Below are 57,671 nucleotides of genomic sequence, written 5' to 3' on the forward strand. Positions count from 1 at the left end.
GCCTACTGGGGCCAGGAGCTGTTCCGGTTCTGGCAGGGCACGCCGGACATCCCGCCGCTGTCGGAGGCCGCGTTCACCACGTTCAGCTGACGTTCGGCAAACCTGCGCCCGCGGCCGTTCAGCCGGCCGCGGCCTGCCGCTGCTCCGCCGCCCGGTCGTTCTTCTGCTTGCGCACGTAGTACCAGGCCATGTTGGAGGAGACGCCCGCCAGCAGGATCCAGACGACGCCGACCCAGCTCCCGCTCGCGAAGGAGACGACGGCCGCGGCGACGGCGAGGACGCACACGGCGATGGCATAGAGGGCGAGGCGGGGCATGGGGGTCGGCTCCTGTCCGGGGTGCGGTGTTTCCCTGCCAGTGTCCCCCATGCCCGTTACGGACCCGCCGGGGCCCGCGCCCCTTCCCTCCGACCGGCCCGGCCTTGCGGGAGAACACCCATTCTCCTACGCTGGGCCACGCCGGGAGAACGAACGTTCTCCCGTGGAGGGAGTCGACCATGAGCGAGACCAGGTCGCCGCTGCCGCCGTTCACCGCGGAGAGCGCCGAGCGGAAGGTACGGGCCGCCGAGGACGCCTGGAACAGCCGGGACCCCGAGCGGGTCGCCCTCGGCTACACCGAGGACTCCGAGTGGCGCAACCGCGATGTGTTCCTGACCGGGCGAGCGGAGATCGTCGGCTTCCTGCGCGCCAAGTGGGAGCGCGAGCTGGACTACCGCCTCCGCAAGGAGCTGTGGGCCTACACCGACGACCGCATCGCCGTCCGCTTCGAGTACGAGTGGCACGACGCCCAGGGCCAGTGGTACCGCAGCTACGGCAACGAGAACTGGGAGTTCGACGAGCGGGGCCTGATGCGCCGCCGCTACGCCTCCATCAACGATCTCCCCATCGCCGAGGACGAGCGCCGCGTCGCGCTCTGAGGCACGAGGGGCCGCGTGCGGCGCGCGTACGGTCCGCACCCGCGCCGCACGTCCCGTACGGGCTATACGTCCGTCACGCGCAGCCCGGCGTGCGCCTTGTAGCGGCGGTTCACGGAGATCAGGTTGGCGACGAGCGACTCGACCTGGTGGGCGTTGCGCAGCCGGCCCGCGAACACGCCCCGCATGCCGGGGATGCGGCCGGCCAGCGCCTGCACGACGTCGGTGTCGGCCCGTACCTCTCCCAGCACCATCACATCGGTGTCGATCTCCGCGATCTCCGGGTCCGAGAGCAGGACCGCCGAGAGGTGGTGGAAGGCGGCGGTGACCCGGGAGTCGGGGAGCAGGGCCGCGGCCTGCTCGGCAGCGCTGCCCTCCTCGGGCGTCAGGGCGTAGGCGCCCTTCTTGTCGAAGCCCAGCGGGTTGACGCAGTCGACGACGAGCTTGCCCGCCAGTTCCTCGCGCAGCGACTCAAGGGTCTTGGCGTGGCCGTCCCACGGCACCGCCACGATCACGATGTCGCTGCGCCGCGCGCACTCGGAGTTGTCCGCGCCCTCGACGCCCAGCCCCAGCTCATCGGCGGCCGTCCGGGCCCGCTCCGCCGCGCGCGAACCGATGATCACCTTCTGTCCGGACTTGGCGAGCCGGTAGGCGAGACCGCGGCCCTGGTCACCGGTGCCACCGAGCACGCCGACGACGAGGCCGGAGACGTCGGGCAGGTCCCACGGGTCCTTGGCGGGCGCCTTCTTCGTGTCATCAGGAGTAGTCATGACAGCGATACTGTCACGCCTTCACGCTGCCCTCGGTGAGCCCCGTTCGCCAGTACCGCTGGCCCACGCCCATCAGCACCATCAGCGGCAGTACGGACAGGAACGCGCCGCCCACCGTGTACTGGTAGAGCTCCGGCTGCCGGTCCGCGTACCCCTGCCAGGAGGTCAGGCCGAGCTGGATCGGGTAGAGGTCCGCGTCGGCGAGCATGACCAGCGGCAGGAAGAAGTTGTTCCAGATGTGTACGAACTGGAAGAGGAAGACGGTGATCAGCGCCGGGGTCATCAGCCGCAGCCCGAGGACCGTGAAGATGCGCGCCTCGCCCGCGCCGTCGATCCGGGCCGCCTCCAGGAGCGAGTCGGGCACCGCGGCGGCGGCGTAGATCCGGCAGAGGTAGACGCCGAAGGGGCTGACCATGGAGGGCAGCAGCACCGCCCAGTAGGTGTTGGCCAGCCCCATCTCGCTGAACAGCAGGTACAGCGGCAGGGCGAGGGCGGTCCCCGGGATGAGCACCCCGGCGAGGATGAGGTTGAAGACCGGCTCCCGGCCGGGGAAGACGAACTTGGCGAGCGCGTACCCCGCGGCGGCGGACAGGAGCGTCGCGACGACGGCCCCCACCCCCGCGTACAGCAGGGAGTTGGCGAACCAGGTGACGTACACGCCGCCGTCGTAGGTGAGCACCCGGTGCAGATAGGCGATCGGGTGCGGATCGGCGAACCAGAAGCCGAAGCTGCCGAAGAGGTCGCCGGTGGACTTGGTCGCGGAGACGACCAGCCAGTAGACGGGGACCAGGAAATAGAGGGCGGCCACCGCCAGCAGGGAGGTGGTGATGATGCGGTGGCGCAGCGGTGGTCCGGTCACTTCCCGTCCCTCCCCCGGCCCACGAGCCGCAGGAAGCCGAAGGACAGCACGCACGCCACCAGTGCGAGGAGCACCGCCTCGGCCGCGGCGACATGCTGGTTGTTGCTGGTGAACGCCTCGTTGTAGGCGTGCAGATTGGGGGTGTAGCCGGAGTCGATGGTGGCCGCCAGCGGGCGCAGCACCATGGGTTCGGCGAAGAGCTGGAGGGTGCCGATGATGGAGAAGACGGTGGCCAGCACGAGCGCCGGCCTGATCAGCGGCAGCTTGATGTGCCAGGCGATCTGCCCGGCGTGCGCGCCGTCGATGCGCGCGGCCTCGTACAGCTCGATGGGCACCGCCTTCAGCTGGGCGATGAGCACGAGCATGTTGTAGCCGGTGAACTGCCAGGTGACGATGTTCGCGATCGACCACAGGACGCTGTCGCGGGCGAGGAAGTCGACCTGCCAGCCCGCCGAGTGGGCCACCTCGACCAGCGGGCTGATGCCCGGTACGTACAGGAAGCCCCACAGGATCGAGGCGATGACACCGGGCACGCCGTACGGCAGGAAGAACGCGGTGCGGAAGAAGCCGACCCAGCGGGCGGAGGCGGCGTCCAGCAGCAGCGCCAGGCCGACCGCGAAGACGATCATCACCGGGATCTGGACGGCGCCGAAGAGCAGGACGCGCCCGAACCCCTCCATGAATCCGGGGTCGCCGAGGGCGTGCGTGTAGTTGGCGAGCCCGGCCCACACTTCGCGGGTGGTGCCGCCGAGGCCGAGCGGCCCGGACCGCTTCGGCTTCAGCAGGCTCTGGTAGAGGGCGTAGCCGATCGGTGCGAGGAAGCAGAGCAGGAAGAGGGCGAGGAAGGGCAGCAGGAAGCCGGCCGCGGCGCGGCGGCTGCGGGCCTCGGTGCGGGTGGCGCGCCTCAACCCGCCGCCACCTTGAGGCCCTTGTCCTTGAGGTCGCTCACGGTCTGGTCCCGCACCTTCTTCAGGACGGCCCGGAAGGAGCCGCCGTCGGCGAGCGCCTCGGTGAAGGCGTCGCCGAGCCGCTGGTAGAGGGTGTCGGTGGCCGGGCCCCACTGCCAGCTGGTGTCGACGCCCTTGGCGGCGCGCCGGAAGACGTCGGTGTAGTGCTGGCCCCCGAAGAAGTCCCGGCGGACCTCCAGGTCGGCGGTGCTGTAGCCGCTCTTGGCGCTGGGGAAGCCGTAGCCGCCCTTGATGAGGAGCTTTATGGAGGCGGGGTCGGAGTTGAGCCAGACGGCGAAGTCCAGCGCGTCCTTGGGGTGCTTGGTATTGGCGAAGACGGCGGTGGTGGAGCCGCCCCAGTTGGCGTACGCCGCGTCGCCCTTCTTCCACTGCGGCATCGGCGCGACCCGCCATTTCCCGGCGGTGTCCGGAGCGTTGCCGGACAGCAGCACATCGCCCCAGCTCGCCCCGAGCCAGGAGACCAGCTGCCCGGTCTGGATGTCCTTGTACCAGGCGTTCTGCCGGTCGGGGATGGTCCGGATCAGCTTCCGCGCGACCAGGCCGCCCCAGAAGTCGGCGACGCGGCGGGTGGCGTCGTCGTCGATGCCGACGGTCCAGGTCTCGCCGTCCGCGTGGAACCAGCGGGCCCCGGCCTGCCAGGCGAGCCCGGCGAAGCGGTTGCCGTTGGTCGCCGAGAACGTCTCGATGTACGCGCCCTTCTTGCGGACCGCCTTGGCCGCCGCCTCGTACTCGTCCCAGGTGGCGGGCGGCTCGATGTCCCACTTGTCGAGGAGGTCCTGGCGCAGGAACAGGCCCATGGGCCCGGAGTCCTGCGGGATGGCGTAGACCGACTCGCCGAAGACGGACTGCGCCCACTCCCAGCCGATGAACTTCTCCTTGTGCCGCTGCGCCTGGTACGCGGAGAGGTCCAGGAGGCCGTTGTCGAGGAGGAAGCTGGGCACGGTGGCGTACTCGATCTGGCCGAGGTCCGGCGGGTTGCCGGCCTTGATCGCGGCGTGCATCTTCGCGTACTGCGCGCCGCCGACGGCGGAGACCTTCTCGACCTCGACCCGCACCTCCGGGTGGGTGCGGTTCCACAGGTCGACGGGGCCGTCGATGCCGGGCACCCAGGACCAGAAGGTCAGGGTGATCCGCTCGCCCTTCTTGCGGTCCTGCGGCCGGGCGGGCTTCCCGTCGTCGGAACCGCAGCCGGTGAGCGCGAGGGCGGCGGCCGTCGCCGCCGATCCGAGCACCGCGCGCCGGCCGATTCCGTATGAGGTCATGTCAGCTCCGCTACGGGGATGCGCCGGAAGGTGATGGTCGAGTACGCGCTGAAGTCGCCCGTCTCGTAGAGCAGGCCGACGGTGTCGGCGTCGAGGCGGGCCAGGTCGGAGTAGGCGGCGGGCAGTCCGCTCGCGGTGTGTACGGGGCGCCAGGTCAGTCCGGCGTCGCGGCTGGCCCGTACGGTCATCAGCGCGCGGTACGCCGGGTCGGCGGGGCCGGAGAAGAGCAGTACGTCGGGGTGGTCCAGGTGCAGGACGCTGCCCTCCACGATGGGCGTGATAAGCCCGGCCTGCGGGCGGAAGGGCTTGTCCAGGGTGGCACCGCCGTCGCTCGACGTGGCGTCGGCGCGGTGGCCGGGCGAGGCGGCGTCGTTGCGGGTGTTGAAGTAGACGCGCCCGTCGGGGAGTTCGGCGGCGGTCGTCTCGTTGACGTTGACGTAGCCGTCGGGGTTCTCGTCGATGTAGCCGATGTGCCAGGTCTCGCCGTCGTCGTCGCTGTAGATGCTGTGCCCGCTGTTGTAGCGGGGCTCGGCGCCGTTGTCGACGCCCAGCGGCGGGGTGGTGTGGTTGGCGGGGACCAGCACCCGGCCCGCGTGCTCGCCGCGTGTGAGCCGCAGCGCGTGGCCGGGGGTGGTGGCGTACCAGCGCCAGCCGTCCCGCTTCGTCTGCGCGGTGATCTCGCGCGGCGCGGACCAGGTCAGCCCGTCGTCGTCGCTGTGCTGGAGCCAGACGCGCCGCCCGTCGGCGGCGGACACCTGGCCGCGCAGGATGCGCTGCTCGGTGGCGTCGGCGGCGTTGTGCACCTGCGGCAGGAGCAGCCGGCCGCCGGGGAGCGCCACGGGGGCGGGGTTTCCGGCGGTGTCCCGGCCGTTGTCGCTGACGACCCGCAGCGGTCCCCAGGTGCGACCGCCGTCGGCGGAGCGTCGCAGCACGATGTCGATGTCCCCGGAGTCGGCGGCCGAGGCGCGCCGCCCCTCGGCGAAGGCGAGCACGGTCTCCTGCGCGGAGACCACCACCGCCGGGATCCGGAAGCTCGCGTACCCCTCGCTCCCGGCCCGGAAGGGCACGGAGGTCTCGTAAGCCATGGCCAATCCCCCAACAGCCGGACATAGGACGTCCCTTGTCCTGGGCGACCATAGGGAGGGCCCGATACCCCGTCAAGGCAACCGGCGCGCCCCGCGGGCCCGTCACCCGGTCGTACCCGCGACGGGCGAACACCGGATGAACGGGGCGGGTCGCCGGAGCATCGGCCGCCGGGCCGGGCCGTTACCGCCCCTCGGCGCCCCGCTGCCGCCCATACGAGTGAGAAAGTTCAACCAACCGGCGCCGGGCGGAAGTCTGCGGCAGGATGCGGGCCCATGGATGCCGTACGGGTCGCGCTGCTGCGCGAAGTGCTCGCCGGGACCGAGTGGTTGCAGTCCACCCGCCGCTTCGCCGGAGCGCTGCGCGCCTCGGTCGGCGCGCACGGCGGCGGGCTGCTGCTCGTGGGCAGCGCCGGGTACGAGCCGTGGCACCTCGCGGCGCACCTCGACGACGAGGCGGCGTGGTCGGGGCTGCCGGAGCTGTCCCCCACACTCGTACGGCACCGGGTGCCGGCCGGGATGCCGGCCCATCTCTCGGTGGGGCTGGGCCGGTTGACCGCCGCGCGGCGCGGCGAGACGGTGCTGGTCGTGACGGAGGAGCGGCCCGGGGCGGCGCTGCTGGAGCGGGTGCACGACGCGCGCCGGGGCGGTACGACGGTGCTCGCGCTGGACGGCGGCGACGAGGAGCTGGGGGCGCTGGCGCACGACGCGCTGGCCGTCCCGGCCAGCGACGACGGCACGTCCCTCGACCTCGATACGGTCCAGCACCTGGTCAGCGCCGCGGCCGGGGAGAACAGCCTGCCCGCGGCGCGCGGCCGGCGGCGCTTCCGCGACCGGCTCTCGCGCCTCGCCGACCAGCTCACCGCGCCGCCGCCGTCGCGCTGGTGACGCCGCGCTGGTAACGCCGCGCCGGGCGGGGTGCGGCGCCCGGCGGTAGCTGGGGGCGTGCACGCCAGGCGCCGGGAGCCCGGCCTGGAGCTTCAGCACACTCCTGGCCCCCGGGGCGTCGAAGACTTGCCGCCGGACGGCCTCGGAGCCGTTCCGCTTCTCGTCGACCGTGCCGCTCCGCGACGGACAGACTCGCCCGTGCCTCATGGACGGCGGCTCCGGACCACGGGCGACTTCACGATTCCGTTTCCTTATTTGCCCGTTCCTTGCTCGCCGCGATCTTCCCCGGCCGTCTCTGGCGTGATTCCGTCTTTCCGGGGGCCGGGGACTGGGACGGAGATCTCCGAGGTCGGGGGGTTTCTGACGGTTTCCGGATGAAAGGTGCTACCGATGTGTGACTGCGGGTCTCTCGGCGAGGAGAACTCCGGGCAGGTACAGGAGGCGGGAGAAGGCCGGACGGTCCATGCCGAGCGGCGCCGCTGGGGCCGGCGCGAGGTGCTGCGGACCTCGGCCCTCGGCGGCGGCGCCGTATTCGGCGCGGCGCTGGCCGCGCCGCCGGCCCTGGCGTCGCCCGCCGTCAGCGGCGCGTCCGACGCCCGCGCCGCGCACACCGGTCCGGTCCGGCGACGCGGCCTGGAGCTGGTCCTGCTGGGCACCGGGGCCGGGCCGCTGGTCGATCCGCAACGGGCCGGCACGTCCTCGGCGCTGGTCGTGGACGGCCGCGTCTACCTCGTGGACGCGGGGCTCGGCGCCGCCCGGCAGTTCGGCCTGGCCGGGCTGGACCGCACCGCGCTGCGGCACATGTTCATCACCCACCTCCACTCCGACCACCTGATGTCGTACTACGACTTCTTCCTGACCGCGGCGGACGCACGTGATCCGATCACCGTGCACGGCCCCGGGTCGGCGGGCGCGCTTCCGTTCGAGGAGAGGGGCTCCACGCCGGGCACCGTCGAGCCGCGGAATCCGACGCCCGGCCTGAAGCAGCACACCGAGGACTGCCACGCCGCTTTCGCCTACAGCACCAACGTCTTCATGCGCGACATAGCCCTCGCGGACCCGCGGGACCTGGCGGACGTGCACGAGATCGGCCTTCCCGACGTCGGCGCGTCCGCGCACAACCCGGCACCGCGCACCCGCCCGTTCCCGGTCATGGAGGACGACCGCGTCAAGGTCACCGCGACCCTCGTCCCGCACGGCCCGCTCTTCCCGTCCCTCGCGTTCCGCTTCGATACCGAACACGGCTCGGTCACCTTCTCCGGCGACACCCGCCCCACCCCCAACCTGGTCGAACTCGCCCGCGACACCGACCTGTTGGTGCACGAGGCGATGGGCGACTCGTCGATGGAGGGGCCGGGCATCCTGGCCCGGCACATGCGGCGCTCGCACACGGCGCTCTCCCAGGTCGGCGGGGTCGCCCGGCGGACCGGGGCCCGCCGGCTCGTCCTGTCCCACATCGGCGAGAAGGGCGACCGGCCGATCGACGCCGCGCGGTGGACCCGCACCGTCAAACGCACCTACGACGGGCCGGTGACCACCGGCGAGGACCTGATGCGGTTCACCGTCTCGGCGAAGAGCTGACCGACGCGGCGCGGGGACCCGCGCGGAGGACCGAGCGGCGCGGGGACCCGCGCGGAGGACCGAGCGGCGCGGGGACCCGGCGCCCCCGCCGCCTCTCACACCCCCGCCGCCTCTCACGCCCCCCGGCCGCCCGGCCCCTGGTCGGGGCCGTCGGGGGCGTCGTCGTTCCAGCGCGGGTCGCTCTGCCATTCGCGGTTGCGGTCGGCGGCCGTCTCCATGGCGTGGGCGGCCTCCTCGCGCGAGGCGTACGGGCCCATGCGGTCGGCCGCGCGGCACTCCGGGCCTTCCTCGACCTTGCCGTGCTGGAGGCAGTAGTACCACTCCCCCGGCTTGCCGGCCGCGCGTCTCCTGAACAGCGCCATCGACCGCTCCTCCCGTCAGACCCCCGTCGGACACTCTTGCCCCCCATGCTGCCCGATGCTCCCTGGATACACTCGCTGGCATGTCTGGCCAGTCAACCCTTGCCCCGGGGACGCTCTCCCCCGCCCGCCCCGTCCCCGCGTCGATCCCGCGCCCCGAGTACGTCGGGAAGGAGGCCCCCACCCCGTACACCGGCCCCGAAGTGCAGGACGCCGACACGATCGAGCGGATGCGGATCGCGAGCCGCATCGCCGCCCGCGCGATGGAGGAGGCCGCGAAGCACATCGCGCCCGGCGTGACCACGGACGAGCTGGACCGGGTCGCGCACGAGTACATGTGCGACCACGGCGCCTACCCGTCCACGCTCGGCTACCGCGGCTACCCGAAGTCGCTGTGCTCGTCGGTGAACGAGGTCATCTGCCACGGCATCCCCGACTCGACGGTGGTGCGCGACGGCGACATCGTCAATCTGGACGTGACCGCCTTCATCAACGGCGTGCACGGCGACAACAACGCCACCTATCTCTGCGGCGACGTCGACGAGGAGTCCCGGCTGCTCGTGGAGCGCACCCGCGAGTCCCTGAACCGGGCGATCAAGGCGGTCAAGCCGGGCCGCCAGATCAACATCATCGGCCGGGTCATCGAGTCGTACGCGAAGCGGTTCGGATACGGCGTGGTCCGCGACTTCACGGGCCACGGCATCAACACGTCCTTCCACTCCGGCCTGATCGTGCCGCACTACGACAGCCCGCACCACACGACCGACATCAAGCCGGGGATGACCTTCACCATCGAGCCGATGCTGACGCTGGGCACGTACGAGTACGACATGTGGGAGGACGGCTGGACGGTCGTCACGAAGGACCGCAAGCGGACGGCCCAGTTCGAGCACACCCTGGTCGTCACGGAGACGGGAGCCGAGATTCTCACGCTTCCGTGACCGGTATCGGGGTACGGTTTTACCGACAGGGCGTCGGGAACAGGTTGACTTAGGTAAGCCTAAGTATAGACAATCGGTTCCCGTCCGCTCCCCCTCGGTCCCCGGAGGTCCGCCTTGGACGCCACCAGTTCGACGTCGTCCGTTCCGTTCTCCACGCTGATCCGCAACGCCTCGCACGAGCAGCACACCGAGGCCGAGAACTCGTCCTTCATGAGCGACATGCTCGGCGCCCGGCTCGGCGTGGACGCCTACCGGCGCTATACGGAACAGCTGTGGTTCGTCTACCGCGCCCTGGAGGACAGCACCGCGCGGCTGGCCGACGACCCGGTCGCCGGCCCGTTCCTCCAGCCCGAGCTGGCGCGCACGGCCGCCCTGGAGCGCGACCTGGAGCACCTGGCGGGCCCCGACTGGCGTACGGCCGTCTCGCCCCTGCCCGCGACCACCGCCTACGCCGAGCGCGTGGCGCACTGCGCGCGCACCTGGCCCGGCGGGTACGTCGCCCACCACTACACCCGCTACCTGGGCGACCTCTCCGGCGGCCAGATCATCCGCGGCACCGCCGAGAAGACCTGGGGCTTCGAGCGCAAGGGCGACGGCGTGCGCTTCTACGTCTTCGACGCCATCGGCAACCCGGCCGCCTTCAAGCGCGGCTACCGCGAGCTGCTGGACGCGCTGCCCCTGGACGACCTTGAGAAGCAGCGCGTGGTGGACGAGTGCAAGCGCGCCTTCGCGCTGAACACGGCCGTCTTCCGGGAGCTGGGCGAGGAGTTCGACGGCCGCGCCCGGGACCCGCTCAGCGCCTGACGGGCCCCAGCGGCCCCTGCGCATCCGCCAGGACCCGGCCGCCGACCTCGACCGATCCGTCGGGGTGCGGCCGGGTCAGGATCTCCGACGCCGCGCCCTGCCGGATGCGCAGGGGCCGCCCCAGCTCATGGGTGAGCACCATGGCCGCCGCGCCCGTGGCCTCGTCCTCGACGACCCCGTCGCCGCGGCGCGGGAAGGCCCTGGCCCGTACGGCGCCCGCCGCCTCGTCCTGCCACGCCCAGGCGTAGAGCCAGCCCTCGCCCTCCGGTGGCGCGGGCAGCGCGTCCACCTCGGCCACGGACGCGTACCGCTGGGTCCGCCGGCCGGCCGCCCACTCCGCTCGGCCCCGGATCCAGACGGCGTCGCCCTCCCGGTGGGCCGGCACCTCGCCGGCCGGGGGCCGCAGCACGGTGAGGCCCAGCAGCCAGGCGGCCCCGACCAGGGGGTGGCCCGCGAAGAGCAGCCGGACGCTGGGTGTGTAGATGTCCACGGCTCCGCGCTCGGCGTCGTCGATGAATATCGTCTCGCTGAATCCGAGCTCGGCGGCCAGCTCCTGCCGTTCCTGCCTGCCGGGTATCGACGGGCCGTCGCGTACGACGCCGAGGGGGTTGCCGCCCCGCCCGTCCGGTCCGCAGAACACCTTGAGCACATGAAGATCGGTCATCCCGGCATTGAACCTCACCGGATCGCGCCCGCCCCTCTTCTCTAGGATTGTCAGGTTGTCGACATCCCTATGAGAAGGAACGACCTTGCCTGCTCTGCTCCCCCTGGCCGCCCTGCTGGCCCTGCCGCTCACCGCCGGTTCCGGCCACGCCACCGCGGCGCAGGAGTCCGCGCCCCAGCCCCCGGCGGTGACCGCCACCACCGCCGCCCCGGCCGCCGCCACGGCGGAGATCACCGAGGGGCAGGTCAAGGAGGTCGGGCCGGGCGGGACGATCCGCTACCCCAGCGTGACCAGCTGCCTGACCGTGACCGTACGGCTCGACGACGGCGGCCTGATCGGCGCGCACGCCAGCCTGTTCCAGGTGCCCGGCGAATACCGCTCGGACCGGATACTCCCCGCGCTCAAGAAGCGGCTGGACGGCCGGGCCGTACGGGCCGTCGAGGTGAAGGGCGCCGTCGGCGCCTGGGACCCGAGCTACTTCACGAAGGCGCTGGAGAGCTACGGGGACGGGGAGGACGTGCCGTACCCGACGAGCCCCGACTTCGACGGGATCGCAGGCGCGGTGGCGAAGGGCATCGGCCAGCCGACGGGGAAGGTGACGGTCGAGGACGTGCCGGACGGGGACCTGACCGTCAAGTAATCGCTGGGAAACGCCTGCGGCCGGAGCCTCCGACGTGAGCGATCGGAGGCTCCGGCCGGTGCGCGGGCCCGCTGGGAGTCGGGCCCGCGCGGCCTGCGAGCCCGTCAGCCGCGCGCGCCGGTGCGGCGGCGGGTGGCGTAGGCGGCCGCGCCGCCCGCGAGGACGAGGGCCGCGGCGCCGCCCACGAGCGCGGTGGTGGGGGTGCTGGAGCCGGTGCTGGCGAGGGAGGCGCCGCCGCCGGAGCCGCCCGTGATGCCGCCGGAGCCGCCGGTCGTGCCCGCGCCGCCGCCGAGGCCGTCGTCGGTCGAGGAGCCTCCCCTGGAGGCCGAGGAGCCGGACGAGCCGGAGGCGCCGGGGAGTTGGGCGTTCTTGTCGAGGGAGACGTTCAGGGTGACCGGGTCGAGGTCGCGCTTCGCGGGCTCGTCGTAGTAGCCGCCGAACGCCTTGGCGCCCGCGTCCGTGAGCCGGGCCGGGACCCCCGCGAGCGTGACGATCTTGCCCTTGGCCCTCATCGGCTTACCGCTCAGGTCCAGGTCGGCGAGGCGCAGGTCGGCGCTGTTCTCGACCTTGCCGCTGTCCCGGGCCTTGCTGGAGACGTCCGCGACCAGCGCGCCCTTGGCGCCGTCGACCCGCACCTTGAGGTCGCTGAACTTCAGGTCCAGCTCGCCCGCGTGACCGGTGAAGCGGACCGCGCCGTCGAAGGCCGCGTCCAGGGCGGACTTGTCGGCGTCGTACGAGCCGTGGCCCTTGGGGAAGCGGTACCCGGCGCCGCTCTTCGCGGCGCCGCCGGACAGTTCGATCTTGCCCTTCGCGCCGCCGGTGACGTACTTGCGGAACGACGCCTTCACGCCCCAGTCGAGGTTGCCGTCGGCGATCGCGCCGGACTCGGCGGCCGGTTCCCCGGCGGACCCGGCGTCGCCGGTGGGCGTCTTGCCGGAGGGGGTGGGCTGTGTGGTCGGCTGGTCGGTCGGCGCGGTCGTGGGCTGACGCGACGGCCCGTCCGTGGGGTTGCCGGTGGGGCCGGTCGTCGGCTCCTTGGTCGGTTCCTTGGTCGGCTCCTTGGTCGGCTGCTGGGTCGGCTGTCCGCTGCCCGTCTTCACGGTGAGCGTGGCCGGGTCCAGCTCCTGCCCCTCCTCGTACATGTCGTTGAACGCCTTCGCGCCCTCGGCCGTGAGCTTCGCGGGTATCTTCGCGAAGGTCATCGTGGAGTCGCCGCCGCTGCTCCGCTGCGCCTTGGACAGGTCGAGCGCGGCCAGTTCGACGTCGTCCTCGGTCGTGCCCGCCGCGGTGATGTCGGCGGTGATGCTGCCGGCCATGCCCTTGGTGGACAGCTTCAGGTCGGCGAGCTCGATGTCGAAGCGGTGCGCCTTCGAGATGAAGCGGACGCTGCCCTTGAAGGTGGTCGCGACGGCGTGCGTACCGGTGTCATACGTGCCCGAGCCGTCGGTGAAGGTGAAGGGGCCGTTGCCGGCGGCCTGCTTCGCGCCGTCCGCGGTCTCGATCGTGCCCTTCGCCATCCCGGTCACGTACTTACGGAACGACTCCTTCACACCCCAGTCCAGGGTGCCGTCCTTGAGCTCCGCCTTCGGCGGGCCGTCCGCGCTGCCGTCGGCCGCGAACGCGGGGATGCTCAGCGCGCCCGCCCCCAGCGCGAGGGCCGTGGCGGCGGCGAGGGCGAAGCGCCGCGCGGGGCGGGCGGGGGGCTTGGGCGGGGTAACGGTCATGATCGGGGGTCTCCTTGAGGGGGTATCAGGGGGAGTCGGATGGCGGCCGGGAGCGGGCGTTATCCGGAGCCGCCGCGTCGGGGGCGGTCGACCGGTACGGGCGCGGGCCGGCGGCGGGGGCCGGGCACCGCCGCCGGCGCGGTGCCGTCGGCGCATGCCCGTCAGTCCTGCGCGGGCGGCGGCCCGTCCTCCGTGCCCGGGGCCGCGGCGGTGGCACCGGCCGCGGCCGTCCGGCGCCTGCGGACGACGGTGAAGGCGGTGCCGGCCGCGAGCAGGACGACCAGCGCGCCCGCGCCCGCCGCGATCGGCACGGCCGACGAAGAGGAGTTGGAGGAAGAGGCGGATGCGGCGGCGGGTGCGGGGGTGGCGCCGGCCGTCGTCGGCGTCGCGCTCGGCGCGTGCCCGAGGTCGGGCAGCGGCGGCAGCTTCGCCTTGGCGTCGAGGGCGACGGAGAGGGAGACCGGGTCCATCTCGGCGCCCTCCTGGTACATGGAGCCGAACGCCTTCGCGCCCTCGGCGGTCAGCTTGGCGGGCGCCTCGGCGATCGCGATCAGGCCGTCTCGCGGCTTGAGGCTCTTCGCCTCGAACGTGGCGAGCGGTACGGACTTCCGGGTGGTCTTCCCGTCCGCGACGCCCGCGGACAGCGTGCCCTTGCCGTCCCGCACCGCGACTTCGACATCGCGGAGGGAGAGGTCGAGGTGCTTGCCGGTGAAGCGCAGGGTGCCCGCGAAGGAGGCGTCCAGGACGCCCTTGTCCTCGTCGTAGGCGCCCTTGCCCCGGGGGAAGCGGAAGAGCGCGCCGCCGTCCTGGGCGCCGTCGCCGAGCTGCCACTCGCCCTGGGCGATGGGTCCGGTGACGTACTCGCGGAAGGTGCGGCGCACACCCCAGTCGACGGCCGCGTCGGTGAACTCGCCCTTGGGCGCGTCCTTCGCCGGCTTTTCGGGTTTCCCGTCGTCCTTGGCCGCGCCGCCCGAGGGGGTCGCGCTCGGCGACGCGTTCGCCGCGCCCGGCCGGACGTCGGCCGACAGGTTCACCGGGTCGAGCGCGGTGCCCGCCGTGTAGTAGCCGGCGAACGCCTGCGCGCCCTGCGCGGTGAGGGTGGCGGGGATGCCCGCGAGGGCGACGGCGGTGCCTCCGCCGCGCATGTTCACACCGGAGAGGTTCAGCGAGGCCAGCGGTACCCGCGCGGCGGTGGTGACGCGCCCGCTGCCCTTGGCCTTGCTGACCATGTCGGCGTAGAGCGTCCCCTTGCCGCCGGTTATCCGGACGGTGGGGCTGCTGATGGTGAGGTCCAGTTCGTGACTGCCGTCGGACTTCTTGTGGCCCATGAAGCGCACCCCGCCCGAGAAGCCCGCGTCGAACGCCCCGCTGTCCGGGGTGTACGAGCCCTTGGCGGAGTGGAAGCGGAAGGCGCTGCCGCCGACCGTGGCCGCCCCGCCCCGCAAGGCCCAACTGCCGTGTGCGATGGGCCCGGTGACATAGCTCTGGAAGGAGGACTTGATGCCCCAGTCGAGCCTGCCCCCCTCGACCGTGCGACTGTCCGCCGCCTGGGCCGTACCCGCCGGGAGCAGCAGCGCGGCCGTCAGCGCGGGGGAGAGCGCGAGGGCGAGTGCCCTGCCCGCGCTGACGGCGCGCACCGGTCTGAACGGCAGCATCAGGAACCCCTCTCGGGTGTGGTTATTAAGGTAAGGCTAACCTAAGCTATGACCGTTCAGGTCGGATACCTCCAGGAAGCGGAAAGGCTGAATCGTGCAGCAACGGCAGTCGGCTGGCGCGCCGATACGCACCCCGCGCCCGCTCCGCGCACTCGTGGCGGTCCTCGCTCTGGCCGTCGCGCTCGTCGGCTGCGGAACGTCCGGCGCGTCCGGCGGCGGGCACCCGGCGGGCGCGGAGAAGCAGCGTGCCGCCGACCGCGTGCAGCCGATCGCGAAGCGCGCCGAGCCCCGGTTGCCGGCCGCCGTACGGTCCGCCGACGGCCACGACGTGACCGTACGCAGCACCGACCGGATCGTCCCGCTGACCGGCTCCCTCTCGGAGACCGTCTTCACCCTCGGCCTCGGCGACCACGTCGTCGCCCGCGATATCACCGCCACCTTCGAACAGGCGAAGAAACTGCCGGTGGTGACCCGCGCGCACGACGTCTCGGCGGAGAGCGTGCTCTCCCTCAAACCCACCGTCGTCCTCGCCGACACCACGACCGGACCGGCCGAGGCCATCGAGCAGATCCGGGCCGCGGGCGTCCCCCTCGTCGTGCTCGACCCGCCCAGGAAACTCGCCGACGTCGGCGCCCGCATCGACCGGGTGGCGGCGGCGCTCGGCGTGCGCGACTCCGGCGACGAGCTGCGCCGCCGGACCGAAGAGCGCGTCGAGGCCGTGCGGAAGGACATCCCGCGCGGCGGCGAGAAGCCCCGCGTCGCCTTCCTCTACCTCCGCGGCTCGGCCGCCGTCTACCTCATCGGCGGCGCGGGCTCCGGCGCGGACTCGCTCATCGAGGCGGCGGGCGGCGTCGACGCGGGCGCGGAGTCCGGGCTGAAGAAGGACTTCACGCCGATCACCAGCGAGGCCCTCGCGAAGGCCGCGCCCGACGTGATCCTGCTCATGACCAAGGGGCTCGCATCGGTGGGCGGCGTCGACGGCCTGCTGAAGGTGCCGGGCGTCGCCGAGACCCCGGCCGGGATGGACCGCCGGATCGCCACGGTCGACGACGGCGTACTGCTCAACTTCGGCCCCCGTACGGACACCGTGCTCAAGTCCCTCGTCGAGCAGATCCACAAGGGCGGCTCCTGACATGGCGGTTCTGACGGAGAACACCGAAAACACCAAGAACGCAGGGGACACCGGGGGCGCAGGGGACACCGGGGGCGCAGGGGACACCGGGGGCGCGCCCTCGCGGCCGCGCGCCGCCGGCCGCCACCGGCGGCGGGCCCCGCTCATCGCGGCCATGGCCGCCGCCCTGCTCGCCCTCTGCCTGCTCTCCGCGGGCATCGGCGCGTACGAGATCCCCGTCGGGGACGTCCTCGGCTCGCTGCTGCACCGCCTCGGGCTCGGCGGGGCGCGGCTGGACCGGGTCGGCGAGAGCGTGCTGTGGAACGTACGGCTGCCCCGGGTCGTCCTCGCGCTGCTCGTCGGGGCGTCGCTCGGGTGCGCGGGCGCGCTGATGCAGGGCGTGTTCGGCAACCCGCTGGCCGAACCCGGCGTCATCGGCATCTCCGCGGGCGCGGCCGTCGGCGCCGTCGGCTCGATCGCGCTGGGGCTGAGCTTCTTCGGCAACTGGACGGTGACGGCCTGCGCGTTCGCCGCCGGGCTGCTCACGGTGGCGCTCGTGTACGTGATGTCGCGGTCGGGCGGCCGTACGGAGGTCGTGACGCTGATCCTCACCGGCATCGCCGTGAACGCCTTCGCGGGCGCGCTGATCGGCCTGTTCATCTTCTTCGCGGACAACGCGCAGGTCACCCAGATCACGTTCTGGCAGCTCGGCTCGCTCGCGCAGGCCACCTGGCCGAAGGTGCTGGCGGTCCTGCCGTGCGCCCTGGCCGGGCTGGCCGCGGCGCCCTTCTCCGCGCGGAAGCTGGACCTCCTCGCGCTCGGCGAACGCCCCGCGCGCCACCTGGGCGTCGACGTGGAGCGGCTGCGGATCACGCTGGTCCTGGTCGTCGCGCTGCTGACGGCCGCCGCCGTGGCGGTGGCGGGCATCATCACCTTCGTGGGGCTGCTCGTCCCCCACCTGCTGCGGATGGCCGCGGGCCCCGGCCACCGGCTCCTCGTACCGGGCAGCGCGCTGGGCGGCGCCCTCGTCCTGGTCGCCGCCGACCTCGCGGCGCGTACGGCCGCCCAGCCCGCGGAGCTGCCGCTGGGCGTACTGACGGCCCTCTTCGGCAGCCCGTTCTTCTTCTGGCTGCTGCGGCGGACGCGGCGCAAGCAGGGAGGCTGGGCATGACGGCCCGCTCACCGCAGACCACCACCGAACACCACACGGGTTTCCGGCCGGGGGCCCGGGGGTTGCCCCCCGGAAGACACAGCTGGCTGCTGCGCAGGACCCGGCGCAGGCAAGGGGGCTGGGCATGATCAAGGGGTTGTTCTCCTCCCGCGTACGGGCGCTGCCCCAGCCGCCCGCCCCCGGCGTCCCGCTGGTCGAAGCCGTCGCCCTGCGGGTGCGGTTGGGGGGACGTACCGTCCTGGCCGAGGTCGATCTCAGCGTCGCCTCGGGGGAGGTGCTGGCGCTGGTGGGGCCCAATGGGGCGGGCAAGTCGACGCTGCTCGCCGCGCTCGCCGCCGATCTGCCCGCCGAGTCCGGCGAGGTCCGCGTCGACGGGCGCGCCGCCGGTGACTGGTCCGCTCCCGACCTGGCGCTGCGCCGGGCCGTACTGCCCCAATCGGCCGCGGTGTCCTTCCTCTTCCCCGTCGAGGAGGTGGTGCGGATGGGGCGCGCGCCCTGGGCCGGTACGCCCGCCGAGGACGCGGACGACGACGCGGTGCGCGAGGCGATGGCCGCCGCCGAGGTGGCCAAGTTCGCGGAGCGGCCGTTCTCCGCGCTGTCCGGCGGTGAGCGCGCCCGGGTCGCGCTGGCCCGGGTGCTCGCCCAGCGCGCCCCGCTGCTGCTGCTCGACGAGCCGACGGCCGCGCTCGACCTGCGCCATCAGGAGCTGGTGCTCCGGGTGTGCCGGGAGCGGGCGGCGGCCGGTGACGCGGTGGTGGTCGTCCTGCACGACCTCGGGCTGGCCGGCGCGTACGCGGACCGGGTGGCGGTGCTGCACGAGGGCCGGATCGCGGCGGACGGCCCGCCGGAGCGCGTCTTCGACGCGGAGCTGCTGACGCACGTCTACCGGCAGCCGGTGGAGGTCCTCTCGCATCCGCGCACCGGGGAGCCGCTGGTGATCCCCCGGCGGGCGGCGAAGGCGCGGCGGGGCGGGGGCTGAGAGCCGCTGTTCCCGGTACCCGCCCCCCTCGTCGTCCCCGCCCCCGGTAGGGTTGCGCCGTCCCAAGCAGCCCCGAAGGAGCCGAAGCCCGATGAGACGCCGGTTGCCCCGTCGACTGTTCACCGCACTCGCGGCCTCGACGCTCCTGACCCTGACCGGGTGCGTGACGGTGCACGGGGAGCGGGAGGTCCTTCCGGCGGTGGGCCGGGCCGAGGCCCCCAAGGTCCTCCAGCGGTTCACCGACGCGTACAACAAGGCGTACCGGGAGCTCGACCCGGCGGCCGTCGACGGGTTCGAGGCCGGGCCGCTGGCGGCGAACAACCGGGCCGACCTCACCGCGCAGCACACCCTCTCCCCCGGCGGGAACGCCTCGTACCCGGCGCTGGAGCTCAAGGACGCCCGCTTCACCATCCCCGCGCAGGCCGGGTGGCCGAAGTTCTTCGTCGCGGACTCCGCCAGCAACCGCGACACCAACCGCTGGTACCTGGTCTTCACCCGGGACGGGGCGAAGAAGCCGTGGCGTGCGGCCTATCTGTCGATCCTCAGCCCGAAGGAACAGCCGCGGTTCGCGACCGGCGAGGACGGCTGGGCGCAGCCGGTGCCGACGGGCGGGGACTCGGGGCTGGTCGTCGACCCGGGCGCGATGAGCGGCGCGTACACGACGTATCTCCAGAGCGGCAAGGGGAAGTTCGCGCCGGGCCAGTCGACGTCGCGGACGCGCGAGGCCCGCGAGAAGCTGCGGCGCACCCCGTCGTTCTGGACGGCGTACATCGACAGCCCTGCCGGGCCCCCCGACTACGCGCCGCTGGCGCTGCGCACCGAGGACGGCGGTGCGGTGGTCTTCTTCACCGCGCACCACCGGGAGAAGCGGACGCTGGCCAAGGGCGTACGGCCGGTCATCGGCGACCCGCGCACCAAGGCGCTGCTGACCGGCGACTTCAAGCGCTCGGTGACCTTCACCAAGGTCTCGGAGTCGGCGGTGCGGGTGCCGTCGAAGGGCGCGGGCGGCTCGGTGTCCTTCCTCAACCGGATCGAGGGGCTCACCGCGGTCAAGGGCGGCTGAGGACCGTACGGACGGCTGCCACCCGTACGGGCACGGGCCCGGGGTCGGCGTCCGGCGTCAGCGGCCGATCGGCCAGGCGGCGGATTCGTGGTCGTGGTCCGGCCGCTCCCCCGCGAACTGCGCGCAGGCGTCGGTGAGGGACTCCAGCAGCGTCAGCGGCTCCGGCAGCGGCTGTTCGGGGCCGAGCAGCCAGGCCACCCCCCCGTCGCCGGGCACCCGCGAGGGCGGTACGAGCACATAGCTGCCGCGGCAGTGCCAGCGCAGCCCGGGGTGCTCGTCCATGGTCTCGGGGTGGCAGTCCAGCTCGCACGGCCACCACTCGTCCTCGTCGTCCGGGGTGCCGCGGGTCTTGGTGAAGAACAGCATCCGGTCGGGCGCGCAGGTGGCGACCGGGCCGACCTCGACGCCCGCCGCGCCGAGCCGCTCCAGGGCCTGCCGCCCCGCTTCGAGGGGCACGTCGAGGACGTCGTGGTCGATGCCGGTGGCGGTGATGAAATTGGCCAGGGGCTGGGCCCGCAGCCAGCCGCCGACCTTCTCGGGGTCGGTGGTGGCCAGCGTCTGCCAGGCGAAGGAGATGGGGTGGCGGCCCGGGGTCGGACAGCCGATGCGTTCACAGGAACAGCCGTAGCCCGAGGGGTGCGCCGCGAGGGACAGCGGGAAGCCCGCGACAGCGGCGGCCAGGAGCAGATCCTCGCGGACGGCTTCGGCGTCCGCGCCCGTATCGGCGGCCGTGCCCCTCGGTCGGCGCAGCCATTGCGAGAACCTGCTTTTGCGTTCCATCTATCCCCTCACTTCGACCGCGGGCTGGGATCAATGCTGCCACCATCCTGCTCCTGGTGTGACCAGTGTCCGTATCCGGGGTGGCCGGGACGGGTCGTACGGGCGTCAGGGGCGTACGTCGGCAGGCGGGGGCGTGCACCGGTGGCACGCTGGGGCGCGTACGGGCTGTGTGCGTAGGGATTACGGCCCGTGTCCGGCCGCGGCGCGCTCGCGCGGGGCCGCCGGCGGGCGCCGCGGGGACTGTGTCAGCGGGGTCGCATGCCGCGCAGCGCGAGGTCGGCGACGGTGTCGGCGTACTCGTGGGTGACGGGCAGGGTGCGGGTCATGAAGCGGTGGAAGAGGGGGCCCACGAGCAGTTCCAGCGCGATGCGCAGGTCGATGCCCTCGGCGATCTGGCCGGCTTCCTGGGCGATCTTGAACCGTCGTACGTACGCCTGGAGCTGCGGTTCCAGGACCCGTTCGGTGAGCAGGGCGGCGAGGTCTTCGTCACTCTGCGACTCGGCGGCGAGCGCGCGGGTCGGCGCGGCGAGGCGGGGGTCGTGGAGTTCGTCGACGGTGGCCCGCAGCACGGTCTTGAGGTCGGCTTCGATGTCGCCGGTGTCGGGGAGTTCGACGGCGTGGGGGTCGCCGCCCTCGGGGAGGCACGCCTCGAAGAGCACGGCGGCCTTCGAGGGCCACCAGCGGTAGATCGTCTGCTTGCCGACGCCGGCCCGGGCGGCGATGGCCTCGATGGTCAGCTTGGAGAAGCCGCTTTCGGCGACGAGTTCGAGGGCGGCGTCGAGGATGGCGCGGCGGGACCGCTCGCTGCGGCGGGTGGAGTCGGGCGCTGTCTTGTTCGGCATGACCGGAAGGATAACGAGCACCCTAGGCGAGACGTTTCGTCTTGACGGGGCGGGGCGTGTCGCGGGGGCCGGGAGGGTCCGGCGGCCGGCGGCGGCTCACCCGGCACGGCACCCCCGGAACCGGCCACACCGGACACCGGCCGTAAACCACCCGTACGGATCATGCGGTACGGGGCGCCGGGGTGGACGATTTGGGCACGTGCGACAACCCCGTACGGCCCGACTCCCTCGTAAGGAGCTTTCCTTGCGTATGCCACCGCGCTCCGCCACCGCCCGGCGCTATCTGATGTGCCCTCCGGCCCACTTCCGGGTCACGTACTCCATCAACCCCTGGATGGACCCGGCCAAGCCGGTGGATCTGCGGCTCGCCGTCGCGCAGTGGGAGGACCTGCGCGACCGCTACCGCTCGTTCGGCCACACCGTCGAGGAGCTCGAACCCCGCCCCGGCCTGCCCGACATGGTCTTCGCCGCCAACGGCGCCACGGTGGTGGACGGACGCGTGCTCGGCGCCCGCTTCGCCCACGCCGAGCGCACCGCCGAGGCCGCCGTGCACGCCGAGTGGTTCCGCGCCCACGGCTACCGCGACGTCCGGGAGCCGGAGCACATCAACGAGGGCGAGGGCGACTTCGCCGTCACCTCCTCCTGGCTGCTGGCCGGCCGCGGCTTCCGCAGCAGCCCGCTGTCGCACGCCGAGGTCCAGGAGTACTTCGGCCGCCCCGTGATCGGGCTCGACCTGGTCGATCCCCGCTACTACCACCTCGACACGGCGCTGTCCGTGCTCGACGGCGACAACGACGAGGTCATGTACTACCCGGGGGCCTTCTCGCCCGGCAGCCGGGCCGTGCTGGCGCGGCTGTTCCCCGACGCCTTGATCGCCTCCGAGCCCGACGCGGAGGCGCTGGGCCTCAACGCGGTGAGCGACGGCCTCCATGTGGTGCTGCCGCAGGCGGCGGTGGGGCTGTTCGGCCCGCTGCGCGAGCGGGGGTACGAGCCGGTCGGGCTGGACCTGAGCGAGCTGCTCAAGGGCGGCGGCAGCGTCAAGTGCTGCACGCAGGAGCTGCGCTGAGCTGAGGCGGGCGGGGGCGGGCCCGCGGCGGGGGTGGATTCCGCGGGGACGGATTCCGCGGGTTTCTGCGGGCTTCCGCGGGTCCGGGCCTCGTCGGCTTCTGCGGGTCCGGGCCTCGTCGGCTTGGATGGGCCGAGCCTCGCCGGCCGCCGCGCGTCCAGGCCCCGCCGGCCTCCGCGAATCCGGGCCCCAGTCCGAAGCGGCCCGGTCGGCCCCCGTCAGGCCGGCGGCCAGGCGTCGCCCCAGTCGGCGTCCCGGGCCGCGCGGTAGAGCGGGCCCTGGCGCTTGGTGACCGTCTCGCGGCGGATCTGCTCCTGCGCCGTGCAGAGGTCCAGCAGCACCTGCCCCTTGCGGATCTGGGGCCTGCGCACGACGCGGGACGGGGCCGGCTCCACGGGCGTCCGTACGGCGGCGACGTAGCTGAACTTCTCGTCCTCGTACGGCAGCGAACCGCCCTTGACCCGGCGGTGCAGTGACGAGCGGCTGACCCTCGCGGAGAAGTGGCACCAGTCCGTGCCCGGCACGATCGGGCATCCGGCGCTGTGCGGGCAGGGCGCGAGCACCCGCAGGCCCGCGGCGATCAGCCGGTCGCGGGCCGCGAGGACGCGGAGGTAGCCGTCGGGGGTGCCGGGCTCGATGACCACGACGGCCCGCGCGGCACGGGCCGCCTCCTCGACCACGGCGCCGCGGGCGGCGTCGGTGAGCTCGCCGAGCACGTACGAGACGGTGACGAGGTCCGCGTCGGGCAGTTTCAGCCCGCCGCCGATCTCCGCCCGCTGCCACCGCGCCGCCCGCAGGGTGGGGGACGCGGCGCCGCGGGCGAGTTCGGCGCCCAGCGCGAGCGCCGGTTCGGCCCAGTCGAGGACGGTCGTGGCGCGCTCGGCGCCGGGCCAGGCGGCGTCCACCGCCCAGCTCGCCGCTCCGGTGCCGCCGCCGACGTCCACGTGGGTGGCCGGTGACCAGGAGGGGTCCTGCTCCCGGAAGGCGTCGAGCGCCGCGCGTACGGCCTCGAAGGTCGCGGGCATCCGGTACGCGGCATAGGCGACCACGTCCGAGCGGTCGCGCAGGACGGGCGCGTCCGTCGGCGTCTGCCCCCGGTAGTTGACGATCAGCCGGTCGACGGCCTGCGCGGCCTGCTTGGGCGGGAGCCCGTCGAGCAGCTCGGCGAGCGCGGCGCGCAGCGTCTCGCCGGTCCGGGGGGAATCGGGGGCGTCGTACATCCGCCGAATTCTACGGGCCGCCGCTCGCCCGCTCCCCCACCTCGCACGGCGGCGCCCGGCCGCCGTACCAGGGCTGCGCGTCGCATACTCAGGAGGCCGCGCATCGCGGAACCTCGGCATGGCGGGGCATTACAGAATTGCGACAGCGAACACCGGGCCGACGAGATGAGCGGCCCGGTCATAGAAGGCTCTGATCGTGTACGCCAAGTGCCAAGCGTGTGAACGAAGTTGAGCCAGTCGCACATTGCTGCGGCGGCGGCCAGAGGTGTCCGCGCGGCGCGGGGTACGGGCCCGGCGGCCATCCGCCGGCCGCCGGCCGGCGGGCGGCGGGCGGCGGGCGGCGGGCGGCGGGCGGCGGGCGGCGGCTTGAGTTCCGGTTCGGCGGAGTTCCATCGGGCCGGGCCCCGGACCGGCTCGCTGTTTTACAGTTCCCAGGTCAGCCCTTGGTGCCTTAGAAGGAATAGCGAATCATGCCGACCGAAACGTTCGAGTTCCAGGTAGAAGCACGCCAGCTCCTGCAGATGATGATCCACTCGATCTACTCGAACAAGGATGTCTTCCTGCGCGAGCTCATCTCCAACTCCTCCGACGCGCTGGACAAGTTGCGCCTGGAGGCCCTGCGCGACGACGCGCTCGGCGCGGACACCTCCGATCTCCACATCGCCATCGAGGCCGACAAGGACTCCCGCACGCTGGCCGTGCGGGACAACGGCATCGGCATGTCGTACGACGAGGTGCGCGAGCTCATCGGGACCATCGCCAACTCCGGCACGGCGAAGTTCCTCAAGGAACTGAAGGAGGCGAAGGACTCGGCCGCGGCCGAGGGGCTCATCGGGCAGTTCGGTGTCGGGTTCTACGCGAGCTTCATGGTGGCCGACGAGGTCACGCTGCTGACGCGGCGCGCGGGCGAGAGCCAGGGCACCCGCTGGACGTCCGACGGCGCGGGCACGTACACGGTCGAGACCGTCGACGAGGCGCCGCAGGGCACCTCGGTCACGCTGCGCCTCAAGCCCGCGGACACGGAGGACAAGCTCTACGACTACACCTCTCCCTGGAAGATCAAGGAGATCGTCAAGCGGTACTCCGACTTCATCACCTGGCCCATCAGGATGGCCGCCGAGGCCCCGGCCGCCACCGAGGGGACGGAGAACGGCGAGGGGCCGGAGAGCGGCGAGGAGGCCGCGGGGAGCGAGCCCGAGCCCGAGACGCTCAACTCGATGAAGGCCCTGTGGGCGCGCTCGCGGGACGAGGTGAGCGACGAGGAGTACCACGAGCTGTACAAGCACATCAGCCACGACTGGAACGACCCGCTCGAAACGATCCGGATGCAAGCGGAGGGCACCTTCGAGTACCAGGCGCTGCTGTTCATCCCCTCGCACGCGCCGCAGGACCTCTTCATGCGGGACCACAAGCGCGGCGTGCAGCTCTATGTGAAGCGCGTCTTCATCATGGACGACTGCGAAGCGCTCATGCCGCCTTATCTGCGGTTCGTCAAGGGCGTCGTCGACGCGCAGGACCTGTCGCTCAACGTGTCGCGGGAGATCCTCCAGCAGGACCGCCAGATCCAGCTGATGCACCGCCGCCTGGCGAAGAAGGTGCTGTCCACGATCAAGGACATGATGTCCGGGTCGCCGGAGCGCTACGCCACGCTGTGGCGGGAGTTCGGCCGCGTCCTCAAGGAGGGGCTGCTGGGCGACTTCGAGAACCGCGACGCGATCCTCGGCGTCTCCTCGTTCGCCTCGACCCACGACGCCGAGTCGCCGACGACCCTGGCGCAGTACGTGGAGCGCATGAAGGACGGGCAGGAGCACGTCTTCTATCTGACCGGCGAGACCCGGCAGGCCATCGAGAACTCCCCGCACATGGAGGCGTTCCGGGCCAAGGGCATCGAGGTGCTGCTGCTCACCGACCCGGTCGACGAGGTGTGGGTCGAGGCCGTCCCCGAGTTCGAGGGCAAGCAGCTGCGGTCGGTCGCCAAGGGCGAGGTCGACCTCGGCAGCGAGGAGGAGAAGAAGGAGGCCGAGACCGAGCGCGAGAAGCGGCAGGAGGAGTACGGGGCGCTGCTGGCGTGGATGACGGAGCGGCTGGGCGAGGACGTGAAGGAGGTGCGGCTCTCCTCGCGCCTGACCGTTTCGCCCGCGTGCGTCGTCTCCGACGCGCACGAGGCGACCCCGGCCCTGGAGAACATGTACCGGGCGATGGGGCAGGAGGTGCCGCACGCCAAGCGCATCCTGGAGCTGAACCCCGGGCACCCGCTGGTGAGCGCGGTCAACAAGGCTCATGGCGAGCGGGCCGGCGAGGGCGACGCCGGGCTCGGCGAGACCGCGGAACTGCTCTACGGGATGGCGCTGCTCGCCGAGGGCGGCGAACTGAGTGATCCGTCGCGGTTCATCAAGCTGATGGCGGAGCGGATGGAACGCTCGCTGTAGAGCTCCCCCCACCGGACGGCGGCCCGGAGACGTACGGCCGGGGACTGGGCACACAAGCCATGCAAACAGATCGTTCACCATAATCTGTTGACAGTGGTTTGTGTGCCCTTCCATGCTGACCGCATGACTTCCCCATCCGGAGAGACCCCGGGACAGACCCCCGACCCCTTCTCGCCCCCGCACCCCGACCAGGCCCGCGCGCAGCGCGTCCCCGCCTCCCTCTTCCGCATCGCGGAGCGGCACGCGGCCACCGACGGACAGCGCCGCCGGCAGTCCCACCCCGCGCTCCCCGGGCCGCACGAGGCCGTCCGGCTCGTGGCGTTCCTGCTCAGCGGCGCCGCACTCCGCGAGGACGGCGAGCCCGAGGTGGACCACGCCGACATCACCGCCGCCCTGTCCCTCCTCCCGCTGGTCCGCGGGGAGTTGGACGAGCTGGAGGCGGGGCTCCTGCAAATGGCCCGGGGCCGGGGCATGACCTGGCCCGAGGTCGCCTTCGGGCTGGGCCTCGGCACCCCGCAGGCCGCCCGGCAGCGCTACGAGCGGCTGCTGGACCGTACCGAGACCGGCCAGGGATAGGAGCCGGCCGGCCCAGCGCCGGCGCCTGCCCGCTGCCCGCGGCCGGGCTTGGAGCCTGTGCCGCCGCCCTGGCCGGGCGGGCGGAAACGGTTACCGGACATGCCGAGCGGCTCGGCGATCCAGCCGTGCGCGAGCCGGTCCGACGGTGCGCTCCGCCGCGTCCTGGGACAGCGAGGCCGCGCTCCCGTCGTCGGCAGCGCGGCCATCTTTCGGCGGAGTCTCCTCAGCTCATCTTCTCGTGCCTGCGCTGCCAGGGACGGCACAGCCCCACGAACGCGGCGACGGCCGCGAGCGCGCACGCCAGCTGGACCACGGCCATCGGCACGGCCGTGTGCTCGCCCGCGATGCCGACGAGCGGCGAGGCGATGGCGCCCAGCAGGAAGGTGGAGGTGCCCAGCAGCGCGGACGCGGAGCCGGCGGCGTCACGGGAGCGCATGAGCGCCTGGGCGTTGGTGTTGGGCATGGCGAGGCCCATCGCGGACATCAGCACGAACAGCCCGACGGCGATGGGCACCAGCCCCGGCTCGCCGAAGACGCCGGAGGTCATCAGGAGCAGGGCGACGGAGGCGAGCGTGATCACGGTGAGGCCCACGGCGAGGGCCTTGTCGAGGCTGACGCGGCCGACCAGGACCTTGCCGTTGAGCTGGCCGACGGCGACGAGGCCGATGGAGTTGATGCCGAACAGGAGGGAGAAGGTCTGCGGCGAGGCCCCGTAGATGTCCTGGACGACGAAGGGCGAGGCGGATATGTAGGCGAAGAGCGCGGCGAAGGCGAGGCCGCCCGCGAGGGTGTAGCCGGCGAAGACCCGGTCGGCGAGGAGCGAGCGCATGGTGTGCAGGGCGTCGCCGAGGCCGCCCGCGTGGCGGCGCTCCGGCGGCAGGGTCTCGTGCAGCCAGCGCCAGACGACGAGGGTGAGCAGGATGCCGATGACGGTGAGGACGACGAAGACCCCGCGCCAGTCGGTGAGCCGCAGGATCTGCCCGCCGATGAGGGGGGCGACGACGGGCGCGACGCCCGAGATGAGCATCAGGGTGGAGAAGAAGCGGGCCATGGCGATGCCGTCGTAGAGGTCGCGGACGACGGCGCGGGCGATGACGATGCCGGCGGCGCCGGCGAGGCCCTGGGCCAGCCGGAAGCCGATGAGCAGCGGCGCGGTGGGCGCGACGGCGCAGACGGCGGTGGCGAGGATGTAGATCACCATGCCGATGAGGAGCGGGCGGCGGCGCCCCCACTTGTCGCTCATCGGGCCGACGACGAGCTGGCCGAGCGCCATGCCCACCAGGCAGGCGGTCAGCGTGAGCTGTACGGTCGCGGCCGGGCTGTGCAGGGCGTCGGTGACCTCCGGGAGCGCCGGGAGGTACATGTCCATGGAGAGCGGCGGGAGCGCGGTGAGACCGCCGAGGACGAGGGTGACGAGCAGGCCGGCGCGGCGTGCCGCGGCCTTGGGCGGGGTGGGTATGCGGATTCCGTCGGTGTTCTCGGGGGCCTTCTGGGTCTCGGCCGTGGTGGGGCCGGGGTCCGTCATGCGTCGCTCCATGGGGTACTTGTTGGATACACCATGGTGTCATGACCGCGGGCGGCTGCGGCCCTTACTGAGGTATGAACCGGGTCGCATCGCGGTCGGCGTCCGCGTCATATGCCCGGCCGAATCGGCACGCGGAATATGTCGGGCCGAATCAGCGCGCGCACCGGACGCCGGACGCCCGGCGGCGATATGAACGGCCGGCGGTATGAACGGGCTCTCAAGGACGTGGTGCGCGCCGTGAGGAAGCGGGGGAAGGCTTCGCCCACGGCTCATCGCGCAGCTGTGCCGCGCAGCCGACCAGGGCGACGACCAGCAGCACCGACCACCGCAGGGTGGCATCGCTCCAGTGCGGATCACCCGGTACGGGAAACAGCTCCACCCCCTTCGGCAGGAACAGTGCCGCCGCGACCAGGAGCGTCACCCCGGGCGCGGCTACCAGGCTGCCCGTACCCGGCGCCGAGCGCCGCCGCACGCCGAAGAGGGCCAGGGCCAGCGTGCCGAGGGCGAGCGTCAGTCCTTCCACCGCGAGTCCGCCGACGGGGAACGACTGCCGTGCGCCGGCCGCCACCCCCAGCCGGGCGAGGCTCGCCGAGGCGCCCCAGAAGAGCCCGAAGACCAGCAGGCCCACGGCCATTCGCAGCCCGCTCCGCAGCCCCCGCGACACGGGGACCGCCACGGTCGTCCGGGCGGCGGGGTCGTCGAGGAGGCAGGCGAGGCCGATGGCGGTCAGTACGGTCGCGATCCGCAACAGCACGGCTGCCGCGTCCGGTTGGACGGGGGCGGAGAACAGCGCGGGGCAGCCCGTACCCACCACCCCCGCCACGCCCGCGCCGAGCAGCGGAAGGGTGCGGGCGGCCCGCAGGTCGGGCCCGAGGAGGGTGCGCAGCACCGCACCCGTGGAAGCGTTCACTCGCATCGGCCCTCCTCGCCCGCGCGCGCGGCCGGCGGGGCGGGGACGCCCAGGAGGACGGCCGCCTCGTCGGTCGTGGTGTCCGGCGCGGTGAGTTTCGTCCACGACTGCTTCACCTTGGCCCCGACTTCGGCGTCGGGCCGCGCCAGGAGGGTCCGTACAAGGGCCTGTTCCCGCGCCTTGACGCTGAAGCCGGTGGCGGCGTTGAAGGCGTTGAGCGAGAGGCCGCCGAAGGAGCGCCCGGACAGCGAGTCGTAGGCCGCCCGGGTCCCGTCGGTCGCCTGGACGGCGAGCCACAGCGTGATCGCCCCGCGAGCGCGGCAGGCCGCTTGGCTGCGGGCGTCGGCGGGGGGCCCGCCGGTCACCGCGCGGTGCGCGAAGCTCCCGGCGAAGCCGAGCATGTGGTCGCCCGCGAGCTCGCTGTGCGTACCCCAGTCGGTGCCGACGGGCACGGCGTCCGGCGTCCCGGCCGCCCGGTCGTCGGCGGCCCACCGCGCCACCGGCAACGGGGGGACGACGCCGCTGTCGACCGTGCTCAGGAAGACGTGCTGGCGTACGGCGTACCGCTTCTCCCGCTCGGACGGCGGCGCCCAGCGCAGCACTCCTTTCGTCACCTCCGCCCACTGCCGGTACCGGTCCTTGAACTCGGGGAAGGCGCAGTAGGCGATGGCGTCGCGCTCGACGCACTCCTGCCGCGACGACGGCGCGTTCTCGGCCGTCGTACGGGCCTGGCGCACGGTGTCCGGCAGGCCGCCCTGCTGCGCGGCGCCCGTGCCGATCACCGCGAGCAGGGCGACGCCGGCCACCGCCTTGAACGCGGTCGAGCGACCGCCCGCGCGGAGCACCGCCGCCGCGGCCACCAGCGCCACCAGGGCGGCCAGATAGAGCAGATGCCAGCTCACGGGGCGGTGGGTGAGCGCGGTGGGCAGCGGCGGTACGGTCTCGTCCTCGATGCCGACCAGACCCCACCACCGCGCGTCCGACTTCGGTTGCAGGGCGCCCGCCACGGTCACGATCCCGAGCGCGGCCAGGGTGAGCGGCGCGGCCACCACGGACCGGACGGCGCGGGCCGCGAGGACGCCGATCGCGCCGGCCAGGAGCACCACGAGCGGGCCGGTGGCGAGCTCCGCCGTGGAAGGGCTGCCGACCGCCGCGTCCTGAGCGGCCACGTATCCGATGCGGGCGCCGGCCAGGACCGCCGACAGCGCGGTCACCGGCAGCAGGGCGAGCAGCAGGGCCCAGGTGCGGCGCCAGGGCGGGAGCACCAGGGGGTCGAACATCGCGTCGGTGCCGTGCCGGTACGAGCGGAGCGCGGCGAGGTTGGCCGCGAGCAGGGTTCCCGCCGCGATCAGCAGGAGCGGCACCTGGGTGTAGCGGTCCTCGTCGTGCAGCACCGGATAGCGGTCGTCGCCGGAGTACGCGCCGTACGCCCACTGCGCCAGATACAGCGCGAGCGCGGCGAGTACCGCGGGGTGCCGCAGCAGCCGCACCGCTTCGGTGCGGGCGAGGGCGCGCGTGGCGGCGCCCGACGCGGCGGAAGGGGTGCGTCCGTCGGCGCGCGCCGGGGCCTCGGCCGTCGTGCCGCTCGTGCCGCTCATGCCGGGGCCCCCTGGCCGGCCCGGCGCCCGGTGTCGTCGAGGAGCAGCAGATAGCCGTCCTCCAGCGCCGGGTCCACGATCGCGGCGCCCGGTGGCGGACTGCCGATGTTGCGGAACGTCCCCCTGCCCGTACGCCATCCGGCCAGTGCCCGCGGGTCGCGCTCGGCGCTGCTCCACACCCGGCCCTCGGCGACCGCGCTCAGGCCGACCGGGTCGCCGTCGAACTTGACGACACCGTGGTCGAGTACGACGACGCGATGGCACAGGGCGGCGACGTCCTCGGTCTGATGAGTGGAGAGCAGGACGGTCCGCCCCTCTCCGATGTCGGCGATCAACTCGCGGAATCTCAGCCGCTGTTCGGGGTCGAGGCCAACGGTCGGCTCGTCGAGGATGAGCAGTTCGGGCTCGCCCGCGAGGGCCGCGGCGAGCGCCACGCGCTGCTTCATGCCGCCCGACAGCATCCGGATCCGCTTGCCGCGGTGCTCGCTCAGGCCCACGGCGTCGAGCACCCGGCGCACCTCGTCGTGCCTGCGGCCGCGGTGGGTCATCTCCTTGAGGATCGCGACGTAGTCCACGAACTCGAAGGCGGTGAAGTTCGGATGGAATCCGGGGTCCTGCGGCAGGAATCCGAGGCGCCGCCTGATCTCCGTCCGCTGCCCGGGGGCGCCGGGATCCCTGCCGAGCACCCGGACCTCCCCGGCGTCGGGGACGAGCGCGGTGGCCAGGGCCCGTAACAGGGTGGTCTTGCCCGCGCCGTTGGGCCCGAGCATGCCGGTGACGCCGGTCCGCAGCGAGAAGGACACGGAGTCGAGCGCCACGGAGCGCCGATAGCGCACGCTCAACTCCTGTACCTCGACGGTGTAATCGGTCATCGGGTGGTCCCCTGTCGGTAGGCGGGCCGGTCGAATGCCGTACGGGAGAGCAGCACGCACGCCGTGGCCACGACGAGCACCGCGGCGGAGGCGGTCTGTCCCGTCGCGCTGAAGACCGCGTGCGATGAGTGGGTGGCGAGCAGGACGGCGAGCCAGCCGGCGCCGGTCACCCCGGCCGCCGTCGTGGACTCCATACGGGCCGCCAGAGCGAGACTCACGGCGGTGAGCGCGCAGCCGGGCAGCAGCCACCCCAAGGCGGCGAGGCCGAACCCGGGCAGGGCCAGACCGGCGGCGCCCGTCAGGGCGACGCAGGTGCCGAGGACCACCGCGGTGCGCAGCAGTACGAGCCGGAAGGCCCGCAGGGGAGCCACCTGGCCCATCTCGTGCGCGGGGTCCCAGCGCCGGCCGTAGGAGACGGCCACCCCGGCCACGGGCAGCAGCGGCGCGAGACCGAGGAAGAGCACCGGCGTCCCGGCCGGCTCGGCAAGGCGCGCGATCAGCGCGGCGAGCAGCAACGTCAGGGCGGCGGCGCTCACCCAGGACGCCCGCAGCGCCGGAGTCGCCGCGAGCAGCCGCGCCACATGCTCCGGCACCCCGAACCGGAGCAGCAGCCGCTCCCCCCGCCCGGGCACGGGTGCGTCGATCGCCACGTCGAGGCGCGCCCAGCCGTGGTCCAGGATCCGCGGGTCGGTGTGGCCCGACAGCCGTGAGCGGCAGAGCGGGCAGCCGTCGAGGTGCGACTCGACGGCCCGCAGGGCGTGCGGCGCCGTCTCTCCGCGCGCATAGCCGCGCAGCAGCGCGTCAGGTGTGTGGTGGTCAGCGCTCTCCCGCGGCGGTCTCCGCTGCGTCACCCTCGCCTCCTCTCCGGCCGGGCCGCGACCGCGGCCCCCCGAGTTCCTGCTTCAGTAATCGGCGGGCGCGCATGGCGCGCGTCTTCACCGTGCCGGGCGGCACTCCGAGGACGGTCGCGGCCTGCCGTACGGTCAGGCCGTCGACCACCGTCGCCTGCATGACGCGCCGGAGCTCTACGGGCAGCCGGGCCAACGCGTCGGCCAGATCGCCGTGCCGGACGTCGGCGAGCGCCCGCTCCTCGGCCGACGGTTCGTCGGGGACACGCAGCCGCTGCAGCGCCTGACGCAGCCGGGAGCGGGCGCCACCCGCGCGCCCCTGGTCCGCGAGCCGCCGGGAGGCGATGCGCCACAGCCAACCTCCCATGTCCGCGACCTGCCGCTGCCGGCCGGCCGCACAGGTGCGCCACAGGTCGAGAAACGTCTCCTGGACGATGTCGTCGAGCAGCGAGTCGTCCGCGCAGCGGTAGCGCAATCGCGCGGTCAGCCAAGGGGCGTAGTGACGGTAGAGCAGCCCGAAGGCGTCGCGGTCCCCCTCGGCCGCAGCCGCTACGAGCTCCGCTTCGGTATCCACATCGCGCGGCTCTCCCATCACACCCCTTCGTCGTAACGGTCCGCGCTTCCGGTTCACGCACCCGAGGTGACGCTCGTCACATGCGGCCTGGGTGACCGGCTCGTTCCACGCCACGCGGCGGAGGACTGCCCGACCGTGGGGGATATACGCAAACGACAAACACCCTGACTGGACACCATCAAGGTCGAACGGAGGGTTTTCCTCCCTTTCCCCGGGCGGCGCTTACCTTCATGAACCATCCAACTCGCGTTCCTCGCACGGCACTTGTGTGCCGAACAGGTACAGACAAAGCTATCAACCGACCGCGCTCCCAGGAGATGTCCGACCGGATCTCCGACGGAACGATTTGTCGTACTCACACAAAGGGGGAAAGCTTTTGCGCGCCTCAAAGACCCTTAAGCGCACAGCTGCGGTAATGCTCTCCGCGGCGGCTCTCACGGCCACCGTCGGCGCCTCTCCGGCGGCCGCCGCCACCAGCGGCGTCACCGGTACGGCGCCTGCCTGCGTCGCCGGCTGGGTCACCAAGGGCACGGTCACGCAGACCGGCCACGCCCGTAACGACTGCGGCTACCGCGTGCGAGTGAAGATCGTCTGGGCCTACGGCGCGGACGGCGCCTGCCAGACGCTCGACCCGGGCTGGGAGGCCACCTCCAAGATCGCCATCCAGCCGCGCCGCTTCGACGGCGTGAACAACTGCTGAACAGCCGACGTCTGAGCCGCAGTTGATGCCACGAGCACAAAGGGCGTTCCCCGGAAATCAGCTCCGGGGAACGCCCCTTGTGTGGAGATGGTACGTCGGCGAATCAGGGTCAGGGTGCACCGGAACCCGCAACTCGATTCTCCGCGAACGCTAAGCGGGCTTCAACCCCGGGGCGCCCGCCTCGGATACGAAGGACGCGGCGGTGGAGACGGGTGCGCCGGGGGTGCGGACGCCGGTGACGGTGCGGAAGTCGGCCCGTACGCGCTGGTCGTCGAGCGAGAGCAGGACGTAGCCGCGGCGGCCGTTGTAGAACTTCATGTGCGGGTTGGCGGCCAGCATGCCGGACCAGTCGCCGGGCTTGTCCGCCCCGTCGAAGCCGCTGGAGATGGAGGTGCCGACGAACTCGACGCCCAGCGTCGTGGAGGCGGGTTCGTCGAAGTCCTTCTTGATGTCCATCGCGTAGTTGACGTGCACGTCTCCGGAGAGCACGACGAGGTTGCCGATGCCGGCCTGCTCCACTCCGGCCAGGACGCGCGCGCGGGAGGCCGGGTAGCCGTCCCAGGCGTCCATGGAGAGCCGGGAGCTGGCGGCGGTGGTGTTCTTGCGGCGGCAGAAGGCGACCTGTTGCGGGATGACGTTCCAGGTGGCGGTGGAGGCGCGGAACCCGTCGAGGAGCCAGCGCTCCTGCGCGGCGCCGGTGAGGGTGCGGGCGCGGTTCTCCGACTCGGGGCCGGGGTACTGCCAGCCGTCGCCGTACGCCTGGTCGGAGCGGTACTGCCGGGTGTCGAGCACGTCGAACTGCGCCAGCCGGCCGTACTGGAAGCGGCGGTAGAGGATCGCGTCGGAGCCCTGGGGCCGCTGGGCCTCGCGCAGCGGCATGTTCTCCCAGAACGCACGGTAGGCGGCGCCCCGGCGGAGGCGGAACTCGGTGACCGGGTCGTTGTGCTGGGAGATGTCGCCCGCGTAGTTGTTCTCGACCTCGTGGTCGTCCCAGGTGACGATCCAGGGGTGGGCGGCTTGCGCGGCCTGGAGGTCCGGGTCCGACTTCCCCAGCGCGTACCGCAGCCGGTAGTCGTCCAGGGTGACCGTCCAGTGGTTGAAGACCGCGGGCAGCGGGTCGGTGTAAAGGCGGGCGCCCGCCTGGGCGTTGATGGCGTTCTCGTAGATGTAGTCGCCGACGAACAGGACGGCGTCGAGCTCCTCCTCCGCGAGGTGCGCGAGCGCCGTGTAGTAGCCCTCGTCGTACTGCTGGCAGGAGATGAGGCCCAGGCGCAGCGCGCTGACGGCCGCGCCGGCCGCGGGGGCGGTGCGGGTGCGGCCGACCTGGCTGGTCCACTGGTCCACGTGGAAGCGGTAGTAGTAGACATGTGCCGCTTCGAGACCGCGTACGTCGAGGTGCACGGTGTAGTTGTCCGCCGCGGGCGCGGCCACGGTGCCGCTCTGCACGGGCGAGCCGAACGCCTCGTCGGAGGCCACCTCCCAGCCGACGCTCACGCTGCCGGCCGCCGGGAGGCCGCCGCCCACCTCGTAGGGCCGGGGCGCGAGCCGCGTCCACAGCACGACGGAGCCCGGCAGCGGGTCGCCGGACGCCACGCCAAGGGTGAAGGGGTTCTCGGTGAGCGTCTGCGGGGCCATGGGGTCAGCCTCGCGCGGCGGGGACCGGTTGGGAAGGCCGGTACGCGCCGCTTCTCGCACGCGCCGCGGTCCGGCCGCTGGGCGGGCGTGTCGTCGGGCGGGCCCCCGCCGCTGGGCGGGTGGCCGTCCGTACTCCGTCGCGTGCGGGCAGATCGGCATCGGCGACGCCGCACGCCGCGCACCCGGCCGGGAATATGGCGCGGGCCCTCAAGAGGCGCGGGGCCTGCCCGACTTGACGGTACGCAGAAATTTGTTAAGAACATCGGCACAGAGGCAACCACAGCCCTTTTTTCGTCGTGTTCCTCCGTGAAGGCTTACAACACGCACACCAGGGAGGAACCCCCCATGAACCGTGCATACCGTCTCGCCGTTGTAGGTGCCCTCAGCGCCGCGATCGTCACCGGCGGCGCGGCCGCCGCCATCGCGGCCCCGAACCCGGTCCCCACTCCGGCCGGCCGCTCCGTCCCGGCCCAGCCGGCCCCGAAGCCCGTGCCGGCCGCCAAGGAAGCACCCGTCGTGAAGCGGGCACCGGCCGCCGCGCCCGCACCGGCCGCCAAGGCCGCGCTCACCGCCAAGGCCAGTGCGGCCTCGGTCAAGGCGTGGGAGCAGTTCCGGATCTCCGGCACGGCGACCGGCATCAAGGCGGGCACCACCGTCACCCTGCAGCAGAAGCAGGGCGCCAAGTGGGTCTCGCTGCCCGCGAGCGTCGCCGTCAACAAGTCCGGCACGTACTCCCTGCGCGTCAAGCTCGGCATCAAGGGCAAGAACGAGCTGCGCATCGCCGGCGGCGGGGCCGTGTCCCCCGTGCTGACGGTCACCGTGCGCTGAACCGCGCGGGACCGGTAGACGGCGATGAGGGGCGAGTCCGGCGGCTCGCCCCTCATCGGTGTCCGGGCGCCTACGACGTGCAGGAGACCTTGAGCGCGGAGGCCGCGTGGTGCGCGTACGTGCTCGTGTTGCCGTGCCAGTCGTATCCGCGGTCGTGCAGCTGGACCGCGAGCTTCTGGTTGGTGACCGGGAAGGTGCCGGGCACGTTGTACCAGCCGCCCTGGTTGTCCACCTGCCGGATCGAGAACGAGCCGGTCTGATTGCTGCTCTTGGGCGAGAAGTACTTGTAGACCGTGTAGTACGAGGGGTCGCCGCCCACCTTCTGCAGGCTGCTGTTCCGGGGGATGTAGACCGAGAGGCCGCACTGCTTGGCCTTCGCGGGCGTGTCGAACAGCCAGTTGACGCTGTTCCCCTTGTCGTGCGAGTCACCGGACATCGGCACCGAGAGGTACGAGCCGTCGCAGCCGGAACCGCTGTAGCCGCCGGACGAAGAGGTCCAGCCCTTCTTGCCGCTGGTGAAGTAACCGTTCTTCTGGAAGCGCTGGTTGTCGCAGCTGGGGCCCGCGACGGCGCTGAAGACGACGGACGACGCCATCTGGTTCATGGACTTGGGCGCGCCGCCGCTGCCCTTGGAGCTGCCGCTCTTGCTCGTGGAGCCGCTGGACTGCGTGCCGCCGCTCTTCTTGTCGCTGCCCTTGTCGCCGCCCGCCTTGGTACTGCCCGAGTCCGCGGAGCCGTCCGCCTTCTTGTCGGCCCCGCCGTCCGTACGGGTGCCGCCGCCGTCGCTCTTCGCGCCGCCGTCCGGTGAGTTCGCGCCTCCCCCGGGGCCGGCTGTGCCGGCGGAGGTCTTGTCGCCGGACGGCAGGATCGCGCCCTGCGGGCTGTTCGGGTCGGTGCCGGGCACGTACCCCTCGGCCTGGTCTCCCGCGCTCCACGCCGCGGCACGCTCCTGGTGCCCGGCCGCGCCGCCCCCGTCACTCTGCAGAGCGGAGACGGCGAAGGGAGTGGCCAGCAGGGCCGCTCCGGCGAAGGCCGCGGCGGCGACCATGGGCTTCGGCACGCGCCCCGGCCGCTTGGGCGAGGGGTCGCCGGCGGTCCCGTCGCCGGGCGGCGCGGCGGACACGGCCACGGCCACTGCGGCGGAAGTGCCGGCGGCCGAGCTGGTCTTCTTCCCGGCCTTCTTGCCTGCCAGGAAGCCGGCCTTCTTCTCCGGCTTCTTCTCCGCCTTCTTCTCCGGCTCACTCTCCGGGGACGGTTCCTTCTCCCGTTCCGCCTCGCTCTCGGCCGCGGTCTTCCGCGCGGCGGGCTCGTCGCCGGCCACGGGGGCCACCGCCCCCTTGACCACGCCCGAGGAGGACTCGGACACCACGGTGGCGCGCGACGCCTCCCCGGTCGCGCCGTCGTCCGCCGCCGCGTCGGCCGCGGCCGTCGCGACGCCCACCGCCACCGCCGTGCGCGCGGAGTCCCCGGTGGGAGCGGCGGACGCGGTCGGTGCTTCGTCGGGTTCGGCGGCGCCGCGCCCCAACGTGCCCGGCGCCGCCGCCGGTCCGCCGCGGCCCGCGCCGCCGGGCTCCGCCTCGGGGCTCTCACCGCTGTCGGTGGCGCGCGGCGCGGGGGCGCCGATGACGCCGCCCACTATCGCGGTGTCGCCGTCCGCGGCCGCGCCGCCGGGGCCGGAGGCGGGACCGCGCTCCTCCTCGGCCTCGGCCCCGCCGTCGCCGTCCGGCTGCGCGGACCGGCCCTGGGTCTGTCCCATCGGTTCCCTCCTCATTTCGGCCGCCGCCTTCGGGACGCGGCGGCGGGGATTGCGTTCGGCTGAATGCGGCACGTGTCTTCTCTGGGTTGCCGACTTTTCTCAGGGGCGCCGCTCGGCGTGCTGTTCCCGCGCCAGCTCCAGCGCCTTCCGGTAGAACGGGTGGCTCTGCGGCACGCCCCAGCAGTGCAGGTAGACGAGGAGCTGGGTGAGGACGGTGTCGTACTCGACGAGCGCCGCGGCATCCTTTCCGGCCCGTTCCGACACGTCCGTCAGTACGGCCTCTTCCCCGGGGGCGAGCGTGTGCTTGAACCCTGACAGGTACTTGGTGAGCTGCCCGTACTTGGTGATGTAGTCGAGTTTGTTGTCGACCAGCATTCTGCGGCCGGAGGTGGCGACGACCGTGTCGTCGAGGTACATCCGCAGCGCGGCGGCCTTCGCCGCGCGCTCGTGGGCCAGCGCGATCATCTCGTCGGCCGTGAGCCCCTTCTCGCAGATCAACAGCATTTCGGTGTTCTTGTGCGTTTCGCCGACGTCCACGTGCGTCAGTTCGTGGGCCAGCGAACCGATCCGTTCCGCCTTTCCTTCCGGCTGGCTGAGCAGGACCGTCATGAAGTATTTCTTGGAGGGCTCGGCGTCGGTCGGCCTGGAGAGCCGCGTGCCGGGATTCCCCAACGAGAATCCGATCGTCTCCCGGCGCTCCAGCAGATCCGTCAGGAGCCGCCGGGTGAAGTCGGGGGCCGTGGCGTCCCGGGACATCTCCTCAAGTGCGTCGAGGTCCCCGCCGATCATCTTCCGGACCGCTTCCGCCGCCTCGGCCCGCTGGTCCCCGGTATCGAACATGGCCTCGTTCTTCACCTTGTTCACGTGCTCCCGGACCTGCTCTCCCACTGTCGCGGACAGCAGGTCCAGCTGCCCGTCGCCGGGCTCGCCGCGCAGCAGCGCGAGAGCGGCCTCGTGCGCGTCCGCGAGGAGGGTGAAGCGCTCGAAGCGGTCGGTGGCGCCGGCCGCCCGGGCGACCGGATCGTAGACGCTCCGCTCAGCGCGGATCTGCTCACGGAGGGCGTTCACGCCGCGCTGCCGCTTCTCCTTCACCCCGTCCTTGGCCGAGCCCGCCAGTCCGTCGAGCTCGTCGAGGCTCGCCTTCCGGGCGGCGAAGTCGGTGACCTTGATCTCGTGGAACGCGTCGAGCGCGTCGTCCAGCCGCTTCAACGCGCCCGGGCGGTTCGACAGCGCGCCGCCGCTGGTGAGCTTCTTGAACTCCTTCACGGTCATCACGGTGGCCGCGCCCGCCTCCGCGGAGCGCTCGGGCGGGTGCGCACCGCCGGGGAGGGTGCCGCGGGCCATCGCTGGGCCGGCGTGCGCCTGCTCCGGCACGCCTCCGTATCCACCGGCCGTCATCCGCGTCTCGGTGAGCCGGTGCCGGGAGGCGAGCGTCTGCGGGGAGCCCTCCGGCGCCGCCGGCCGCGGTCCGGGGCGGTCCTCCGCGTCCTGCGAGGGGGTCGGCTGCCGCTCGGCGGCACTCGCCTCGGCGGCCGCCGCGGTGTCGGCCCCGGCACTCACCTCGGCGGCGGCTGCGGTGTCGGCCTCGGCACTCGCCTTGGCCGCGGCCAGCGCGTCGGCCTCGGCCCTCGCCCGCTGCCGCGACTCCTCCCGGAAGGCGGCTTCGGCGGTCGCCTCGGCCTGTCGCCGCTCCGCGTCCTCGCGCGCTATTCGGTCGGCCTCCGCCTTCTGGAGCTTCTGGTGCTCCTCGTGCCACGGGCCCCGCCCGTACCGGACCGTGCCCTCCCCCATCGCGCCGACCGTGCCGTACCGCACGGTGGCGGTCGTACCGGGTTCGCCCTCCACCGTGTCGCGGACCAGGGAGATCACCTCCGGCGTGCCGTCCCCGCCGGTCTTCCCGGTGGCGATGCCCACCTCGCCGGTGCCGGTGGCGACGACGACATGACCGGCCTCGGGGCGCCGCTTTCGGGCGTCCCCGTCCCAGGTGTGCCGCGGGCCCGGCAGCAGCAGCTTGGCCAGGTCCGGGGCGGCCGAGTCGCCGACGCGGCCCAGGGCCCCGGCGAACCACTCCCGCGGGAGCGCCTCCTCACCGGCGGCCCGGAGGAGCTCCTCCCAGCCCGTCACCGGCGTCTCGGCCGGCACGCCGTCCCTGCCGCCGGGCTCACGCTCGGCGAGGTGCCGCAGCAGGCTCCCACCGCCGTCCGAGGGCGCCCAGACTTCCCGCCGCGCCGTCCCGGCCCGGCCGTCCATGGCGGCCAGCACCTTGCGCCCGGCCATCTCGGCGAAGTCGCCCGCGAGGTAGTGGTGGGTGAGCAGGAACCCGGCGGCCGGGCCGAGCGAGCTGGGCGGCAGCCCCTCGGCCAAGTCCCACTCCGGCCGCGTCAGGCCCGCCGCGTCCAGCGCCTGGAGCGCGTAGCGGACGTGCTCGGGGTGGTTGGCCGCACCCGGCCCCACGGAGATCGCCTTCGGCAGCCCTGCGGCCTGCAACGCCTTCTCGTGCACCGGGAGTTCACGCGCGGCGACGGCCTTCTCGTGGAGCACGGCGGCCAACCCCGGGCGACCGTTCTCCTCCCCCTGGCCGGTCGGCCAGGGAGAGAGCGCCGCGAACAAGCTCAACGCCTCGTCGCCCGGTATCCGGCCCAGCGCGTGCAGACGTCCGGCCAGGTCGGACAGCTCGGTCTCGGTGTGCCCGGAGTCGGGGGCGTCCGACAGGAGGGGTCCCGAGGGGAGTTCGAGGTCGTCCAGCGCCGCCTTCGTCCGCTCGTACACGTCGATGTACGGGGCGTGCTCGGCGGGGAAGAGCCCCTCCGGGCCCTTCGCCGCGCTCAGCTCCGCCTCGCTGAGGTCCAGGGAGCGGTAGCGGCCAGGGACCTCGTGGTACGTGTCGGCGGCGGTGGTGAGGTGCTGGTGGCGCTCCGCGGTGTGGTGGTAGGTCAGCCCGTGGACGTTGCCGCGGTGGAAGTCGAACAGCGCGGCCGTGGACATCGCTTCGTGGTAAGTGCTGTGCCCGGCCTGCACCATCGCGCCGACGATGCCCCGCCGGATCAGCGCCATGTCCACGGGCGCCCCCGTGTCGGCCGCCACCCGCAGCAGGTCGTACGTGCGCGTGGACAGGCCGACGGGCGCGTACTCGCCCCATTCGCGCAGCGCCTTGGCGGAGGGCGACTCGGGGTCCAGCCGGTACAGCTTGCGGTCGGGGATCCAGGCCAGCCCGGGCTCGGCCCCTGCCGTGTCCACCGCGTGGTCGCGCTCTCGCGCGCTGAGCACCGGGCGGATGTCGTCGGGGTGCGCGGTCGCCCGTACGGGATGGGGGGAGTCCGTGTCCCGGGCCTTGACGGCCAGCGGGTGTTCCCGGGACCACCGTGTCCACTCCGCGATCGCGACGTTCGGCACGGACGGCGACGGCAGCATGCCGTTGGCCACGCCCTGGTGCAGCAGCGCGACGATCTCGCGGATGTTTCCGTGCTCCACGACCTCCTGGACCGCCTCCCCCCTGTCGTCGAAGCCCACGCTCCCGACCTCGTAGTCGCGGAGGACACCGAAATACGGCCGCTCCGGTTCCGGCGTCGTCTGCCACACGTGATCCACGAGGACGCGGAACTGCTGGACGACCCGCTCGTCGCCGAGGAGCACGGCGGCCAGCCGCCGCTCGAACTGCTCCTCGTAGGACCGCAGCAGGGTGTCCTCCTTCGGCTGCGGGCCGGGCAGCGGCGGCACCCCGTGTTCCGGGTGCGAGGACACCCAGCGGCCGAGCCGGCCCGTCTTCTCGTCCCGGATCAGGGTGAGGACGGTGTGCGCCTCGCCGTCGGCGCCCACGTGACCGTGGACCTCAAGCCCGCTCACCGTCGTCGGCGCGTGGGTGAGAATGCCGGTCATGGCTGACACGTGCTGGACGACTCCGCCGTTTCTCCGCTCCGTGGGCATGCCCGTCTCACAGGACATCAGCACGATCCGCTTCGGCTTGGCGCCGAACTCCTGGATGTAGTGGTTGACCCGCGTACGGGCGAACCGGGCGAACTCCGCACCGGACACCGGGAAGGGGTCCGACTCGTGGGCACCGTAGGCCGTCACGCCCCACGGGCTGCCGTGCACCGCGATCCACAGGCCCCCGACCGCCGGCTCGGACGCGCCGGCCGCCTCCTGGGACGGCTCGGCCGCCTCCTCGGACGGCTTGGGCCAGGGGACGTCGGAGGAGGGGATGGAGTAGTCGAGTCCGTAGACCTGGCCCTGGTCGTGCTGGTTGGTGAGCACGTCGAGGTCGAGATCGGCGAAACCGGCCTGGAAGCTCGGCAGCTCCGACGAGGGGCTGCCGAGCCAGATGTCCGGGGAATTCCTCATGGTCGCGGAACGCGCCAGGCTCACGGTGCTCCACGGCATGAGCCTGCCGTCGCCGGGGTGCCGGAAGTAGCGGCCGGCCTGAATGTCCGCGACCTGGGCCTCGTCCGGCCTGCTGACGCTCCACGCGCCCTTGAACGGGAACCCCTCCCCCGGCTCCTCGGTGCGCACGATCTCGTCCCTGGGGCCGAAGACCGGCCGCCCGTAGGCGCGCGCGACCCGCTGCAGGAAGGCGAGGGGGCGGCTGAGATGGGTCTCCCCCTCCGCGAGCTCCGTGGGCATGGACACGGGCTCGGCGGCGCGGTCCACGACCAGGAGGAGCGACTCCGCCCTGCCCGCGTGCAGCCGCGCGAGGAACTCGCCGAGCTGATCGGCATTCACCGTCACCGAGGAACCGTCCTTGCGGTACAGCAGCACGCCGTCGTCGACGCGGGTGGCCTCGAAGTAGATCGGCTCCGCCCTGCCGGGGGGCGAGGGCCGCTGGGCGTAGAAGGCGCAGGCCGGAAGGCTCATGTCCGGCGGGCACGACACTTGGACGCACCGGCCGTACTCGGACTGGTACACCGCGATGTCCGCGTAGGAGACGGATCCGCCGGCAACGAGGAAGGACCGGGCCCGCTCCACGGGCAGATCCGGCAGGAGCTCGGGCACCCGCGGCTGTAGTGGCCTCGGCTCGGGCTCGGGCTCGACCCCCGGGGCCTGCTCGGCGCCCGCCTCTCCCTCCGCCGCTTCGGGGTGGCCCTCCGCCGCTGCGGGGGCGTCCTCCGCCGTTGCGGGATGGTCCTCCGCACTTTCGGAGTCGTCTTCCACCGTGCCGGGGCCGTCCTCCACCGCCGTCTCGGCGTCGCCCTCCGTGGCCACCACGGGGGCGGGCTCGGCCGTCTCGGCGGCCGCACCGGCACCGCCGGCATCGGCAAGCGTGAGGGGCTTCTTGGCCGAGCCACTGCCGAGCTGACTGACGATCAGGTCAGCCAGCGACGGCCGAGGGGCCTCGACGGGCGCGGGCTGCTCGGAGTTGGCCTGGAACGCGGAGCCGGTCTTGGGCCGCCGCGCTCCTTCCGTCTCCCCCTCGGGCCGCCGCGCTTCTTCCGTCTCCCCCTTGGGCCGCCGCGCTTCTTCCGTCTCCGTCTTCGGCGTGCCGCCACGGGCCGTGGACGGGCCCGCCCCGGCGTGGTGGTTTGTACGGGCCACCGGGTCCGACGTGCCGGGCTGCGCGAAGGCCGAGGCCCAGTAGCCGCGCCGCTCCGTGACGGGGTCGGTGAGCAGCGCGAGCACGCCCTCCCCGCCCCCGCCGCCCGCGCGGGGCGCGCTGACGTGGCCGACGACCCCGCTGGGCCCGTACCAACGGCGACCCGGCGATGCCTGCGCGGCCTGCTCGATGACGCTCTCGCCCTGAACCGTCCCGTGCCCCGCCACGTGGCAGGCGACGAGCACGACCGGCGCGCTGGTGTCGGGCGTCAACGAACTCACATAGGCGGCGATTTGCTCGCCCCCCACCTCCAACGGCTTCTCCTCACCTTCCACATCGAGGAGTACGCCCTTGTCGGTGCCGTGCGCGTCGAAGAAGTACGGGCGTACGGGCTCGGTGTCCTGCTGCCGGCCGGTGACGTGCCAGGGGGAGGCTTCGGTGGCCGATTCCACGTCCCCGTCAGGGATCTCGTGGTCCTCGGACCCCTTGTAGTGCCAGTAGGTCGCGCCGTCCCCGCGGAACTTGGCGTAGATCTTCTGGCGGTCGGCCCACCCCCGGTCGCTGTGCGAGGCATGGCCGATGACGCTGCCCTCGGCGTTCTTGATCTCACGCAGCCGGATCTTGCCGGCGGGGATGCGGCGGCCGTCGGTGGTGGTGACGGTCCGCTGCCCGCCTTGGTCCTGGGGCTGAGGCCGGTCGTGCGTGACGGGGCCGTCCGCCACCGGGGTGACGATCACGCGGGTGGCGTTGGACGCCGAGAGCCGGCCGGTGCCCCCGGTGGGGGTGGCGGTCGACGGCCCGGCGGTCGTCTCCTCGGCCGGGTTCAACGGACCGGACGTACCCGTGGCCGGCCTGCGGAGGTTCACCAATGACAGCCCGCTCCCCCACCGGCTGACCTTCGACCGCGTCGCGCCCAGCTTCTCCGCGAGCGACACCATGCTGGCGCCGCGGAGAACCTGCCCCCGCCGCCGCCCCGCCGCGGGCTGTGAGCCGCTCCGCTCCGCCGCGTCGGCGCGGCGCTCGCGCATGGCCTCCTCGCCCTCGGCCTCCTGGTTGCCGCTCTCGTCCGTCAGCCACTCCACCCCGATCCACCGCTCGATCTGGTCGGGGTCGACCGCCGGCTTCAGGAAGCCGGACTCGCCGGTGAGCCGTTTGAGGTATTCGGAGAGTCGCATGTCGAGGTAACCGGGGCCGCTGATCGCCCCGGCCTCCCGCGCCTCGATGGCGATCTCCAGCATTTTCCGGCCGGACTCGGACTTCATGTTCACGTCGGCGAGTTCGTCCAACGCGTACTTGAGGAAGCGGGACCTGGGCGGCGTGACGATGAAGTGATTGCCGAACACCTTGGCCTCGTACTGTGCCCGGGCCGCTCGCTCGACCCTCTCCGCCCTGCTCTCCCCCTCCGCCCCGGCGCCCCCCGCGCTCTTCAGCACGGACTCCATATGCGAGTCGTCGCGCAACTGCGGCGACATCATCGGGAGTGCGTCCAGGCCACCGGGCACCGCCAGCGAGTCGGGCAGTACGACCTTTCCGGGGCCGAGGTCGATGTCGAAGTAGAGGCCGCCGATCTTGTGGAGGACGGCGTAACGGGTGACGTCCGACGCCAGGGCGAAGGCCCTCTTGTCGAGTGCGCGGTCGAACAGCCGCTTCGCCTTCGTGTCTCCGAAGGGCAGCTTCCGCGACGAGTTCAGCAGCCCCTGCGTGATGGGCAGGGACTTGACGTGCGTGCCGAGATCCGAGTGGAGCAGGAACTCCTGGTTCGCCACCGCCGCGCCGTGGTCGGTCCACACCGTGAGGTTCCAGCCGGAATCGCCCGCCCTGGCCGCCCATGCGCGGATGTTGGCCTTCGCCGCCGGGGACAGTTCGCCGCCGAGCCAGACGCAGTGCAGCTCCTTGGGCACCTCCACGGGCGCCCCGCTCCCGCCGCCCATCACTCCTTGCCGGATGACCGACTGCCGGCCGTTCCCCTGGAAGGAGACCGTAGCCTCGGACGAGTCTTCGTTCCGACGGGTGGTCACCGGCTGCGTGCCGGCGAGTACGTCGCCGACGGGGAGTTCGTCATCGGGAGAGACGGAGGGCTCGCGCTGCGAGGCGGCGCGCGTCGCGGTCGGCTCTACGGTCCGCGTTTCGGTCTCAGTCTGGGGCTCGGCCTGGGGCTCGGTCTGGGGCTCGGCCTGGGGCTCGGCCTGGGGCTCGGCCTGGGGCTCGGCCTGCGCTTCGCTCTCAGTCTGCGCCGCGGTCCGGCTCTCGGCCGGCGTCTGGCTCCGCTCGCCCGTCGCGCCTTCCTTGGGCTTCGCCTCCTCCTTGAGCGGGGCCGCGCCCTCAGCCTTCGCCCCCTCCTTCGCCTTCCCCTTTTCCCCCTTCCCCTCCTTCTCCTTCTGCTTCTCCTTCTTCTCGGCGACAGCAGGCGCGTAGGACGTCCCGTCGTGGCGCAGCAGCGGGCCGTCCTCGGGCTCCTCGCCGTACGAGGTGACGCGGCCGTCCTCGCCGACGACGCGCAGGCCGCCGAAGACGCCCGCCGCGAGTTCCCGGGACAGCTTGGTCAGCGCGGGCGACGGGTTCGGCCGGGACAGCAGCGTCGCGGTGAGCTTGCGGCGCTGCTCGTCGGTGAGGGCGTCGCGCTGGTCGGCGGTCAGGGGGCGCCGCTCGTCCCCGTCCGATGCCGCCCGTACGCCCGCTGCCTCCAGTTCGGCCCGTGTGAACTCGTCGGCGGCGCCGGGGAACATCCGCTGTCCCAGGGCTTTGCGCTGGGTCGGGGTGGGGGACACGGAATCCGGGAGCAGCCCGCCGCCCTTCTCGTGCTCCGCCCGCTGTCCGGAGGTGAGCGGCACCCCGACGTGTCCCAAGTCCGCCTGACTGAACGGGTGTTGGGACAGCAGCTCGTCGCCGAGGTCCGGGAATTCGGGCTGTTCCAGCTCACGCGCCAGCCGCTCGCCGACGGACGCGGCCTCCTGCGGGCCGGTCCCGCGCAGCACCCCGTGCCGGCTCGTCTCCTCCGGAGCCTTCCCCTGCTCCATGCCCTTCATCGCGGCGGCGAGGGACTCGGCGAACAGCGGGCCCTCGCCGGTGACCGGCGTCAGGGTGTGGCGGCTGCCGTCCGGGAGGACGAGGGTGCTACCGCCCTCCACGGTGGCGGGGTCGGAGTCGTCGGCATCGGACTTCGCCGCCTGGCCGTCGCGGGACGGCAGGGCGGGCCGGTACTGGTCGTCCTGTACGTGCAGCACGACGGACGACGGCTGCGGCTCGCCCCCGCCCTCACCCTCGCCCAGCCGCCCGTCCTGGCCGCCCGGCTTGAAGTCCTGGTAGCCCAGGTCCGCACGGACCACGGTCACCGGCAGCTTCAGGGCCCGGGAGGCGAGAAGCGGCAGGAGGTCACCGGTGGCGTGGTTCCAGCCGGTGTCCTTGCGGTCCTCGATGCGGTCGTCCCCGGCGCGCAGCAGGGCCGTGCGCGCCAGAGCCGTCCGCTGCCCGGCCGTCGGCGTCACGGACTCCGGCAGCCGCTTCCACGCGTCGAACTCCTCGCGCTCCGTCGGCGTGAGGTCTATCCCGGCGGCCACCAGTTCGTCGGCAGTGAACCGGTCCCACGAGTCGACGGCGAGGAAGCCCGCCAACTCCTCGCTGTCCAGGCTGAACTGGTCGGCCATCTTCGCCTTGAGCGCTTCGATCGCGGCGACCGGATCGTCGTGGTCGAGGCCCAGGGCCGCCGTCCGCTCGGGGTCGGATTCCTTGAGGGCGTGGAGCAGCGAACGGTGGAAACTCGTGCCGGTGTCCGGGTTGCGCGGCCTGCCGGTACGCGCACTCGTGGCCGCGCCCGCACCCGTCCCCGCGTCCGTACCCGTACCCGTGCTCGTACCGGTGCCCGTGCTCGTAGCCCCGGCTTCCCCCTTGGCGCTCGGCGGGTCCACGAGGTCGAGGACCGTCGTGCCGTCCGGACCGGTCAGGCTCAGCGGCTTGTCATCGGTGTCCTTGGTGAGCACCGCGTACGGCTCCGGCACCGGCTCGTCGTCCACGGGACGGGTGTACGTCTCGGGGTCGGCGTCCGGGTGCCACGGCTTGTGGTCCGCCGCACCGACCGTACGGGCGGACTGCCGCGCTGCCTCGAAGCGCGCCCGCGCCCGTACGGCCGCGCCGTGACGCGCCTGAAGCTCCTCGCGGGCCTTCGCGTACTCGCTGTCGGCGGTACGCAGGGCGTCCCTGGTCGGCGAGGTCTCGCCCGCGCCGGCGGCCGGGGCCTTGCCCGCCCGCTTGTCCGCGGCCAGCCACTGCTCCCGCTTGGCGCGGGCGTCGTCCAGAGCGGTCCGGTAGCGGGCGTCCTCGGCGCGCCAGTGCCGGGCCCAGGCAGCGGCCTTGTCGCGCTCGCGGGCTTCGGACTCATCGGCATCGGCCTTCCCGACCAGCGGGTCGTGCTGCCCGGCGGTCTCCAGCAGCCAGGGGGCGGTCTCCTGGTGAACGGTCTCGACGGCGTCGGGTTCGGCGGCGTACGGCTCGACGGCGTCGGGTTCGGCGGTGGCGAGGGCCTGGTCGGGGTGCGGATAGCCGGGTGCGCTCCGCGGGGCCGGGCGCGGCTCGTGGTCGTCCTTGAGGTCGGGGTCCCACGGGCGCGGCGGCTGTCCCTGGCGCTCGGACTCGGGCACGCCGTAGTAGCGCATGGCGTCGTGGGCGGCGCGCCAGGCGCGGGCGAGGCGGCGCTCGGCGGTGAGCCGTTCCCGGCCGTGGTCGGCCAGGTCCTGGAGCAGCTCGGCGTGGCGCTCCTCGCGGGAGGCCAACTGCCGCTGGACGACCTGGTGTTCGGCGGTGAGCTCGGTGACCCGGGTTTCGCTCTCGGTGAGCTCGACCGCCGTGCCGCGCTGCTTCGCGCGCAGTTCGGCGGCGCGCGCGACGGCCGCCTCGTGTTCGGCGGCCGACGCGCGCTGCTGAGCCTCGTCGAGGTGCGGGCCGTGCGCCGTGCCATCGTTGGCGGAGTCGGTGACCGCTCCGGTGGCGTTGTCGGCCTCGGCCTTGAGCCGTTCCGTTTCCGCCCGCCGCTCGGCCTCGGCCACCCGGTCCGCGATGTCCGCGGCCCGGCGCTCGGCTTCCTCGGCGTCGTGCGTGGCCTTGGCATCCCGCGCGGCGGCCTGCTCGCGAGCCGTCTCGGCTTTTGTCAGTGAGGCGCGTGACTCGTTGAACTTGGTGCGCGCGTCGGCGAGTTCGGCCGGGAAGGAGGTGCGCAGGGTGCGCGCCGTCTCGTCCCACGCCTCGGCCGCCTCCATGAAGACGTCGGTCTCCGTCTTCACGGCCTTCGAGGCGTCCTCGACCTCCGGCGGCAGCAGGCCGAACTTCTTGGCCAGGTCGTTGGCGACCCAGACGTACACGCCGTCGCTCACCGTGTGGCCGACCGCGGCCGGGGCCAGGCCGAAGTCCTTGCGGATGACGGACGGCACGAGACCGTTGACCTTGGTGACCAGCGGGGCGTCGGCGATGCGCTGGGTGACCTTGGCGACGTGCTGCCAGTACACCGGCAGCCGCACCAGCACGGCGCCACCGGCGGGCGGCTTGACCGTGGACAGGCCGGAGGTCCGGCGGTCGGAGGTGATGCCGGAGGTCGCGCTGTCCGTCCAGGCCGAGCCGGACCCGGCCACGCCGCCGGGCGGCAGCGGGGCCGGCACGGTCGCCACGTTGGGTCCACCGGTGAACGCCGGCGTGTGCGTCTCGGTCGTGTCGCCGGTGTGCGCGTGGTTGAGCAGCCCGCGGCGGTTGGCGCCCAGGCCCGCGTCGGGGTCGAGGGTCACCACCTGCGCGTGGGTCAGGTCGACGCTCGCGAGCAGCGAGAGGGTGGCGTCGTGGCCGCCGACCGAGGTGGCGCTGTCGTGCAGCGGGGGCAGGGTGAACCGCTCCCGCACCATGCGCGGGAACGCGGCGCTCAGCACCTCCTCGCTGACGTTGTTGTAGTGCGACTCCGAGCTGGCGGACCCGGGCCGGGCCAGCGTGCCCTTGCCCAGGTACGGGCCGCCCTTCTCGCCGACGGCCGCCTTGCCGTGCCGCGGCCGAAGCCAGTTCGGCTTCTCGGCGACGTCCAGGGCGAAGGACCCCGCCTCCCGCAGCTTCTCCACGCCCCCCACGCTGAGCACCACGAGGCTCTCGGGGTCGGCGGAGAACAGCTCCTTGGCCTTGGTGTACTGCGACTGCGCCGATCGCTGGGCAACGTGGTCGCCGGCGCCCGGCAGGAGTTTCGGCCAGTCCGTGGCGTCCTTCTCCAGGGTCTGGGGCTTCAGCGCCGGCTGGTGGGGGCCGCCGTCGGACTGCGGGAGCGCCAGACTGACCGGCACGTGCTCGTCGATCTCGCCGACGTCGTGCTGGAACGACAGCGCCCGCCTTCCGTGCAGCTCCAGGTCGATGTGGAGGGTGAAGCGGGTCCGGCCGGACACGGTCGGTCCCGACCAGGCCACGGACCTGGTCTCCATGTCGTTCACGGTGGTGGCGAGGGTCGTCGAGCGGGACGTGCCGCCGATGTCCTGCAATCCGCCGCTGGCCGACTTCATGCCGGCCTGGCCGTCGACCGTCGGCGTCTCGCTCACCTTGTAGCCGCCGTCGGTGCCCCTCGACACCTTCTCCGCCAGCGTCTTGGCGCCCAGCATGACCTTCGACGTGGTCAGCGCCACGTCGTGGCGGAGCGTGCCGTCGCCGAACTCCTCGCGGCGCAGGGTGAAGACCAGTCGGCCCTTGTTGGAGGGGCCGATGTTGTTGCGTACGACGCGCAGCGACGTGCCGCCGTGCTCCAGGGTGGCGCGCATGCCGCGCAGGCCCTCCGGGGAGAGCAGCGTGTTCTTGTTCGCGAGACTGCCCAGTTGGTCGTCGAGGATGCTGTCGGGGTTGATCCAGTCCGCCTGCCGGGGCAGCTTCTCGCGTACGTGCGCGGCGAACGCGTCGAGCGCCGAGGCCATGTCGAGGCGGCCGACCGGGAAGGCGGCCAGCGTCGTCAGGTCGCTCGACGAGAACTTCTCCTCCGTCGGCTGGGAGCCGAGCCCGTCGTCGTAGAGCCCCTCCGCCTTGGCGTCCTCCAGCGGCATCCACATCAGGACGCCGTCCGGCACCGGCACGATCCGGCCCTGCGCGGGGTGCGCGCCGCCCAGCGCGTTGACCAGCGGGGCGATCTGTCCGGCATGCCGGAACCGGGCGGCCAGGTGCCAGTCGACATCGGCGACCACCAGGGCCATCGGGCCGTTGTACTCGCTGGTGTTGGCGGGGTTGCCGTACATGCCCGCCGCTTCGGTCCTGGAATGGCCGCGGGAGTACGGGGTCCAGCTCAGCCCGTAGCTCCCGGTCGAGTGGTGTGCGTCGGTGTGCTTGGCCCGGAAGGCGGCGTTGAGGCCGATGCTGCGGCTCGTGGTCGAGGTGACGGAGTCGCCGCCGCCGGTCAGCGCTCCGCCGATGACGGAGGTGGTGAGGTCGCCGGAGTCGACCACCGACAGCACGCGCGCGTTCTTGAGCTTCGGCCAGGCGCTGGCCGTGGCGGTGACATCGGTGAACGCGGTCTTGCCGTACAGCTCGCCGACGTGCTTGCCCATCTGCGCGGAGTCGCTGAAGTCCGCCTCGTTGCGGCCGGTTCCGAAGGAGTCGGCCAGGGCGCGGGCGGCCGGGGTGCCGTCCAGTCCGTAGACCCACGAGCGGCCGGAGACGTTGCTCAGCAGCTCCTTGAGGTGCTGGTGCACCACCTGGGGGGCGATCACGCTCTGGACGAGGTGGGGGTGGTCGAAGAGGGAGTGCGGTTCCCATTCGGGGACCGGGCGGCCGGAGGAGAGCTTCTCGGCGAGCGCCGCGTCCATGGGGGTGGGCCGCTCGATCGCACGGTCGCGCCCGAGGCCGCCGAGGGCGGGTGCGGGGTCTCGCTGCTGGGGGGCGGCGGTCTGCTCGGTGGCCTCGTGGGTGCTCTGCCCGGTGGGCTGCGGCTGTTCGGCAGGCTGCGGCTGTTCGGTGGGCTGCGGCTGTTCGGCGGGCTGCGGCTGCCCGGTGGGCTGCGGCTGTTCGGCAGGCTGCGGCTGTTCGGCGGGAGGTTCGGCCGGCTGTTCGGTGGAGGGTTCTGCGGGGGATTCGGTGGTCGTGTCGGGCGTGGTCTGCCGTGCGGGCTGCGCCGCGGGCTCGGAAGGGGACGCACCTGGAGACAGGGCGGCGGGGACCGCGATCGACACATGGCCGGTGTACTGGCCCGGGTCGGAGCCGAGGAGCGGGACGACGGGGCCCCGCCGCACGAACCACGGCAGGCTCAGCAGCTGCCCGGAGGCCACGCGCGCGATCTGGCGGGGACGCCAGAACGAGGAGGCGGAGGCATCGAACTTCAGGTCGTACGTCCACAGGTGCTGGGGCCCTGAGCTGGTGATGCCGCCGTCCGGGGCGATCACCGGGCCGTAGTTCGCGCTGTAGGACTTCGACTTGCCGGCCCGGGCGCTGAACCCGCCGGAGCCGCCCACGTCACCGCCGCCGCTGGCCGTCACATCGATGCCGCCCGATATGCCCTGGGTGCGGGTGGTGGAGGCGTCCGCGTGGCGCATCGAGGCCACGTTGTTGGCCAGGCCCAGGTCGTGGTGGACGCCGTCGAAACGGCGTTGGGTGGCGGAGGCCCGTACGGTGACGGTCACGTACTCCTTCACCAGCGCGCGCAGCTTGCCGTCGTAGAACTGGCCCAGGCGACCCAGCTCGAAGGAGATTCCGGTGCTCGCCAGCGCCCCCAGATTGCTCTCCAACTGCACCTGGGAGAGGACCTGGTAGAGCTTGTGGGTGTTGCGCAGCGCGTTGTTGTAGTCCTGCGCCCGGCCCGGGAATCGCTTGGGCACGGACTCGCCGGTCGTGGCGTCCGTCGCGTACCGGAATCGTTCGGGCGTGTGCATGCCCGGCGCCAGGATCAGGCCCGGGTACTTCTCGGACAGCTCGCGCTGCACCTGGTCGCGCACCTTCTCCACCAGGGACTTGGTGTGCTCGCGGGCAGCCTGGGACTCGGCGGGGGCGGCGCTGCCGGAGGGCTCCTCGGGCGCGGTCGCGGTCGCGGTCACGCTCTGGCCGGCGGTCGCGTTCTGGCCGGCGGTCGCCGTCTCGTTGGCGGCCGTGCTCTCGTCGGCGGTCGGCGTCTCGTTGGCAGTCGCCGTCTCGTTGGCGGCCGTCGTCTCGTCAGCGGTCGCGCTCGTGTCCTCAGTCGCAGCCGAGGCGGGGTGCGTCGTCGTGCTGCCGCCGGGGCCGGAGTCCAGCTCCACGACGGCGTGCGGGCCGAAGGTGAGCGGATTGTCCTCGATCAGATAGGCCGGGGCCTGAGGCTCCGGCGCGCCCTGCGCGAGCGCGGTGCCGTCGTCCCAGCCCGCCAGCCGCCGCGCCTCGCCGCGCGACAGCAGCAGCGAGGCCGTGAGCCGCGCGGGCTCCCCGCCGGGCTGTGGTGAGGTCCACTCGCCGCCCACCCGACGCGCCTGGATGTTGTACGTCACATCGTAGAACCCGGCGTGGCCACGGGAGTTGACCGTACGGCCGCTCTCCGCGTTGTTGCCGCTCACGGACGACTCGGCGCGCTGGCTGGAGACCGACAGGGCGCCGCCCGCCTGCACCTTCGGGCCCTCGGTGCCCAGGGGTGCGAACGCGGGGCCGAGCGTCACACCGGCCGAGCCGCCCTGGGTGCTGCGCCGGTCCACCGTCGCGGTCGCGCGATTGGCGTCGGCCTTCTTGACCTCGGTCTCGTCCGTGGGCAGCCGCAGCTTGGCCGCGACCGGCTCCAGCTTCAGCTCGATGGCCCCCAGCGAACGGTCCTTGGAGGCGTCGACGAACAGCGGCTGGCTGAGCGCGGTGCTCGTGGTCGCCGGAGCGAGCAGCGTGCGCAGGCTCTCGGGCGCGAGGAAGTCCACGATGTGGCGGCGGGCGGTGGTGTTCGGCCCGGCGTCGGGGAACTCCTTGAGGGCCCAGTTCAGCAGATGTTCGCCCGTATGGACGTCGAGCGGCGTGAACAGCCGGGGCCGGGACCCCGGGGGGAACGTGAACTCCGCCGGCAGCCGGTCCGGCCGTACCGGGTGGGTGATGCTGTCCGGGGCGCGCCAGAGCATGCCGCCCCGCACCGCGTATGTGGCGCGGTTCGAGGCTCCGGCAGGCCGCCGTGGGTCGCCCGGCAGCTCGTTCTTCTTCTTGTCCCAGCTCTTGTACTCGACGACGACGTACAGGTCGTCCACGTGGACGTGGCTGTTGCCCTTGCCCGCCGCCGTCATGCTGGTCTGGGCGCGGTTCTCCGTGCCGTAGGAGTAGCTGGGCTCCACACGGCGGACGGAGAAGGCGACCGAGCCGTACGGGCTGGCCAGGCCCCCGGCGGGCCCCAGAGGGATGGACGCGGCGAAGGAGCGGGTCGCCCCGAGGGTCTTGCTGTCGCCCGCGCCGGGGCGGCTGCGGACCTCGGTCTCGACCTTCGTGTCCTCGGTCTTGGAATCGTCCTTCTTCTTCTCCTTGGCCTTCTCCTCTTCGGCCTTCTTCTCTTCGGCCCCTTCGCCCCCTTCGGCCTTCCCTTCGGCCTTCCCTTCGGCCTTCTCCGGTTTGGCCGTCTCCGCTTCGGCGCCCTTCGGCTCGGACTCCGTACCGCCCTTGTGCTGAGACGCGCTGTCAGTTTCAGGCGAGTCCGCCGAGGGCTGCGGCTCGGCGTAGCGGCTCCACTCTCCGAAATTGCCGACCTTGACGGTCAGTTGCCGATATCCGCCGTCGGCGGTGCGGAACTCGAAGGGACGGCCGCCGAGGAACGTATGCGGATTGTCGACCAGTTCGCGGCGCAGCTCGTCGAGCCCGCCCTCTGCGGGTTTGAACGTTTGCGCCAGCTCTTCCCCCAGCAGGTCGAGGCCGCGGAAGGTGACTTTGCTGTTGCCGAAGCCCTGGAGCGTACGCGGAAGTTCGGACTCGTCGTCGAACTTGACCAGCTCGTTCGGCTCCCAGTTCGGTGCGACCGGTTCCGACTCCAGCTCGACCTTGCGCTCCTCGCCCGGCTCGGAGCTCTCCACGACCTTCTTGGGTTCCGCCTTGAGGTGCGCGTATGCCTTGTCGAGGATCTGCTCCTCGGACACGCCGGGGAAACGCTGCCGGGTCTGGTACAGCAGCCGCTCGTAGTCATCGGCCGACAGCTCGTCGAGCTCGCGGTCACGCTCCTCCGGCGAGGGCTTCTGCGGAGTCTTCTCCCCGGCCTCCCCGCCGCCCGGAGCGTCCGGCGGCGTCGAGTCGTCGCCTCCACCATCGCTTCCGCCGTCGCCCCCCTTAGGCGCGGGGGCGATCTGCTCCTCGTCCACTTCGGGGATCGTGTGCAGGGAACGGTCCAGCGGCGGCAGATCCCCCAACTCTACCGAGTGCGCGGCCAGTTCATCGCCGCTTGGCGTCGAGAAGGATTCCGGCGAGGGGCCCGGGGAGGGTTCCCGGGAGACGGAAGGCGAGAGTGGCGGGGCGCCCTTGTCCTGGCCCGCGCTCTCCTTGCTCGGCTTCGCCGCGGTCTCCGGGTTGTTGGCCAGGAAGGAACCGGCCTTCGGCTCCACGTCGTCCGGCTCGCGCTCACGGAACGGGCTGGTCAGCTCCTCGTCCTCCGCGACGTCGGCCTTCTTGGCCGCCGGCCGCTCGGTCTGCAAGGAACCGGCGAGCTGTTCGCCGGGGTTCGGATCCACCGTGTCCCGCACTGGGCGCGCCACGGTGCCGTCGGCGCCGTCCCCTTCGGGCTTCGCGCCGTTGCCCGCGCCGCCGCCCTCTTCACCGTCCCGAGGGCCGGCCGCGCCGGGCTTGCCCGAGGGCGGGGGCGGCGGCACGTCGAAGTCGTCCGTTCCGCCGGAGGACCCGCCTGGGCCGCCCTTTCCGTCCGCGCCGCTCGGGCTGTCCGCGCTGTTCGGTTCGGCCGTGTCCGCGCCACCGTCCGCGCTCATCCGGCGGGCCCGCTCCAGCAGGGTCGCGCTCTCCCGGGCGGCTGCGGCCTTCGCCGAGGTCGGCAGTTTGTCGAGGGCCTGGTCGATACGGCGGTTGAGGGGGCTCAGCGGGTCGGGAGCGCTCAGCGCACGGTCCAGGCGCGCACTTTCGGCGTCGCGGAGAGCGCTGGATTCCACCCGGTGCTCGTCCAGCAGCTTGTCGGTGGCCTCCGGGTCCCCGGCGGCCTCGTCGAACCGGCGCACCCACTCCTCGCGCACAGCCCGGGTACGGGAGGGGCCGCTCGGGTCGCCCTGGCGGATCTCCTCCACCCTCCGCTCGCGGGACAGCTCCAGGACCCGGTCAAAGTGCTCGCTGTCGACCCGTTCGAGCTCATCCGCGTCCTGGGCGGCGGCTCGGCGCTCCGCCCACCGGTCCCGCTCCTCCTGCGGCATGCCCAGCGTCTCCTGACGCTCGGCGTACCACCGCTCCTGAGCGGCCTCCCACTTCTCCTGCTCGGTCTGCTCCTTGGCCTGCTCCGGAGTCCGTTCGTCGGGCTGCTCCTCGGACCGCTGATCGCCGCCCTCGCGGCCGCCGTTCCCGGCGTCCGAGTCGTCGCCGCCACCCCTCAGGTTTTCAAAGCGCCGTTGCAGATCGGCCCACTCGGCGCCCTCACCCTCCAATCCCTGCTCGGCCTGCTCTTCCGCCTGCCCCGAAGCCAGCTCGTCGGACTGCTCCTCGGACCGCTGACCGCCACCCTCACGGCCGCCGCGCCCCGCGTCCGAGTCGTCGCCGCCACCCCTCAGGGCTTCAAAACGCCGTTGCAGATCGGCCCACTCATCGCCCCCGCGTCCCGCGTCCGAGCCGTCGCCACTGCCCCTCAGGTTTTCAAAACGCCGTTGCAGATCGGCCCACTCGTCACCCTCGCGCCCCGCATCCGAGCCGTCGCCACTGCCCCTCAGGTTTTCAAAACGCCGTTGCAGATCGGCCCACTCATCGCCCCCGCGCCCCGCATCCGAGCCGTCGCCACCACCCCTCAGGGCTTCAAAGCGCCGTTGCAGATCGGCCCACTCGGCGCCCTCACCCTCCAACCCCTGCTCGGCCTGCTCCTCCGTCTGCCCCGGAGTCCGTTCGTCGGACTGCCCCTCGGACCGCTGACCGCCGCCCTCACGGCCGCCGCGCCCCGCGTCCGAGTCGTCGCCGCCACCCCTCAGGTTTTCAAAGCGCCGTTGCAGGTCGGCCCATTCATCGCCCCCGCGCCCCGCGTCCGAGCCGTCGCCGCCACCCCTCAGAGCCTCAAAGCGCCGTTGCAGATCGGCCCATTCATCGCCCCCGCGCCCCGCATCCGAGCCGTCGCCACCACCCCTCAGAGCCTCAAAACGCCGTTGCAGATCAGCCAGTTCGCCGGGCTGCTCCTCGGACCGCTGATCGCCACCCTCACGGCCGCCGCGCCCCGCGTCCGAGTCGTCGCCACTGCCCCTCAGGTTTTCAAAACGCCGTTGCAGATCGGCCCACTCATCTCCCCCGCGCCCCGCATCCGAGCCGTCGCCACCACCCCTCAGGGCTTCAAAGCGCCGTTGCAGATCGGCCCACTCGGCGCCCTCACCCTCCAACCCCTGCTCGGCCTGCTCTTCCGCCTGCCCCGAAGCCCGCTCGTCCGACTGCTCCTCGGACCGCTGACCGCCACCCTCACGGCCCCCACGCCCCGCGTCCGAGCCGCCGCCGCTGCCCCTCAGAGCCTCAAAACGCCGTTGCAGATCGGCCCACTCGCCGCCCTCACCCTTCAACTCGCGCAGACGCCGCTGAAGGTCGGCCAGTTCGTCGTCGCCCGCGCTCGCCCGCAGGTTTCGGGTGCGCCGGTCGTGCTGCTCCTTGAGCTCGTCGTTGAGGCCATCCCGCTCGAACCGCCGCTGCCAGTCGGCGCGTTCGGACTCCGACGCGCCGAGATCCTTGAGGTCGCCGAGCCGCTTCGCGGTGTCGAGCGAGTCCAACTCGGCCTCGTAGTCGTCGCGGAGCCGGTGCTCCTCCTCCGGGGTCGTGGCCGAGTCCCGGCGGGCCGCCCACTCCTCGCTGCGCTCCGGCGTCATGCCGAGCGCTTCCTCGCGCTCCCTGCGGGCGTCGGCCAGGAAGTTCCGCGCGCGGGCCTCCTCCGCCAGGGGCGAGGAGATTTCGCCGCGCGCCGCCAGGTCGGAGCGGAGCGATTCGAGCCGGTCCTCGAACCCCTGCAAGCGTTCGGTGGTCTCCCGCGGCGTACCGGTGAGCACCGAGGACTCGATGTCCAGTGCGTGTTTGTACCACTCCGAGCGCCGCATGCCGAGCGCGGACGCCCGGTCGTACCCGCCGTCCATGTGCCGACGGAAGTGCTCCACGCGTTCGTCGAGCCCGGCCTCGGCCACCGCGTCCTGGAGCTTGCGCAACCCCTCGGCCGCCTCCTTGTGACGCCCGGCCGACGTGTCCTCGGTGATCTTCTCGGAGAGCTCGCGCGTCTCGTCGGCGTCCATGCCGTGCCTGCGGGCCTGGCCGCGCAGGTGCCGCAGCGCCCGTTCGACCCGGCGGCCGGTCTCCGTGCGGGCGGACGGCGGGGCGTCGGGGACCGCGTGCGCCAACGGGTCGGGGGTCACGACCGGCGGCAGCTCGTCGAGGTCCGGGCCCAGGTCCGAACGGTCGGCGAACGGCAACTCGTCCAGTAGGGA

General features: G+C 72.8%; 38 protein-coding genes (2 of these 38 only partly in view). 16 read left to right on the plus strand and 22 right to left on the minus strand.

The window, feature by feature from the left end:
• A protein-coding gene (locus AC07AB_RS08135) for a site-2 protease family protein (protein ID WP_478561957.1) crosses the window boundary here: on the plus strand, positions 1–90 show its 3' portion. Its footprint begins 729 nt before the window's first position; only the last 90 of its 819 coding nucleotides appear in the window; its start codon lies off the left edge, out of view; the stop codon is at positions 88–90.
• A gap of 28 nt (positions 91–118) precedes the next feature.
• On the opposite strand, the gene AC07AB_RS08140 is transcribed toward AC07AB_RS08135, so the two are convergent.
• Complete coding sequence (locus AC07AB_RS08140) at positions 119–367, minus strand: hypothetical protein (RefSeq protein ID WP_478561960.1); 249 nt, start codon at positions 365–367, stop codon at positions 119–121.
• Positions 368–495: 128 nt separating this feature from the next.
• On the opposite strand from AC07AB_RS08140, the gene AC07AB_RS08145 reads away from it, so the two are divergent.
• Entirely contained in the window at positions 496–915 is a 420-nt protein-coding gene (locus AC07AB_RS08145; protein ID WP_478561963.1) for a nuclear transport factor 2 family protein, read from the plus strand.
• A gap of 62 nt (positions 916–977) precedes the next feature.
• Here AC07AB_RS08145 and npdG read toward each other — a convergent pair whose 3' ends face one another.
• Genes npdG through AC07AB_RS08170 form a run of 5 tightly spaced genes read right to left on the minus strand, consistent with a single transcriptional unit; the run spans position 978 to position 5,856 of the window.
• Complete coding sequence (gene npdG / locus AC07AB_RS08150) at positions 978–1,682, minus strand: NADPH-dependent F420 reductase (protein ID WP_478561966.1); 705 nt, start codon at positions 1,680–1,682, stop codon at positions 978–980.
• Between the two features lie 13 nt (positions 1,683–1,695).
• Positions 1,696–2,541, minus strand: a complete 846-nt coding sequence (locus AC07AB_RS08155; protein ID WP_478561969.1) for a carbohydrate ABC transporter permease — start codon at positions 2,539–2,541, stop codon at positions 1,696–1,698.
• The gene (locus AC07AB_RS08160) at positions 2,538–3,449 is read right to left on the minus strand and encodes a carbohydrate ABC transporter permease (protein WP_478561972.1); all 912 of its coding nucleotides are present in this window, start codon (positions 3,447–3,449) and stop codon (positions 2,538–2,540) included. The genes AC07AB_RS08155 and AC07AB_RS08160 overlap by 4 nt, the downstream gene beginning before the upstream one ends.
• Positions 3,446–4,771 carry an ABC transporter substrate-binding protein gene (locus tag AC07AB_RS08165; protein WP_478561975.1) on the minus strand — a complete coding sequence of 442 codons (1,326 nt, stop codon included), beginning with the start codon at positions 4,769–4,771 and terminating at the stop codon, positions 3,446–3,448. Before AC07AB_RS08165 ends, AC07AB_RS08160 begins: the two co-directional genes overlap by 4 nt.
• Positions 4,768–5,856 (minus strand): sialidase family protein, encoded by a 1,089-nt coding sequence (locus AC07AB_RS08170; RefSeq protein ID WP_478561978.1) that lies wholly within the window; start codon positions 5,854–5,856, stop codon positions 4,768–4,770. Before AC07AB_RS08170 ends, AC07AB_RS08165 begins: the two co-directional genes overlap by 4 nt.
• A 273-nt stretch (positions 5,857–6,129) precedes the next feature.
• Between AC07AB_RS08170 and AC07AB_RS08175 the strand changes: the two genes are divergently transcribed.
• Positions 6,130–6,741: a hypothetical protein gene (locus tag AC07AB_RS08175; protein ID WP_478561981.1), complete on the plus strand. Its 612-nt coding sequence runs from the start codon at positions 6,130–6,132 to the stop codon at positions 6,739–6,741.
• A gap of 390 nt (positions 6,742–7,131) precedes the next feature.
• Positions 7,132–8,322, plus strand: a complete 1,191-nt coding sequence (locus tag AC07AB_RS08180; protein WP_478561984.1) for an MBL fold metallo-hydrolase — start codon at positions 7,132–7,134, stop codon at positions 8,320–8,322.
• Between the two features lie 113 nt (positions 8,323–8,435).
• Here AC07AB_RS08180 and AC07AB_RS08185 read toward each other — a convergent pair whose 3' ends face one another.
• Positions 8,436–8,684 (minus strand): hypothetical protein, encoded by a 249-nt coding sequence (locus AC07AB_RS08185; protein ID WP_478561987.1) that lies wholly within the window; start codon positions 8,682–8,684, stop codon positions 8,436–8,438.
• Between the two features lie 80 nt (positions 8,685–8,764).
• Here AC07AB_RS08185 and map point away from each other — a divergent pair, with 80 nt between their 5' ends.
• Positions 8,765–9,622 (plus strand): type I methionyl aminopeptidase, encoded by an 858-nt coding sequence (gene map / locus AC07AB_RS08190; RefSeq protein ID WP_478561990.1) that lies wholly within the window; start codon positions 8,765–8,767, stop codon positions 9,620–9,622.
• A gap of 114 nt (positions 9,623–9,736) precedes the next feature.
• Positions 9,737–10,426, plus strand: coding sequence for a biliverdin-producing heme oxygenase (locus tag AC07AB_RS08195; RefSeq protein ID WP_478561993.1), 690 nt, complete (start codon positions 9,737–9,739; stop codon positions 10,424–10,426).
• Here AC07AB_RS08195 and AC07AB_RS08200 read toward each other — a convergent pair.
• The gene (locus AC07AB_RS08200) at positions 10,416–11,090 is read right to left on the minus strand and encodes a PhzF family phenazine biosynthesis protein (RefSeq protein ID WP_478561996.1); all 675 of its coding nucleotides are present in this window, start codon (positions 11,088–11,090) and stop codon (positions 10,416–10,418) included. The two genes, AC07AB_RS08195 and AC07AB_RS08200, sit on opposite strands and share 11 nt — an antisense overlap.
• Before the next feature lie 85 nt (positions 11,091–11,175).
• On the opposite strand from AC07AB_RS08200, the gene AC07AB_RS08205 reads away from it, so the two are divergent.
• Positions 11,176–11,730 carry a hypothetical protein gene (locus tag AC07AB_RS08205; protein ID WP_478561999.1) on the plus strand — a complete coding sequence of 185 codons (555 nt, stop codon included), beginning with the start codon at positions 11,176–11,178 and terminating at the stop codon, positions 11,728–11,730.
• 104 nt (positions 11,731–11,834) lie between these two features.
• Here the strand turns inward: AC07AB_RS08205 and AC07AB_RS08210 are convergent, their stop codons facing one another.
• Positions 11,835–13,454: an HtaA domain-containing protein gene (locus AC07AB_RS08210; RefSeq protein WP_478562002.1), complete on the minus strand. Its 1,620-nt coding sequence runs from the start codon at positions 13,452–13,454 to the stop codon at positions 11,835–11,837.
• A 161-nt stretch (positions 13,455–13,615) separates the two neighbouring features.
• Positions 13,616–15,109 (minus strand): HtaA domain-containing protein, encoded by a 1,494-nt coding sequence (locus tag AC07AB_RS08215; protein ID WP_478562005.1) that lies wholly within the window; start codon positions 15,107–15,109, stop codon positions 13,616–13,618.
• Positions 15,110–15,203: 94 nt separating this feature from the next.
• On the opposite strand from AC07AB_RS08215, the gene AC07AB_RS08220 reads away from it, so the two are divergent.
• From AC07AB_RS08220 to AC07AB_RS08235, 4 genes are all read left to right on the plus strand, one after another.
• The gene (locus AC07AB_RS08220) at positions 15,204–16,241 is read left to right on the plus strand and encodes a heme/hemin ABC transporter substrate-binding protein (RefSeq protein WP_478562008.1); all 1,038 of its coding nucleotides are present in this window, start codon (positions 15,204–15,206) and stop codon (positions 16,239–16,241) included.
• 1 nt (position 16,242) lies between these two features.
• Positions 16,243–17,391 carry a FecCD family ABC transporter permease gene (locus tag AC07AB_RS08225; protein ID WP_478562011.1) on the plus strand — a complete coding sequence of 383 codons (1,149 nt, stop codon included), beginning with the start codon at positions 16,243–16,245 and terminating at the stop codon, positions 17,389–17,391.
• 124 nt (positions 17,392–17,515) lie between these two features.
• Complete coding sequence (locus AC07AB_RS08230; protein WP_478562014.1) at positions 17,516–18,370, plus strand: heme ABC transporter ATP-binding protein; 855 nt, start codon at positions 17,516–17,518, stop codon at positions 18,368–18,370.
• A gap of 91 nt (positions 18,371–18,461) precedes the next feature.
• Positions 18,462–19,433, plus strand: a complete 972-nt coding sequence (locus tag AC07AB_RS08235) for an SCO2278 family lipoprotein (protein WP_478562017.1) — start codon at positions 18,462–18,464, stop codon at positions 19,431–19,433.
• A gap of 57 nt (positions 19,434–19,490) precedes the next feature.
• On the opposite strand, the gene AC07AB_RS08240 is transcribed toward AC07AB_RS08235, so the two are convergent.
• Entirely contained in the window at positions 19,491–20,213 is a 723-nt protein-coding gene (locus tag AC07AB_RS08240; protein ID WP_478562020.1) for a bifunctional DNA primase/polymerase, read from the minus strand.
• A gap of 245 nt (positions 20,214–20,458) precedes the next feature.
• Positions 20,459–21,055, minus strand: a complete 597-nt coding sequence (locus AC07AB_RS08245; protein ID WP_478562023.1) for a TetR/AcrR family transcriptional regulator — start codon at positions 21,053–21,055, stop codon at positions 20,459–20,461.
• 250 nt (positions 21,056–21,305) lie between these two features.
• Between AC07AB_RS08245 and ddaH the strand changes: the two genes are divergently transcribed.
• Positions 21,306–22,121, plus strand: coding sequence for a dimethylargininase (gene ddaH, locus AC07AB_RS08250; protein WP_478562629.1), 816 nt, complete (start codon positions 21,306–21,308; stop codon positions 22,119–22,121).
• 218 nt (positions 22,122–22,339) lie between these two features.
• On the opposite strand, the gene AC07AB_RS08255 is transcribed toward ddaH, so the two are convergent.
• On the minus strand, positions 22,340–23,341 hold the full coding sequence (locus tag AC07AB_RS08255) for a small ribosomal subunit Rsm22 family protein (protein ID WP_478562026.1): 1,002 nt from the start codon (positions 23,339–23,341) through the stop codon (positions 22,340–22,342).
• A gap of 470 nt (positions 23,342–23,811) precedes the next feature.
• On the opposite strand from AC07AB_RS08255, the gene htpG reads away from it, so the two are divergent.
• Entirely contained in the window at positions 23,812–25,770 is a 1,959-nt protein-coding gene (gene htpG, locus AC07AB_RS08260; RefSeq protein WP_478562029.1) for a molecular chaperone HtpG, read from the plus strand.
• A gap of 123 nt (positions 25,771–25,893) precedes the next feature.
• Positions 25,894–26,346, plus strand: coding sequence for a DNA-binding protein (locus AC07AB_RS08265; RefSeq protein WP_478562032.1), 453 nt, complete (start codon positions 25,894–25,896; stop codon positions 26,344–26,346).
• Between the two features lie 223 nt (positions 26,347–26,569).
• On the opposite strand, the gene AC07AB_RS08270 is transcribed toward AC07AB_RS08265, so the two are convergent.
• The 6 genes from AC07AB_RS08270 to AC07AB_RS08295 form a co-directional block, all read right to left on the minus strand.
• Positions 26,570–27,871: a multidrug effflux MFS transporter gene (locus AC07AB_RS08270; protein WP_478562035.1), complete on the minus strand. Its 1,302-nt coding sequence runs from the start codon at positions 27,869–27,871 to the stop codon at positions 26,570–26,572.
• 217 nt (positions 27,872–28,088) lie between these two features.
• Entirely contained in the window at positions 28,089–28,787 is a 699-nt protein-coding gene (locus tag AC07AB_RS08275; RefSeq protein WP_478562038.1) for an ABC transporter, read from the minus strand.
• Positions 28,778–30,379, minus strand: coding sequence for an ABC transporter permease (locus AC07AB_RS08280; RefSeq protein WP_478562041.1), 1,602 nt, complete (start codon positions 30,377–30,379; stop codon positions 28,778–28,780). Before AC07AB_RS08280 ends, AC07AB_RS08275 begins: the two co-directional genes overlap by 10 nt.
• Complete coding sequence (locus tag AC07AB_RS08285) at positions 30,376–31,251, minus strand: ABC transporter ATP-binding protein (RefSeq protein WP_478562044.1); 876 nt, start codon at positions 31,249–31,251, stop codon at positions 30,376–30,378. Before AC07AB_RS08285 ends, AC07AB_RS08280 begins: the two co-directional genes overlap by 4 nt.
• Complete coding sequence (locus AC07AB_RS08290; RefSeq protein WP_478562047.1) at positions 31,248–32,102, minus strand: cupin domain-containing protein; 855 nt, start codon at positions 32,100–32,102, stop codon at positions 31,248–31,250. Before AC07AB_RS08290 ends, AC07AB_RS08285 begins: the two co-directional genes overlap by 4 nt.
• On the minus strand, positions 32,068–32,691 hold the full coding sequence (locus tag AC07AB_RS08295) for an RNA polymerase sigma factor (RefSeq protein WP_478562050.1): 624 nt from the start codon (positions 32,689–32,691) through the stop codon (positions 32,068–32,070). Before AC07AB_RS08295 ends, AC07AB_RS08290 begins: the two co-directional genes overlap by 35 nt.
• Positions 32,692–33,088: 397 nt before the next feature.
• Between AC07AB_RS08295 and AC07AB_RS08300 the strand changes: the two genes are divergently transcribed.
• On the plus strand, positions 33,089–33,373 hold the full coding sequence (locus tag AC07AB_RS08300) for a hypothetical protein (protein ID WP_478562053.1): 285 nt from the start codon (positions 33,089–33,091) through the stop codon (positions 33,371–33,373).
• Between the two features lie 150 nt (positions 33,374–33,523).
• Here AC07AB_RS08300 and AC07AB_RS08305 read toward each other — a convergent pair whose 3' ends face one another.
• Positions 33,524–35,008 (minus strand): alkaline phosphatase D family protein, encoded by a 1,485-nt coding sequence (locus AC07AB_RS08305; protein ID WP_478562056.1) that lies wholly within the window; start codon positions 35,006–35,008, stop codon positions 33,524–33,526.
• A gap of 345 nt (positions 35,009–35,353) precedes the next feature.
• Between AC07AB_RS08305 and AC07AB_RS08310 the strand changes: the two genes are divergently transcribed.
• Positions 35,354–35,836 carry a hypothetical protein gene (locus AC07AB_RS08310; protein ID WP_478562059.1) on the plus strand — a complete coding sequence of 161 codons (483 nt, stop codon included), beginning with the start codon at positions 35,354–35,356 and terminating at the stop codon, positions 35,834–35,836.
• Between the two features lie 70 nt (positions 35,837–35,906).
• Here the strand turns inward: AC07AB_RS08310 and AC07AB_RS08315 are convergent, their stop codons facing one another.
• Together AC07AB_RS08315 and AC07AB_RS08320 are read right to left on the minus strand one after the other, a co-directional pair.
• Positions 35,907–37,592 carry a hypothetical protein gene (locus tag AC07AB_RS08315; protein ID WP_478562062.1) on the minus strand — a complete coding sequence of 562 codons (1,686 nt, stop codon included), beginning with the start codon at positions 37,590–37,592 and terminating at the stop codon, positions 35,907–35,909.
• Positions 37,593–37,691: 99 nt separating this feature from the next.
• On the minus strand, positions 37,692–57,671 hold the 3' portion of the coding sequence (locus AC07AB_RS08320; RefSeq protein WP_478562065.1) for a WXG100-like domain-containing protein. It continues 3,963 nt past the right edge of the window; only the last 19,980 of its 23,943 coding nucleotides appear in the window; its start codon lies beyond the right edge, outside the window; the stop codon is at positions 37,692–37,694.

The sequence above is a fragment of the Streptomyces sp. NPDC044033 genome, assembly GCF_056434425.1.

Coding starts and splice junctions, on each gene's coding strand:
- AC07AB_RS08140 (WP_478561960.1), bottom strand. CDS start 367: ATGGGGGACACTGGCAGGGAAACACCGCACCCCGGACAGGAGCCGACC.
- AC07AB_RS08145 (WP_478561963.1), top strand. CDS start 496: ATGAGCGAGACCAGGTCGCCGCTGCCGCCGTTCACCGCGGAGAGCGCC.
- npdG (WP_478561966.1), bottom strand. CDS start 1,682: ATGACTACTCCTGATGACACGAAGAAGGCGCCCGCCAAGGACCCGTGG.
- AC07AB_RS08165 (WP_478561975.1), bottom strand. CDS start 4,771: ATGACCTCATACGGAATCGGCCGGCGCGCGGTGCTCGGATCGGCGGCG.
- AC07AB_RS08170 (WP_478561978.1), bottom strand. CDS start 5,856: ATGGCTTACGAGACCTCCGTGCCCTTCCGGGCCGGGAGCGAGGGGTAC.
- AC07AB_RS08175 (WP_478561981.1), top strand. CDS start 6,130: ATGGATGCCGTACGGGTCGCGCTGCTGCGCGAAGTGCTCGCCGGGACC.
- AC07AB_RS08180 (WP_478561984.1), top strand. CDS start 7,132: ATGTGTGACTGCGGGTCTCTCGGCGAGGAGAACTCCGGGCAGGTACAG.
- AC07AB_RS08185 (WP_478561987.1), bottom strand. CDS start 8,684: ATGGCGCTGTTCAGGAGACGCGCGGCCGGCAAGCCGGGGGAGTGGTAC.
- map (WP_478561990.1), top strand. CDS start 8,765: ATGTCTGGCCAGTCAACCCTTGCCCCGGGGACGCTCTCCCCCGCCCGC.
- AC07AB_RS08200 (WP_478561996.1), bottom strand. CDS start 11,090: ATGACCGATCTTCATGTGCTCAAGGTGTTCTGCGGACCGGACGGGCGG.
- AC07AB_RS08210 (WP_478562002.1), bottom strand. CDS start 13,454: ATGACCGTTACCCCGCCCAAGCCCCCCGCCCGCCCCGCGCGGCGCTTC.
- AC07AB_RS08215 (WP_478562005.1), bottom strand. CDS start 15,109: ATGCTGCCGTTCAGACCGGTGCGCGCCGTCAGCGCGGGCAGGGCACTC.
- AC07AB_RS08225 (WP_478562011.1), top strand. CDS start 16,243: ATGGCGGTTCTGACGGAGAACACCGAAAACACCAAGAACGCAGGGGAC.
- AC07AB_RS08230 (WP_478562014.1), top strand. CDS start 17,516: ATGATCAAGGGGTTGTTCTCCTCCCGCGTACGGGCGCTGCCCCAGCCG.
- AC07AB_RS08235 (WP_478562017.1), top strand. CDS start 18,462: ATGAGACGCCGGTTGCCCCGTCGACTGTTCACCGCACTCGCGGCCTCG.
- AC07AB_RS08240 (WP_478562020.1), bottom strand. CDS start 20,213: ATGGAACGCAAAAGCAGGTTCTCGCAATGGCTGCGCCGACCGAGGGGC.
- AC07AB_RS08245 (WP_478562023.1), bottom strand. CDS start 21,055: ATGCCGAACAAGACAGCGCCCGACTCCACCCGCCGCAGCGAGCGGTCC.
- ddaH (WP_478562629.1), top strand. CDS start 21,306: ATGCCACCGCGCTCCGCCACCGCCCGGCGCTATCTGATGTGCCCTCCG.
- AC07AB_RS08255 (WP_478562026.1), bottom strand. CDS start 23,341: ATGTACGACGCCCCCGATTCCCCCCGGACCGGCGAGACGCTGCGCGCC.
- htpG (WP_478562029.1), top strand. CDS start 23,812: ATGCCGACCGAAACGTTCGAGTTCCAGGTAGAAGCACGCCAGCTCCTG.
- AC07AB_RS08265 (WP_478562032.1), top strand. CDS start 25,894: ATGACTTCCCCATCCGGAGAGACCCCGGGACAGACCCCCGACCCCTTC.
- AC07AB_RS08270 (WP_478562035.1), bottom strand. CDS start 27,871: ATGACGGACCCCGGCCCCACCACGGCCGAGACCCAGAAGGCCCCCGAG.
- AC07AB_RS08275 (WP_478562038.1), bottom strand. CDS start 28,787: ATGCGAGTGAACGCTTCCACGGGTGCGGTGCTGCGCACCCTCCTCGGG.
- AC07AB_RS08280 (WP_478562041.1), bottom strand. CDS start 30,379: ATGAGCGGCACGAGCGGCACGACGGCCGAGGCCCCGGCGCGCGCCGAC.
- AC07AB_RS08285 (WP_478562044.1), bottom strand. CDS start 31,251: ATGACCGATTACACCGTCGAGGTACAGGAGTTGAGCGTGCGCTATCGG.
- AC07AB_RS08295 (WP_478562050.1), bottom strand. CDS start 32,691: ATGGGAGAGCCGCGCGATGTGGATACCGAAGCGGAGCTCGTAGCGGCT.
- AC07AB_RS08300 (WP_478562053.1), top strand. CDS start 33,089: ATGCTCTCCGCGGCGGCTCTCACGGCCACCGTCGGCGCCTCTCCGGCG.
- AC07AB_RS08305 (WP_478562056.1), bottom strand. CDS start 35,008: ATGGCCCCGCAGACGCTCACCGAGAACCCCTTCACCCTTGGCGTGGCG.
- AC07AB_RS08310 (WP_478562059.1), top strand. CDS start 35,354: ATGAACCGTGCATACCGTCTCGCCGTTGTAGGTGCCCTCAGCGCCGCG.
- AC07AB_RS08315 (WP_478562062.1), bottom strand. CDS start 37,592: ATGGGACAGACCCAGGGCCGGTCCGCGCAGCCGGACGGCGACGGCGGG.